This window comes from Pseudoduganella lutea (assembly GCF_004209755.1).
In the GTDB taxonomy this organism is placed as follows: Bacteria; Pseudomonadota; Gammaproteobacteria; order Burkholderiales; family Burkholderiaceae_D; genus Rugamonas; species Rugamonas lutea.
In genome coordinates, this window is the sequence record NZ_CP035913.1 from 5221467 (window position 1) to 5278504 (window position 57038).

Annotated in this window: 50 protein-coding genes and 1 pseudogene (2 of these 51 cut by a window edge); 31 read left to right on the forward strand and 20 right to left on the reverse strand. The window is 68.4% G+C overall.

Annotated elements, in window-relative coordinates:
• The 6 genes from EWM63_RS22345 to EWM63_RS22370 all read left to right on the forward strand — a co-directional run.
• Nucleotides 1-62, forward strand: partial view of an AraC family transcriptional regulator gene (locus tag EWM63_RS22345; protein ID WP_130188499.1) — the 3' portion only. 856 nt of this gene lie to the left of the window's left edge; 62 of the gene's 918 nt are visible here — the last part of the coding sequence; its start codon lies beyond the left edge, outside the window; its stop codon occupies nt 60-62.
• Nucleotides 63-143: 81 nt separating this feature from the next.
• Entirely contained in the window at nt 144-785 is a 642-nt protein-coding gene (locus EWM63_RS22350) for an NADPH-dependent F420 reductase (RefSeq protein ID WP_130188500.1), read from the forward strand.
• A 24-nt stretch (nt 786-809) separates the two neighbouring features.
• On the forward strand, nt 810-1256 hold the full coding sequence (locus EWM63_RS22355; RefSeq protein ID WP_130188501.1) for an ester cyclase: 447 nt from the start codon (nt 810-812) through the stop codon (nt 1254-1256).
• Nucleotides 1257-1291: 35 nt separating this feature from the next.
• A complete protein-coding gene (locus EWM63_RS22360) occupies nt 1292-2062 on the forward strand; it encodes an SDR family oxidoreductase (protein ID WP_130188502.1) in 771 nt (256 codons plus the stop codon).
• Between the two features lie 110 nt (nt 2063-2172).
• A complete protein-coding gene (locus EWM63_RS22365; protein ID WP_130188503.1) occupies nt 2173-2712 on the forward strand; it encodes a Cif family virulence factor in 540 nt (179 codons plus the stop codon).
• 183 nt (nt 2713-2895) lie between these two features.
• Nucleotides 2896-3900: a helix-turn-helix domain-containing protein gene (locus tag EWM63_RS22370; RefSeq protein ID WP_130188504.1), complete on the forward strand. Its 1005-nt coding sequence runs from the start codon at nt 2896-2898 to the stop codon at nt 3898-3900.
• 23 nt (nt 3901-3923) lie between these two features.
• Here the strand turns inward: EWM63_RS22370 and budC are convergent, their stop codons facing one another.
• Genes budC through EWM63_RS22385 form a run of 3 tightly spaced genes read right to left on the reverse strand, consistent with a single transcriptional unit; the run spans nt 3924 to nt 5920 of the window.
• Nucleotides 3924-4691 carry a meso-2,3-butanediol dehydrogenase gene (budC, locus tag EWM63_RS22375; protein ID WP_130188505.1) on the reverse strand — a complete coding sequence of 256 codons (768 nt, stop codon included), beginning with the start codon at nt 4689-4691 and terminating at the stop codon, nt 3924-3926.
• 55 nt (nt 4692-4746) lie between these two features.
• Nucleotides 4747-5586, reverse strand: coding sequence for an oxidoreductase (locus tag EWM63_RS22380; protein ID WP_130188506.1), 840 nt, complete (start codon nt 5584-5586; stop codon nt 4747-4749).
• Nucleotides 5587-5596: 10 nt separating this feature from the next.
• Entirely contained in the window at nt 5597-5920 is a 324-nt protein-coding gene (locus EWM63_RS22385) for a putative quinol monooxygenase (protein ID WP_130188507.1), read from the reverse strand.
• A gap of 244 nt (nt 5921-6164) precedes the next feature.
• On the opposite strand from EWM63_RS22385, the gene EWM63_RS22390 reads away from it, so the two are divergent.
• Nucleotides 6165-6467, forward strand: coding sequence for an Atu4866 domain-containing protein (locus EWM63_RS22390; RefSeq protein WP_130188508.1), 303 nt, complete (start codon nt 6165-6167; stop codon nt 6465-6467).
• 16 nt (nt 6468-6483) lie between these two features.
• On the opposite strand, the gene EWM63_RS22395 is transcribed toward EWM63_RS22390, so the two are convergent.
• A complete protein-coding gene (locus tag EWM63_RS22395; RefSeq protein WP_130188509.1) occupies nt 6484-7041 on the reverse strand; it encodes a flavin reductase family protein in 558 nt (185 codons plus the stop codon).
• A gap of 205 nt (nt 7042-7246) precedes the next feature.
• Complete coding sequence (locus EWM63_RS22400; RefSeq protein WP_130188510.1) at nt 7247-8092, reverse strand: pirin family protein; 846 nt, start codon at nt 8090-8092, stop codon at nt 7247-7249.
• 104 nt (nt 8093-8196) lie between these two features.
• Between EWM63_RS22400 and EWM63_RS22405 the strand changes: the two genes are divergently transcribed.
• Nucleotides 8197-9108, forward strand: a complete 912-nt coding sequence (locus EWM63_RS22405) for a LysR family transcriptional regulator (RefSeq protein ID WP_130188511.1) — start codon at nt 8197-8199, stop codon at nt 9106-9108.
• A gap of 4 nt (nt 9109-9112) precedes the next feature.
• On the opposite strand, the gene EWM63_RS22410 is transcribed toward EWM63_RS22405, so the two are convergent.
• A complete protein-coding gene (locus tag EWM63_RS22410; RefSeq protein ID WP_130188512.1) occupies nt 9113-10042 on the reverse strand; it encodes a LysR family transcriptional regulator in 930 nt (309 codons plus the stop codon).
• A gap of 115 nt (nt 10043-10157) precedes the next feature.
• Nucleotides 10158-11138 (reverse strand): aldo/keto reductase, encoded by a 981-nt coding sequence (locus EWM63_RS22415; protein WP_130188513.1) that lies wholly within the window; start codon nt 11136-11138, stop codon nt 10158-10160.
• A gap of 201 nt (nt 11139-11339) precedes the next feature.
• Here EWM63_RS22415 and EWM63_RS22420 point away from each other — a divergent pair, with 201 nt between their 5' ends.
• Both EWM63_RS22420 and EWM63_RS22425 read left to right on the forward strand, forming a co-directional pair.
• Nucleotides 11340-11987, forward strand: coding sequence for a helix-turn-helix domain-containing protein (locus EWM63_RS22420; protein WP_130188514.1), 648 nt, complete (start codon nt 11340-11342; stop codon nt 11985-11987).
• A 107-nt stretch (nt 11988-12094) separates the two neighbouring features.
• Nucleotides 12095-13234, forward strand: a complete 1140-nt coding sequence (locus EWM63_RS22425; RefSeq protein WP_130188515.1) for an NAD(P)/FAD-dependent oxidoreductase — start codon at nt 12095-12097, stop codon at nt 13232-13234.
• A gap of 38 nt (nt 13235-13272) precedes the next feature.
• Here the strand turns inward: EWM63_RS22425 and EWM63_RS22430 are convergent, their stop codons facing one another.
• The 3 genes from EWM63_RS22430 to EWM63_RS22440 are packed head-to-tail and all read right to left on the reverse strand — an operon-like array spanning nt 13273 to nt 18346.
• A complete protein-coding gene (locus EWM63_RS22430; protein ID WP_130188516.1) occupies nt 13273-14568 on the reverse strand; it encodes an MFS transporter in 1296 nt (431 codons plus the stop codon).
• Nucleotides 14569-14575: 7 nt separating this feature from the next.
• Nucleotides 14576-16084, reverse strand: a complete 1509-nt coding sequence (locus EWM63_RS22435; protein WP_130188517.1) for a M81 family metallopeptidase — start codon at nt 16082-16084, stop codon at nt 14576-14578.
• Entirely contained in the window at nt 16085-18346 is a 2262-nt protein-coding gene (locus EWM63_RS22440; protein ID WP_165390890.1) for a TonB-dependent receptor, read from the reverse strand.
• Nucleotides 18347-18595: 249 nt separating this feature from the next.
• Between EWM63_RS22440 and EWM63_RS22445 the strand changes: the two genes are divergently transcribed.
• Both EWM63_RS22445 and EWM63_RS22450 read left to right on the forward strand, forming a co-directional pair.
• On the forward strand, nt 18596-20257 hold the full coding sequence (locus EWM63_RS22445; protein ID WP_130188519.1) for a serine hydrolase domain-containing protein: 1662 nt from the start codon (nt 18596-18598) through the stop codon (nt 20255-20257).
• Nucleotides 20258-20425: 168 nt separating this feature from the next.
• Nucleotides 20426-22474, forward strand: a complete 2049-nt coding sequence (locus EWM63_RS22450) for a TonB-dependent receptor (protein WP_229487435.1) — start codon at nt 20426-20428, stop codon at nt 22472-22474.
• A 33-nt stretch (nt 22475-22507) separates the two neighbouring features.
• Here EWM63_RS22450 and EWM63_RS22455 read toward each other — a convergent pair whose 3' ends face one another.
• From EWM63_RS22455 to EWM63_RS22475, 5 genes and pseudogenes are all read right to left on the reverse strand, one after another.
• The gene (locus EWM63_RS22455) at nt 22508-23953 is read right to left on the reverse strand and encodes an NAD-dependent succinate-semialdehyde dehydrogenase (protein WP_130188520.1); all 1446 of its coding nucleotides are present in this window, start codon (nt 23951-23953) and stop codon (nt 22508-22510) included.
• Between the two features lie 102 nt (nt 23954-24055).
• Complete coding sequence (locus tag EWM63_RS22460) at nt 24056-24832, reverse strand: GntR family transcriptional regulator (RefSeq protein ID WP_371861115.1); 777 nt, start codon at nt 24830-24832, stop codon at nt 24056-24058.
• A gap of 87 nt (nt 24833-24919) precedes the next feature.
• Nucleotides 24920-26145: pseudogene (locus tag EWM63_RS22465) on the reverse strand (amidase).
• A 19-nt stretch (nt 26146-26164) separates the two neighbouring features.
• Nucleotides 26165-27130 (reverse strand): polysaccharide deacetylase family protein, encoded by a 966-nt coding sequence (locus tag EWM63_RS22470; protein ID WP_207221131.1) that lies wholly within the window; start codon nt 27128-27130, stop codon nt 26165-26167.
• The gene (locus tag EWM63_RS22475; RefSeq protein WP_130188522.1) at nt 27127-27567 is read right to left on the reverse strand and encodes a nuclear transport factor 2-like protein; all 441 of its coding nucleotides are present in this window, start codon (nt 27565-27567) and stop codon (nt 27127-27129) included. The genes EWM63_RS22470 and EWM63_RS22475 overlap by 4 nt, the downstream gene beginning before the upstream one ends.
• A 202-nt stretch (nt 27568-27769) precedes the next feature.
• Here EWM63_RS22475 and EWM63_RS22480 point away from each other — a divergent pair, with 202 nt between their 5' ends.
• From EWM63_RS22480 to EWM63_RS22520, 9 genes are all read left to right on the forward strand, one after another.
• Nucleotides 27770-28951, forward strand: a complete 1182-nt coding sequence (locus tag EWM63_RS22480) for an ABC transporter substrate-binding protein (RefSeq protein ID WP_130188523.1) — start codon at nt 27770-27772, stop codon at nt 28949-28951.
• A 46-nt stretch (nt 28952-28997) separates the two neighbouring features.
• Nucleotides 28998-29879, forward strand: a complete 882-nt coding sequence (locus EWM63_RS22485) for a branched-chain amino acid ABC transporter permease (RefSeq protein ID WP_130188524.1) — start codon at nt 28998-29000, stop codon at nt 29877-29879.
• Complete coding sequence (locus EWM63_RS22490) at nt 29876-32506, forward strand: branched-chain amino acid ABC transporter ATP-binding protein/permease (protein ID WP_207221132.1); 2631 nt, start codon at nt 29876-29878, stop codon at nt 32504-32506. Before EWM63_RS22485 ends, EWM63_RS22490 begins: the two co-directional genes overlap by 4 nt.
• Nucleotides 32507-32518: 12 nt before the next feature.
• A complete protein-coding gene (gene hpxZ / locus EWM63_RS22495; protein ID WP_130188525.1) occupies nt 32519-32926 on the forward strand; it encodes an oxalurate catabolism protein HpxZ in 408 nt (135 codons plus the stop codon).
• Nucleotides 32916-34499 (forward strand): gamma-glutamyltransferase family protein, encoded by a 1584-nt coding sequence (locus EWM63_RS22500; protein WP_130188526.1) that lies wholly within the window; start codon nt 32916-32918, stop codon nt 34497-34499. Before hpxZ ends, EWM63_RS22500 begins: the two co-directional genes overlap by 11 nt.
• 1 nt (nt 34500) lies before the next feature.
• Nucleotides 34501-35505: a bile acid:sodium symporter family protein gene (locus EWM63_RS22505; protein ID WP_130188527.1), complete on the forward strand. Its 1005-nt coding sequence runs from the start codon at nt 34501-34503 to the stop codon at nt 35503-35505.
• A 164-nt stretch (nt 35506-35669) separates the two neighbouring features.
• Nucleotides 35670-37304 (forward strand): DUF5060 domain-containing protein, encoded by a 1635-nt coding sequence (locus tag EWM63_RS22510; protein ID WP_130188528.1) that lies wholly within the window; start codon nt 35670-35672, stop codon nt 37302-37304.
• Between the two features lie 100 nt (nt 37305-37404).
• On the forward strand, nt 37405-38694 hold the full coding sequence (locus EWM63_RS22515; RefSeq protein WP_130188529.1) for an acyltransferase family protein: 1290 nt from the start codon (nt 37405-37407) through the stop codon (nt 38692-38694).
• A gap of 160 nt (nt 38695-38854) precedes the next feature.
• Nucleotides 38855-39505 carry a glutathione S-transferase family protein gene (locus tag EWM63_RS22520; RefSeq protein WP_130188530.1) on the forward strand — a complete coding sequence of 217 codons (651 nt, stop codon included), beginning with the start codon at nt 38855-38857 and terminating at the stop codon, nt 39503-39505.
• Nucleotides 39506-39514: 9 nt separating this feature from the next.
• On the opposite strand, the gene EWM63_RS22525 is transcribed toward EWM63_RS22520, so the two are convergent.
• Together EWM63_RS22525 and EWM63_RS22530 are read right to left on the reverse strand one after the other, a co-directional pair.
• Entirely contained in the window at nt 39515-40321 is an 807-nt protein-coding gene (locus EWM63_RS22525) for a MipA/OmpV family protein (RefSeq protein ID WP_229487437.1), read from the reverse strand.
• A gap of 147 nt (nt 40322-40468) precedes the next feature.
• Nucleotides 40469-43615 (reverse strand): S8 family peptidase, encoded by a 3147-nt coding sequence (locus EWM63_RS22530; RefSeq protein WP_165390891.1) that lies wholly within the window; start codon nt 43613-43615, stop codon nt 40469-40471.
• Nucleotides 43616-43940: 325 nt separating this feature from the next.
• Here EWM63_RS22530 and EWM63_RS32495 point away from each other — a divergent pair, with 325 nt between their 5' ends.
• The 3 genes from EWM63_RS32495 (at nt 43941) to EWM63_RS22545 (ending at nt 46867) form a co-directional block, all read left to right on the forward strand.
• Entirely contained in the window at nt 43941-44834 is an 894-nt protein-coding gene (locus EWM63_RS32495) for a PEPxxWA-CTERM sorting domain-containing protein (RefSeq protein ID WP_229487438.1), read from the forward strand.
• Between the two features lie 23 nt (nt 44835-44857).
• Nucleotides 44858-45787, forward strand: coding sequence for a PEP-CTERM sorting domain-containing protein (locus tag EWM63_RS32500; protein ID WP_229487440.1), 930 nt, complete (start codon nt 44858-44860; stop codon nt 45785-45787).
• A gap of 69 nt (nt 45788-45856) precedes the next feature.
• Nucleotides 45857-46867, forward strand: a complete 1011-nt coding sequence (locus EWM63_RS22545; protein ID WP_207221133.1) for a formylglycine-generating enzyme family protein — start codon at nt 45857-45859, stop codon at nt 46865-46867.
• Here the strand turns inward: EWM63_RS22545 and EWM63_RS22550 are convergent.
• Complete coding sequence (locus EWM63_RS22550) at nt 46864-48267, reverse strand: arylsulfatase (RefSeq protein ID WP_130188533.1); 1404 nt, start codon at nt 48265-48267, stop codon at nt 46864-46866. The genes EWM63_RS22545 and EWM63_RS22550 overlap by 4 nt on opposite strands.
• 296 nt (nt 48268-48563) lie before the next feature.
• On the opposite strand from EWM63_RS22550, the gene EWM63_RS22555 reads away from it, so the two are divergent.
• The 6 genes from EWM63_RS22555 (at nt 48564) to EWM63_RS22580 (ending at nt 54613) form a co-directional block, all read left to right on the forward strand.
• The gene (locus EWM63_RS22555) at nt 48564-50180 is read left to right on the forward strand and encodes a mechanosensitive ion channel family protein (RefSeq protein WP_130188534.1); all 1617 of its coding nucleotides are present in this window, start codon (nt 48564-48566) and stop codon (nt 50178-50180) included.
• 454 nt (nt 50181-50634) lie between these two features.
• Nucleotides 50635-50886, forward strand: coding sequence for a hypothetical protein (locus EWM63_RS22560; RefSeq protein WP_130188535.1), 252 nt, complete (start codon nt 50635-50637; stop codon nt 50884-50886).
• A gap of 63 nt (nt 50887-50949) precedes the next feature.
• Entirely contained in the window at nt 50950-51495 is a 546-nt protein-coding gene (locus EWM63_RS22565) for a glutathione peroxidase (RefSeq protein WP_130188536.1), read from the forward strand.
• 91 nt (nt 51496-51586) lie between these two features.
• On the forward strand, nt 51587-52522 hold the full coding sequence (locus tag EWM63_RS22570; RefSeq protein ID WP_130188537.1) for a nucleoside recognition domain-containing protein: 936 nt from the start codon (nt 51587-51589) through the stop codon (nt 52520-52522).
• Between the two features lie 172 nt (nt 52523-52694).
• Entirely contained in the window at nt 52695-54215 is a 1521-nt protein-coding gene (gene adh / locus EWM63_RS22575) for an aldehyde dehydrogenase (protein ID WP_130188538.1), read from the forward strand.
• A gap of 17 nt (nt 54216-54232) precedes the next feature.
• Nucleotides 54233-54613, forward strand: coding sequence for a DUF779 domain-containing protein (locus EWM63_RS22580; protein WP_130188539.1), 381 nt, complete (start codon nt 54233-54235; stop codon nt 54611-54613).
• Nucleotides 54614-54657: 44 nt separating this feature from the next.
• On the opposite strand, the gene EWM63_RS22585 is transcribed toward EWM63_RS22580, so the two are convergent.
• Entirely contained in the window at nt 54658-55548 is an 891-nt protein-coding gene (locus EWM63_RS22585; RefSeq protein ID WP_130188540.1) for an MBL fold metallo-hydrolase, read from the reverse strand.
• A gap of 126 nt (nt 55549-55674) precedes the next feature.
• Here EWM63_RS22585 and EWM63_RS22590 point away from each other — a divergent pair, with 126 nt between their 5' ends.
• Nucleotides 55675-56481, forward strand: coding sequence for a class I SAM-dependent methyltransferase (locus EWM63_RS22590; protein WP_130188541.1), 807 nt, complete (start codon nt 55675-55677; stop codon nt 56479-56481).
• Here the strand turns inward: EWM63_RS22590 and EWM63_RS22595 are convergent.
• Nucleotides 56462-57038, reverse strand: the final stretch of a protein-coding gene (locus EWM63_RS22595) for a vanadium-dependent haloperoxidase (RefSeq protein ID WP_130188542.1). 710 nt of this gene lie beyond the right edge of the window; only the last 577 of its 1287 coding nucleotides appear in the window; its start codon lies off the right edge, out of view; its stop codon occupies nt 56462-56464. The genes EWM63_RS22590 and EWM63_RS22595 overlap by 20 nt on opposite strands.

The following is a 57038-nucleotide window of genomic DNA, read 5'->3' on the forward strand; positions in this document are numbered from 1 at the left end:
GCAGCCACTCCCCGAGTCGTTCGATTGTCATCAATATGGGAATAGTGAAGCAGTATTTATAGCATTTATCACGACATCAACCCCCACTACACTGATCCCATCAGCGCAGGAAACGCGCTCCCAACGACCTCAAGGAGAACACCATGAATACCACGACCAACGCCACGACCAATACCGTCAAACCCGTCACCACCGTCGGCATCATCGGCGCCGGCGCCATCGGCCAGGCCATCGCCAAACAGCTCGTGCGGGCCGGCATCGACGTCATCCTCAGCAACAGCCGCGGCCCGGCATCGCTGGCCGGCGCCGTCGATGCCCTCGGTCCCCGCGCCACGGCCGGCACGCCGCAACAGGCGGCGCAGGCCGACATCGTGTTCGTCAGCGTGAACTGGTCGCGCCTGGAAGAAGCCGTCGCGGGCATCGACTGGACTGGCCGCATCGTCATCGATGCCAACAATCCGGTGCTGCTGCCGGGCTACCGCCTGGCCGACCTGGGCGGGCGTAATTCCAGCCAGGTATTCGCCAGCCTCGTGCCGGGTGCCCGCGTGGTCAAGGCCTTCAACACGCTGCTGGCCGCCGTGCTGGCCAGCGACCCGCACGAAGGCGGCGGACGCCGCGTGGTGTTCCAGTCCGGCGACGACCGCGAAGCGAAAGCGGTGGTGGCCGGCCTGATCGAACGCCTCGGCTTCGCCGGCATCGACCTGGGCAGCCTGGAAGTGGGCGGCGCCCTGCAGCAATTCCCCGGCGGCGTACTGCCGGCGGTCAATCTCGTCAAACTGGGCTAAGCCCTTCAACACCAGGAGCATGACATGAACACCAATACCGATATCGGCGCCATCGCCAAGGCCGTGGTTCGCCGCAATACCGAGGAAGTGCAGGGCGGCGGGAACTTCGCGCTGTTCGACGAGCTGTTCGCCGACGATTTCGTCGACCACACGCCGCAACCGGCCGGCACGCCGGACAAGGCCGGCGCGCGCCTGCTGTATCGAGCACTGCGCCAGGCCTTCCCGGACTTCCACGCGGTGATCCACTGGCAGTCCGTCGAGGGCGACCGGGTCACGACGTTCAAGACTTACCACGGCACCCACGAGGGCGCGCTGTTCGGCATCGCGCCCACGGGCCGCAAGGTGCAGTTCGATACGGTGGACGTGATGCGCGTGCAGGATGGCCGGATCACCGAGCACTGGGGCGTCGCCCACCTGTATTCGCTGCTGCAGCAACTGAATGCCCTGCCGGCCATGTTCCCGGCCGCCTGAACGCTTCTCATACGAACCCTCACCAGGAGAAAGCAATGAGCAACCTTTTGGAAGACAAAGTCGTCATCGTCACCGGTGCCGCCAGCGGCATCGGCCGCGCCATCGCCATCTCGGCAGCCCGGCACGGCGCGAAGGCCGTGCTGGTATCGGATATCGCGGAACTGCCTCGCGAAGGGGGAACCCCGACCACCCACGAGATCGAGGCGCTGGGCGTGGCCACGCGCTTCGTGCAGGCCGACGTGAGCCGCAAGGCCGAGGTCGAACGGCTCGTCGATGCCGCGGCGGCCTTCGGCGGCGTGGACGTGATGGTGGCCAATGCCGGCATCACGGCGCGCGACGACGGCGCCGACGTCAGCGAGGAAAGCTACCGCCGCCTGATGGCCGTGAACCTGGACGGCACGCTGTTTTCGGCGCAGGCCGCGGCGCGGCAGATGAAGGCGAACGGCAAGGCCGGCAGCATCGTGCTGATGGCCAGCATGGGCGGCATCGTCGGTGCCGGCATGACGGTGGCCTATTCCACCAGCAAGGGTGGCGTGGTGCTGATGGCCAAATCGCTGGCCGACGCGCTGGGGCCGGACGGCATCCGTGTCAACGCGGTGGCGCCGGGAACGATCGACACGCACCTGCTGCGCACCGCGGCCGGCATTGCCGATGCGGCCGAAGGCTTCCGCCAGCGCACGCCGCTGCGCCGTCTCGGCAAGCCCGAGGAGATCGGCGACGCGGTGGTCTGGCTGGGCTCCGACATGTCCAGCTACGTGACCGGCATTGCGCTGCAGGTCGATGGCGGCCTGCTCGCCGTGATCTGAGTTTGACCGGCCGGCTCCCGCAGCAAAATACCGACAGCCGGCGCAACGGCACGGCGGACAACCTGGCGGCGTTATCCGATGATGTCCCCATCGACGTTACGGAGGACATCATGAAACACACCGCCATGGCCTTGACCACCGCCCTGCTGTTCGCCCCGGCCTGGGCCGCCGACCTGCGCACCGATTGCCCGGTATCCGGCAAGGACGGCGCGGCCGCGCTGCACCGGGACTGGGTGATGACCGGCTGGGAGCGCGCCGCAGGGGACCCCGAGTTCAACTTCCGCAAGGATCTCGCCCGCTGGTACGACTTCACCAGCACGGACCTGAGCCTGTTCGACGACTTCGATCCGGAACTGCGCGTGCGCACCACGGCCGACGACTACGGCAAGGTCTGGTACGGCCTGGTGCCGAAGTTCAAGAGCGTGCACCACAAGATCACCGAAGAGCCGCACGCGGTCGCCGTCGGCCCCGGCTACAGCCATTCGGTGCTCGAATTCGTGTTCGAGGTGACGCCGAAACAGGGCGATGTGATGCACCTGATTTCCCGCACGTCGATCCTGTGGCGCTGCACCCCCGCCGGATGGAAGATCTACAAGGAGCACAACTCGGCACGGCCGACGACGGCTGCCGCCTACCGGAATGCCAAATGACTTGCGCCAGGCTATCGACGCCAGACTATGTTTTCTAAAATAGAAAACTCTTTGACATAAAAGAAAAAACTGTCTAATCTGGATCCCGTGGTCTGCCGATCACGGGATCCCGTTGCGTTGGGCGACGCATATTACGCAGCCCTGTCTTTCAACCTCATCCAAGAGCTTCGGTTCACAACATCGATGAACGATCTCTCGTTTGCCAACCTGCCGAAGGGGCAAGACCGCCACCGTGCCGATGCCGGACGGATTCTTCGCGCACCGGGAGTGCGTGTCGATATCGCGACGATCGACGAACTGGTCGATGCCTGGCTGACCCATGCGGTGAAGGACCGGTCGCTGTTCTGGATTGCGCGGGGCAGTGCGGCGATCGAGGCCCTGTGCCCCTTCGGCTTGTGGCAGGCTCGCACGCTGCAGGCCGGGGACTTCTGCCTGGTCTCGGGCACCGTGCCCATTCGCCTGCGTCGAAAGGAAGGGACATCGATTCCCGTCGAGATGATGCGGGTATCCCTGAGCCCCGCGTTGCTGGCGCAAACCGTGCAGGACATCGTCAACAGGCCGCTTGCCCGCTTTGCATTTCGCGATGTCATGGGCGAGCGCGACGATACCCTGCGGGGGCTGATGGACGCCTTGTACGTGGCTACCCGGCTGCGGGAAGCGCCGTGCCCTCATTTCATGGCGAGCCTCGCGCAGGCGATTTCGGCGCATCTGGTACGGCGCTATGGCCGGACCGGAGACATCCGCGGGGCAACCCACCAGGGCCTGCCCCCGTACAAGCTGCAACTGGTGATCAACGCGATGCGCGAGTTCCTCGACGAGCCATTCGACCTGGGGCACCTGGCCAGCCTGGCTGGTCTGAGCGCGTTTCATTTCAGCCGCTCGTTCAAGAAAGCGACCGGCGTTTCGCCGTCGGTGTACCTGACGCAGCTGCGCATGGCGGAGGCCAGCCGCATGCTGGGCGAATGCCGGCATACGATTCTCGAAGTGGCGCTTGCGGTGGGCTACAGGAGCCCGAGCCACTTTTCGCATGTGTTCCGGAAAACGACGGGTTGCTCGCCGACGGACTACCGGCATGCATCGGGCGGTCCGGTACCGGGGAGGACGGCGCTTCCCGACAGTCATCGGCCGGGGAGTGCGGTGCAGGGCACCGGCAGCCAGCTCGATGGACTGGCTGCCGGGTGCACCTGACGAGGTGCGGTTCCTCCCGATTTCTATTTACCCCATTCAGGGCCGCCATCGGTCGCGGTCTGTCCGCCGTCGACCGGCAATGCCGCGCCGGTGATGAACTTCGCCTCGTCGCTGGCCAGGAAGGCAATCGCCGCGGCGACCTCCGCCGGTTCGCCCGCACGCCTGAGCGGAATCCGTTCCCAGGCTTTCTCCAGCAGGGCCTCGTCCTCCATGATCTCGCTGACCATGTCGGTGACCGTGAGTCCCGGGCAAACCGTGTTGGCCCGCACGCCGGCCTTGCCGGCATCGCAGGCGACCGAGCGTGTCAGGTTTGCCACCGCCGCCTTCGCCGCGCAGTAGGCCGCATGGCTCCAGCCGCCACCCAGCGACGACACCGACCCCACATTGACGACCGAACCCTGGGTTTTTTCCAGATGCGGCAGGGCGGCGCGGATCATGTAGAACACGCTGTCCAGGTCGGCGCCGATACAGGTGCGCCAGGTCTCGTCATCCGTTTCCGCGACGCTGCCCACAATGTTCGCACCGGCGTTGTTGACCAGTGTGTCGAGCCGGCCGAATCGTTCCACCGCTGCTGCGACGAGCTTTGCGCATTCGCCGCTGTTCGAGACGTCGGCCGCCACGGCCAGCGTCCGGTCGGCCGGCAGTTCCGCCACGAGCTTGTGCAGCTTGTCCGCATTGCGGCCGGCAATGACGACCCTTGCGCCTTCGTCACTGAAGCGCTTTGCCGCCGCGGCGCCGATGCCGGAGCTGCCGCCGGTGACCAGTACAACCTTCCCGTCGAATCGTTGCATGATGTCCTCCTTGTGAAATGTCGCTAAGTCATGTGGAAAAATCAGTCTTGCGGAATCAGTCCTGCGGGAAGTCGGCGCCACGCGCGACCGATTCCCAGTCGATGAAGTCGCGCCGCAGCGTCTCCAGCCGTTTCAGCGCCTCATCCACCGCTTCGTTGCCGAGCAACAGGCGGCCGGGAGGCCGTTCGGCTTCGACCGCGGCGGCAATCGCCCGTGCCGCCCGTGCCGGATCGCCAGCCTGGTGGCCGACCGATTCCCGGTAGGCGCGCCGTGCCGCGCCCGCGGTCGCGTCGTAGTCGGCGATGGTCGACTCGGGCTCGGCCGAAGCACCGGCCCACTCGGTGCGGAAGGCGCTCGGTTCGACCGTCATCACGTGGATGCCGAGCGGCGCGAGTTCCGTGCGCAATGCGTCGGACAGGCCTTCGACGGCGAACTTGCTGGCGCAGTAATAGCCGACGGCCGGATAGCCGATGAAGCCACCGACGGACGTGAGGTTGACGATCGTGCCGCTGCGACGCTGGCGCAGGTGAGGCAGCAGCGCATGGATGGTGCGTGCGGTGCCGAAGAAGTTCACCTCGAACATCGCGCGCACGTCGTCCTCGTCGCTCTCCTCGGCAGCCGCGAAGTAGCCGGTGCCGGCGTTGTTGACGAGGACGTCGACATGACCGAAGCGTTCGAGCGCCGCGGCCACGCAACGCTCGACGCTGGCCGCTTCGGTCACGTCCATCGGCAGCAGCAGCGCGTTCGGACGGTCCTTGAATTCTTCCAGCTGTTCCGGCTTGCGCGCGGTCGCGACGACGCAGCGGCCGCTGTCGAGAAGGTGGCTGGCCAGGCTCCGGCCGAAGCCCGTCGAGCAGCCGGTGATCAGCCAGACCTGGGTGGCGTGCTGGTTCATGGTGGCCTCCTCAGATCGGTCTGGTTTGTTCGCCGGTATCCCGCGAACGCAGTGTGTAGCTGCGCAGGTCCGGCTCGCCGTCGCACAGGTCCGGCACGGCGGCAAGGAACTGCGTGACATACGGCGTGCTCATGTGAAAGTCGAAATCGCCGCGCGAGCGCCATTGCTCGAACACCAGCCAGGTGTCGGGCGCGTCGATGGCCTGGCAGATGTCGTATTGCACATTGCCGGGTTCGGCGCGGCTTTGGGGTACGAGGGACAGCAGCGCGCTGCCCAATGCGGCCGACTGGCCCGGCCGCGCATGGAAAGAGGCGACGTTGATCAGGGTACTCATGGGATTCTCCTTGGTGGTTGACCGTGGAGACATCTTGCCGCCGCGCCTTGGCGCTGTCCGTCGCGCGTTTGCGCGTGGTGTCGTGAATTTGCGGCGCCAATGCGCCGCACCTGTCGATGGAAACGATCTAAGGGGCGTATGGATCAGCGCGAGAGGATGAGGCAATCGAAAGCGACGAAACGGCATCGTGCGCGCCGGCCCGGGCACCTACACTTTGCTTCATTCGACACCACGGGAGATGATCATGGATGACACGGCATTCGACACGAAAGGCGCGGCGGGTCACGGCAATCGGGAGCAATCGCCGCAAGGTCCCGGCCATCCCTATGCCGGGGTGTGGGTCACGGCGGACGGCTACATCCGCCATGAACTGCTGGCGAACGGCCGCTACGACGAAGCGCGCGGCCGCCGGCGCAGCGCATACCGGGGCCGTTATTGGATCGTGGATGACCACATCGAATATCTGGATGACACGGGATTTACCGCCGACGGCGATTTCCGCGGCGGTGTGCTGTATCACGCCGGCATGGTGCTGTACCGCGAATAGGAATGATCCGGCGCGCTCACTTGTCCATCAGGTAGCGCCAGCGCGTCATGTGGCGGCCCATGTCGACGGTGTCGCCGTCGACGATGAACCGGCCATCGCCCGCATGGTGGATCAGGCGCCGCTCGGCGCGCGTGTCGTCGATACGGATGCGCGTCACTTCGAGGATGAACATGCTGTAGCGATCCACCATCGATGCATCGGCGACGCGGCACTCCAGGTTCGCCAGGCACTCGCGAATCAACGGCGCCGCCACCGTCCTGGCGCGCTGCGCGGTCAAGCCGAACCCGGCGAACTTGTCGACATCGACACCGGAGCAGTTGCCGATCTTCGTCACCACCTCGGCCAGGTCCACGGTCGGCACGGCAAGCACGCATTCGCCGGTTTCCTGCAAGGTCTCGAAGCTGTGGTCCCACGGGCCGATCACGCAGGCCACCAGCGGTGGCTCGTGCTGCAGCATCATGTGAAAACCCAGCGTCATCACATTGTGCTGCTCGTCATTGCCGGTCGAGACCAGCAATATCGGCCCGGACTCCAGTAGGCGATAGGCGGTCGAAGGGGGAAGGTCCTTGTACATGGCTGTTCTCCGCATGCGTTGGTGAGCCGCCATGGTGCCGCCTTCGCGCGGCACGGTCAGTCGTGTGCTTGCGGGAACTGTCGGGGATTTGCTGCCTGTCGGGCGACAGGTGCCGGCCAGCGCCAGTGGGCGTGGAACGGCGATGAGACGCGCCGCCCGAAGGCGGCGCGGCTTGTTTGCCGTCCGGCGATGCGACCGGAAGGACTTACATCGCGCCAGCGGCCCGCAGCTCCGCACCGATGCGGGCAATCTCCGCTTCGCCCCGGACCAGCGCCGCGTGGCTGGTATGCACCGAGTAGTAGCCCGTCACCAGCTCGTGCGGGTGTTTCGGCGCCGAACCCAGTACGAAGTCGGTTGCGCCCCGCGCGGTGAACACCAGTTCCCCGCCGCCTTCCTCGAGCACGGCCACTTCCCGTTCCAGCGTGGTGCCCGCCGTGTCGACGGCGCCGCGGCCGACCGCGACCCAGGCCACGTCATGGCCCGCCGGCGGCTGGTAGCGCCATGTCTCGCCGTCGCGCAGCGTTACGTGCAGGTAGTTGATCGGGGCACGCGGGCGGATCGCGCTGCTCGCCGTGCCGTACTGCCCGATCACCACGCGCGCCGGCCCATCCGACTGCACGTGTTCCGGGGCCAGGTAGATGCTCTGGGTCGGGCCGTTCTCGTCTTCGGGGGGCAGCGCAAGCCACAGCTGGAAGCCCGTCACGCCGCCGCCATCGGCCGGCCCGCCCTCGTGCCACACACCGCCGCCGGCACGCATCCATTCGATGCCGCCGACGGGCAGCACGCCGCGGCTGCCGGTGGTTTCGCGGTACTCGAGCGCGCCGTCGAGGATCACCGTCACGGTCGCGATGCCGGAGTGCGGGTGCATGCCCATCTTGTGGCGCGACGATTCGAGCTCGAACAGGTCGACGAAGACAAAAGGCTTGATCAGTTCGCCCAGGTCGCCGGGGCTGACGAAACGGGTCACGCCGCCGCGGCCACGGCCGCGCGTACGGTGGACGATGCCGCGTTCGGCGGTGGCTGGATAAGCAATATCGACACGTGCATTCATGATGGATCTCCTGGTAGGTGTGAAGAAGTGGAGCCATCGTAGGCGTCGACAATCGATCTGGATAGCCGATATAATTCGATACATTCAATCCAAGGAGTAGATGGATGCTGGACGCATTGTCGCTGGACCAGTTGCGCACTTTTATCGCCGCCGCGGAAGAGGGCAGCTTTTCGGCCGCCGGCCGGCGCCTGCGCCGGGCCCAGTCGGTGGTCAGCCACACGCTGGCCAACCTGGAGCTGCAGGTGGGCTTCGCGCTGTTCGAGCGCACCGGGCGCTATCCGGTGCTGACGGAGCAGGGCCGGGCGCTGCTGGAAGGCGCGCGTGCCGCGGTGGGCAGCATGGATGCGTTCAAGGCGCGCGCCCGCACGCTCGCCGAGGGGCTGGAGCCGGAGCTGGCGGTGGCGGTGGACGTCATGTTCCCGATCGCCACGCTTACGGCGGCCGTGCAGGCATTCCAGCAGCAGTTCCCGTCTACCCCGCTGCGCCTGCATGTGGAGGCGCTGGGCGCCGTCGTTCAGCCGCTGCTCGCGGGCCAGTGCCGCATCGCCATCATCGGTTCCCTGCCGGACGTGCCGGCCGACTGCGTGTCGCAATACCTGCTCGAGGTAGGCGCCGTCACCGTAGTGGCGCCACAGCATCCGCTGGCGCGGGTCAAGGGTGTCGTATTGCGCGAGGCCGCCGGGCAGCACGTGCAGCTGGTGCTGACGGACCGCTCGGTGCTGACCGAGGGCCGCAATTTCGGTGTGCTGTCTGCCAGGACCTGGCGGCTGGCCGACCTGGGTGCCAAGCACGCGTTCCTGCGCGCGGGGCTCGGCTGGGGCCACATGCCGCTGCACATGGTCGAAGGCGACCTGCGCGACGGCACGCTGGTGCGCATCGCGCTCGAGACCAGTCCCACTGTGGGGCCGGGCTTTTCGATGCACGCGATCCACCGCAAGGACCTGCCGCCGGGGCCGGCGGGACGCTGGTTCGTCGAACGGCTGAAGGACAGCCGGCCGGGGCAGAACCAGTCGTAACGGTTCAGCCGCGCGGTGGTCCGGGCGGCAGCGTGTACGGGCTGGCGCGGAACAGCTCGATCATCCAGTCGACGAACACCCGCACGCGCGCGCTCAGGTGGCGGTTGGCCGGGTAGACGATGCAGATCGGCACATTCGGGCCGCGCCAGCCTTCCAGCACGGGCACCAGGGCGCCGCTGTCGACGTGGCGGCCGGAAATGAACGCGGGCGCGTACATGATGCCCAGGCCGGCCAGCGCGGCCGACAGCAGCGCGCCGCTCTCGTTCACGGAGACGAAGTGCCGCCCCTTCACCTCCACCGTTTCCTCGCCGCGCGCCAGCATGACCTGCTGCGCGCGGTTCGAACCGGCGTACACGTAGCGGATCATCGTGTGGTCCTGTTCCAGGTCGGCGGGGTGGGCGGGCATGCCGTGCGCTGCCAGGTAGGCCGGGCTGGCGCAGGCCACCTGCGGCAGGCTGCCCAGCTGGCGCGCGATCAGCGAGGGATCGGTGACGGTGCCGGCGCGGATCACGCAATCGACCCGTTCGCCCACCAGGTCCACGGGCCGGTCGCTGGCGCCGATGTCGATCTGCACGTCCGGATAGCGGGCATGGAACGCCGCCAGCGACGGGATCAGCAGCAGCGAGGCGATCGTGGTGCCCATGTCCACGCGCAGGCGTCCACGCGGATGGCTGCGGGCGCGCGCCAGCTCGTCTTCGACCTCGTCCCATTCCTCCACCAGCCGCACCATGCGCTCGTAATACGCCGTGCCGTCGCTGGTGGGCGAGACACGCCGCGTGGTGCGGTTCAGCAGCTTGATGCGCAGGTGCGCCTCGAGCTGCTGCACCAGCTTGGTGACGGTGTTGCGCGGCAGTTGCAGCGTGTCGGCGGCGCGGGCGAAGCTGCCCGTTTCCACGACGCGCAGGAAGGTGCGGACGGCAGTGAGGTTATCCATCGGGTGGGTGGGTTCCTGGCGATCGTGATTGGCGTGAGCGCGATTATGGTGGGGATCGGCCGCGCCGGCAACGCCGGCGCTTCGATGGACTGTTGCCGCGCCGGCCCCTGCCGGCTCAGGCGTCCAGCCCCTTCATGCCTTCCTCGCTGTAGCGCTGGCCCGCCGCCATCCCCTGCGGCAGCGCAGCACCGATCGCCGCCACCTCGGCCGGCGTCAACACCACGTCGACGGCGCCCAGGTTCTCGCGCAGGTAGGCCTCGCGCTTGGTGCCGGGAATCGGGATCACGTGCTCGCCCTGGGCCAGCAGCCAGGCCAGCGCCAGCTGGGCCGGCGTGCAGCCCTTGTCCGCCGCGAGCCGGCGCACCGTGTCGGCGATCTTCAGGTTTGCCCGCAGGTTGTCGCCCGTGAAGCGCGGGTTGAAGCTGCGGAAATCGTCCGGCGCCAGCTGCGTGGCGCTGTCGAATTTCCCGGTCAGGAAACCGCGGCCCAGCGGACTGTAGGCGCAAAAGGCCGTGCCCAGCGCCGCGCAGGCGGCCAGCAGCCCGTCCTCGGGATCGCGCGTCCACAGCGAATACTCGCTCTGCACCGCGGCGATCGGGTGCACGGCAGCGGCGCGGCGCAGCGTGGCCGGCGTCACTTCGCACAGGCCGATGGCGCGCACCTTGCCCGCGTCGACCAGGCCGGCCAGCGTGCCGATCGTTTCCTCCAGCGACGCGCCCGGATCGATGCGGTGCACGTAATACAGGTCGATCGTGTCGGTGCCCAACCGCGAAAGCGAGCCCTCGACGGCCTGGCGGATATAGGCCGGCGAGTTGTCGATGCGCCGCTCGTACCTGCCCGCTTCGCGCACGATGCCGAACTTGGTGGCGACCCGCACGTTGCCGCGGCGGCCGGCCAGGAAGTGGCCCAGCAGGCGCTCGTTGTCGCCGTTGCCGTACGATTCGGCCGTGTCGAACAGCGTGACGCCGGCGTCGTACGCCGCTTCCAGCGTGCGCAGCGACTGCGCCTCGTCGGTGGCGCCATAGAACTCGGACATGCCCATGCAGCCCAGGCCCAGCGCGGCAACGCGCATGTTTGCGATGGTGCGGTATTTCATGTGGTCCTCCCGTTGGTGTGGATGGGCCCATCATGGGCCGGGCCGTCTTCGGTGTCCGGCGGCCCGTTGCGGCGGCTGTCGGAATTTTGCTGCCGGCGCAACCGCACGGATTTCCACGTTTGAAAAAGCGGTTTTCCGATCCCGCAAATTTCCATGCCGTCTATGGTATCGTTGGATTTTCCATCGCAGAAGAAAACTCTGATGAGCAAGAGTACGAACCCAGCCAGCCCTGCCAGCCCGGCTGGCGAGCTCGGCAAATCGCTGCGCGAGCTGCGCAAGCAGCGCGGCATGACGCTGAGCGAAGCCAGCGAGCGCGCCGGCCTGCCGGTGTCCACGCTGTCCAAGATCGAGAACAACCGCATGTCGGTCAGCTACGACAAGATGCTGCGCATCTCGCGCGCGCTGGGCGTGGACATCGGCCAGCTGTTCTCCCCGGAACCGTCGGTCGCGCCGCCGGCCGGGCCCGCGCCCAGCGGGCGGCGCAGCATCACGCGCGCCGGCAGCGGCTATGCGATCGAAACATCGAACTACGCGCACCTGTATCCGGCGGCGGACCTGCTGAACAAGCGCATCGTGCCCATCATCGCCGACATCCGCGCGCGCACGCTGAAGGAGTTCGGCGAACTGATCCGCCATCCCGGCGAGGAATACGCCTATGTACTGGAAGGCACCGTGGAACTCCACACGGAACTGTATGCGCCCGTGCGGCTGGCGCAGGGCGATTCGATCTACTTCGACAGCGGCATGGGCCATGCCTACCTGGCCGTCGGCGACGGTGCCTGCCGGGTGTTGTCGATCTGCTCGGGCGATGCCGAACACCTGATCGAATCGCGTCCCGACCTCCTGTAAATACACGCTCCAGATGCCGGGCAGGCACGCCGTGCTTGCCAGCGGATGCCCGCGTACCCTATATTTCAAATATGGAAAAACTTTCTTAATTTGAAAATGGAGGTGCAATGCAGGCTCGCAGCGATTTCCTCGTCATCGGCGGCGGCATCGCCGGCGCCTCGGCCGCCTGGTGGCTGTCCCGCACGGCGCGTGTCACGGTGCTGGAACTGGAAAGCCAGCCGGGCTATCACAGCACCGGGCGTTCCGCCGCGCTGTACATGGCCAGCTATGGCCCGCCACAGGTGCGCGCGCTGACGCTGGCCAGCCGGCCGTTCTTCGACGCGCCGCCGCCCGGCTTCGCCGAACACCCGCTGCTGACGCCGCGCGGTGCGCTGCTGTTCGCGCACGAGGGCGGTGAATCGGCACTGGCTGCGCACGAGGCGCTGGTGCGCTCCGTGTCGGCCAGGGCGCGGCGGCTCACCCCGGCCGAGACGCTGGCGCTGGTGCCCGTGCTGCGGCCGGAAGGGCTGCTCGGCGCCATCCTCGAAGACGATGCGGCGGACATCGACGTCGATGCGCTGCTGCAGGGCTTCCTGCGCGGCGTGCGCGCGCGGGGCGGCCAGGTCGTGTGCGGGGCCGGCGTGCAGGCGCTGCGCCGCACCGGCGGCGAGTGGTGCGTGCAGACCGGTGCCGGCGAGTTCCGCGCACCGGTCGTCGTCAACGCCGCCGGTGCCTGGGCGGACGCGGTCGGCGCCATGGCCGGCGCCGCCCCCATCGGCCTCGTGCCCAAGCGCCGCTCGGCCCTGCTGTTCGCGGCCCCGGAGGGGATGGCGACGGGCGGCTGGCCGATGTTCATGGACGCCGCACACGCGTTTTATGTGAAGCCGGACGCGGGCTTGCTGCTCGGCTCCCCGTTCAACGCCGATCCGGTGGTCGCGCACGACGTGCAGGCGGAAGAACTCGACATCGCCATCGCGATCGACGCCATCGAGCGGATGACGACATTGACCGTGCGGCGTCCCCGGCACGTCTGGGCGGGCTTGCGCTCGTTTGTCGCCGACGGCGAATGCGTGATCGGCCACGATCCGCTGGTGCCCGGCTTCGTGTGGGCGGCGGGGCAGGGCGGCTATGGCATCCAGACGGCGCCGGCGGCGGGCGAACTGTGCGCCGCGCTGGCGCTGGGCGATGCGGTACCGGGCTCGCTGGCCGGGGTCGACCCGGCCGCCGTCGGCCCCGCGCGCCGGGGGCTGGCTGTGGTGCGGGGCTGAAAATTGGGAGAAAATACGGCTAAAAAACGGGGCGCCGGTCAGTCCGGCCGGCGCCCCGCGGCGCGCATCGCCAGCAGGAACGCCAGCGTGCCGCAGACGCTGGTGACCACGCCGACCACGGCCAGCGGCACGGCGATATCGTCCGGCGCGCCGAGCAGGCCGGCACTGACGCTGACGACGGACGGTGCCACGCCATAGCTCATCAGCAGTGCCACCGCATTGATCAGGCTGATCGACATGCCGCGCAACTCGTTCGGCACGAGCACGGCCACCGCCGCCGTCGAGGCGATACCGGTGATCGCGCCGGCTGTCAGCAGCAGCGCGAACAGCGCCGCGAACGCGGTGGTGCTGGGCATCAGGGGGAAGAAGGCCGCGGGAATCGACAGTGCCGCGCCGGCGATGGTGCCGATCAGGATGCCGCTGCGTCCCCGCGCACGCTGGCCGATGTCGGCCAGGTAGCCGCCGATCGCTGTACCGATGATGCCGGAACCGAGGAACACGGCGCTCATCCACGCGCCGAAGTCGGCCGGCTGCTGGTGGAACACGCGCGTCAGCACCGGCACGGCCCAGATGCTGGCCGCCGCATCGGCCATGCCGATCGTCGTCATGCCGACCACCATCGGGATCATCAGCCGGCGATACGTCCACAGCTCCCGCAGGGCGGCGCGCACGTCGCCGGCGACGGCCGTGCCTTCTTCGCGCCTTGGCGGCTCGCGCAGCGCCAGCAGGGCCAGGCCCGCCAGCGCCATCACGGCCGCGAAGCTGAGCTGGACCAGGCGCCATGGCGTCAGCCCCGCGCTTTGCGCCGCGGCCGGCAGCACCCCGGGCAGCCACCCCAGCAGCACGCCCACCAGCAGGAACGTGGCGGCGGCGCCGCAGGCCTGGCCGAGGCCGAGCAGCATCAGCGTGCGGCCGCGCGTGCCGGCGTCGGACAGGTCGGAAGCCAGCGACACGGCCGCCGTCACGGCCGCGGCGACCGAGGCGCCGACCAGCATGCGGGCGGCGAACATCATCGCGAAGCCGTGCGCGAAGGCGGTCAGCGCGCTGCCGGCGGCGCAGGCCAGGGCGGCCACCACGAGCAGGCGCGAGCGGTTGGTCGAATCGACTAGCCGGCCCAGCGGCACGGACAGCAGGGCGAGCGGAATGGCCAGCGCCAGCCCCTGGATCAGGCCGATCTCGTTGTCGCTGATGCCCAGGTCCGCGCGCACCAGTTCCTGCAGAGGGCTGAGCACGACCTTGGCGGCGGTGCCCATGAACAGCGTGAGCGCGAGCAGGCCGATCGAGACGTGCGTCAGGTTGACGGCGGGCCGGCGTTGCAGAACGGTGGCTTGCATGGTGGTCCTATCGGTTGTGCTGGTTGGGCGGGTTGGCCAGAATGGGCAGGTCGCCCAGGTCCGGGTCCAGCGGCCAGATCGGCCGTGCGATCGCGCGGTAGGGAATGCCGGCGATGTCGACGCTGAGCGTGCCGGGCGTGTCGCAGTACACGGTGGCGGCCGCGATGGGGTCGAAGCCGGCGCGGAAATGCTGGGTCGACTTGACGACGACGAGGCGACGTGCGCGCACGTCGATACCCAGTTCGGTGAAGCACTCGGGCGAGAACACCTGCTGGCGCACCGTGTTCAGCACGATGTCGATGCCGGCCGCGCGGATCGCCACGGCCAGGCCGAGGGCGTCGCTGCCCTTGCCGCCCAGGCCCGGCTGGCGCGCGTCGCCGCGCACGCACAGCACCTCGGCCTCGACGTCCACCGGTGCGCCCGAGCGGGGCCCTACCTTGCCGCCGATCCGCAGCGGCAGCCGGGCGCCCGCGCCGGCATCGGCGGCAATGGCGGCGGCCTGCGGATCCCAGATCATGCCCAGCGCGGCGTTGTCGATGCCGCGGTCGAGCAGCGCGCGCAGCACGAATGTGCTGTCGCCGGCAGCGCCGCCGCCCGGGTTGTCGGCGCCGTCGGCCAGCACCACCGGCCTGCAGGCGCCATCGATGGCCAGCGCGGCATCGAGCGCCTCGTCCAGCGGCAGGCGGGCCGCGGCGGCGCCGCGCAGGCCGAACATCTCGCCTGCGAGCCGGGCCGCCAGTTCCTCCGCGGCCTGCGCGGCGGACGCGTCGTGCGCCACCAGCACGGCCGCCCCGGTGTCCACGGCATCGGACCACGGGAAGCCGTGCATCGCCGACACCGAGCGGATGCCGGGCTGCCGCTCCGCCTCCTGCAGGCGCCGCACGAAGGCGCGCATCGGCCCTTCGGTGGTGCCGAACAGGCCGAGCATCGGCACGCGGCGCATCAGCATGCGCGGCGCCGGCGCGCCGGCGGCCATCGCCGCCAGCAAGGCATACAGCTCGGCGCTGCGCTCGGCATAGTCGGTGTGCGGGTATTCCTTGCAGGCGACCAGCAGCGCGCCGCTGCCGAGCATGGCCGGCGTCACGTTGCCGTGCAGGTCGAGCAGGGCGCCCACCGGCATCGCGGGCCCGGCCTGCGCCCGCACGTGGCGCAGCAGGTCGCCTTCGCAATCGGTATAGCCGTCCGCCATCATCGCGCCATGCAGCACCAGCAGCACCGCATCGACGGGGCCGGCGGCGCGCAGTTCGGCCAGCAGCTCGTCGCGCAGGCCCTCGTAGACATCGCGCGCCACCGGGCCGGCGGGCTGGGCCCAGGCGCACATGCCGGCCACCACCTCGTCGCCGCGCGCGGCCGCCACGGCCAGCAGGTCGGCATAGCCGGCAAAACCGCGCGCCTTGTCGCGGGCGGCGTCGTCGCCCGGCAGGTAGAGGATATCGTCGCGGAACGAACGCAGCGTGGTCGGCAGCGGCGAAAAGCTGTTGGTCTCGTGGGCAAAGGCGGCAAGGAAGACGCGCATTCAGAACTCCCGCGTCAGCATCACGCCGGCCGTGCGCGGGCGCTGCACCGTCATGTTCACGGGCGCGCCGTAGGGCACGAAGCCGGTGCCGCCGGCCAGCTGGGCGCGGCGGTCGAGCAGGTTGTTTACGTACACGCTGGCCGTGGTCGCGCCGAACGTCATGCCTGCCTGCAGGTTCACCATCGCGTACGACGGCAGCACGTAGTTGGGCAGCGTCGGGTTCTCGTCGAAGCCGGCATTGCGCTTGCCGACGTAGCGGGCGTCGAAGCCGGCGTACGCGGGCCGACCCGCCAGCTCGCCGCTGTAGCGGGTCCCGACGCTGGCCGAGACACGCGCGGTATTGGGCAGGCGCGCGCCGTTCCGTGCCAGGCCGGGGGCGTCCTCGGACAGGCGGGCGTCGATCCACGTCAGTGCGCCAGTCAACTGCCAGTTGGCGGCGGGCCGGTACTGCAGGTTCAGTTCCGCGCCCTGGATATGCGCCTTGCCCGCGTTGACGATCACGTTGATGCCGTTGACGGCGTAGAACTGCTGGATGTCGTCCCAGCGGATGTCGTACACGGCCGCCTCCACGCCCAGCTTCCGGCCGAGCAGGTCGGCCTTGTAGCCCAGTTCATAGCTCCACAGCTCGTCGTGGTCGAAGGTGGGCGGCGCGGCGGTGGCGCCGGTCTGGAAATCCTTCAGCACCGCGTTCGGGCCGCCCGGCCGGTAGCCGCTCGCGGCCCGCACATACACGTTGCTGGTGGCATCCAGCGCGTAGCGCGCCGTGGCCATGTACGTCGTGCTGGTGTCCTTCGACGCCGACACGATGTCGGTCGCCTCGCCCATCAGCATGCCGGAGGCGCGCTGGTGGTAGTCCTGCTCGTTGCGGGCCACGCGCAGGCCGGCCGTCAGCGCCAGGCGCGCGGTGGCGTTCCACGTCACGTCGCCATAGGCGGCCAGCTCGCGGTATTCGCTGGGCACGCTGGCCCGCAGCAGGTCCGGTCCCGGCGCGGCGGCGGTACCGGCCAGCGTGGAGCCGACCAGCTGCTCGTTGCCGCCGCGCTGGTCGTCGTAGAACAGGCCGGCCAGCCATTCGACCGTGCGGCGCGCCGGCGACGTGAGGCGGAATTCCTGCGTCCACTTGCGCACCTGCGTGGACTGGTGCACGCCCACGCCCGCCAGGTCCAGTCCCAGCGGCGCCAGCAGCGGCGCGTACACGCCCGTATAGTCCAGGCGCAGGTCGATATCGTTGGTCTGCCGGGCCGTGATCGCGTTCAGCCGCGCCCAGCCGAAGTCGTACTCGATATCGGCGGCGGCGATGCGCACCTTGATGTCGTAAGGCTCGCGCAGCGCGGCGTGCCGGGTCGGCTCGCGCCCCGAGGGGCGGCCCGTGGCGGCGTCGTAGTCCACGTAATCGGTACTGTCGCGCCGCGTGTTCTGGGCGGTGGCCGTCAGGCGCACCTTCAGCTTGTCGCCGGGCTCCACCAGCACCGACACGCGGGCGCCGCTGTTGCGCCCGCCGTTGATATTGGCGCCGGCCGCCGGCCCCGTTGCATCGATGTAGCCGCCGGATTTGTCATTGAACGCCGCCACGCGCAGCGCCGCCACGTTCTCGCGCAGCGGCACGTTCAGCACGATGTTCTCCGTGTGGCCGGGCCGGCCGCCCCGGGTGGCGCTGAAGCCGATGGCGGCCTTGCCAGAAAATTCGCGGGGGTTCGGCTCGTTCGTCACGTACTTCAGCAGGCCACCCATGGCGCCGGCGCCGTACAGCGTGCCTTGCGGTCCGCGCAGCAGCTCGATGTGGTGCAGGTCCAGCAAGGCCATGTCGAGCGAGGTGACGGAACCCAGCGCGAAAGGCGTGCTGGAACCATAGGCCACGTCATCGATGTAGGTACCCACCGTGGCGATGGTCTGGTCGCCGGTGGACACGCCACGGATGCTGATGCTGCCGAAACCGGCGCCGCCGCCGTTCTTCACGTCCACGCCCGGCTGGTTGGCCAGGTAGTCGCTCAGCATCTTCGCGCCCGCCTGCTCGAGCTGCTCGGCCCGCAGCATGTCGACCTGCATCGGGACTTCCCGCGCCGGTTCGCGGCGGCGGTTCGCGGAAACGGTGACGACCTGTGGTTCTGCGGCGGGCGCCATTGCGGACGCTTCCACCGTTTGCGCCGTGGCGGCGCCGGCAAGGGCGAAGGGGACCAGCGTGAAGGGGATCAGGGCAAGGGGGCGCAAGACGGGGCCGGAGTGGCGCGCGGCGCGGGGACGGAAACAGGCGGCTGCGTTCATCGAAGTCCTTGAAAACGGAGAAGGTTGCAATGGAGCGTATTCCCGGTTTTCTGACATGTCAATTTTTATTTCTAATATCGAAAAATGTGCTTGCCGGAGACTTCAAGAATGACACCGTGGTGCAAGGACGCTGGGCCTACACTCTATTTTTTCGTATTTGTAAAAATTTTCTAATTCAGATAAAGTGGGTTGGAAAGCGGCGTGCCCCGCCGCCAGTCACCGCCATCTCAACCGCAGCCAGGAGAATCGATGAACACCGTTCCCGCCGACATGGACAATCCGAACGAGGCGGCAGCCGCGCTCGACCCGCTGTTCGTACCGTTCAACCGTGCCGACGCCCCCGGCCTGGTGGTCGCCGTGGCCCGCGAGGGCCGGCTTGTCTACCGGCGCGGCTTCGGCCTGGCCAGCGTCGGACTGGGCGTGGCCAACACGCCGTGGACGCGGATGCGGATCGGCTCGACCAGCAAGCACTTCGCCTGCCTGGCGGCGTTGCTGCTGGAAGAGGACGGCCTGCTCGACCTTGACGCGCCGGCCAGCCGCCACGTGCCCGAACTCGTCACGCAAGGAGCGATGCCCACGCTGCGCCAGTTCATGAACCACACCAGCGGCCTGCGCTGCGGCCTCGACGCCGGGTTCCTGGCCGAGGGCATGGCGATCCGGCCCGCCGGCAGCATGCTGGCCAGCCAGGTGCGCATGCGCGACGTGAATTTCGCGCCGGGTGAAAAATTCATGTACAACAACGGCGGCTACCACCTGCTGTCGCTGGCGATCGCGCGCGCGGCCGGCATGCCGTTCGAACGTTTCCTCGCGGAGCGCATCCTCGCGCCGCTCGGCATGCACGACACGCAGTCCGTGCCGGACGATTTCGCGATCCACCGGGGCCTGGCCACACTGCACGTGCCGCTGCCGGGTGGCGGCTACAAGCGCGGTGTCTTTCCCAGCATGGAGCTGCTGGGCGAGGGGGCGATGATTTCGACGCTGGACGACATGCTGCGCTGGCTCGCGCACCTGCGCGGCCCGAAGCGTGTCGGCAGCGCGGCGGCCTGGGAAAGCATGACGGCGCCGACGCGGCTGGCGAACGGCGTCGCCGTGCCCTACGGCTATGGCCTGATGCGTCACCGGTACCGCGGCGTGGAAGTGATCCATCATGCCGGCGCCGTGATCGGCGGCGCCTGCCAGATGCTGACGGTGCCGGCCCACGCGCTCGACATCGTCATCATGAGCAATGGCGCGCCGGTCAATCCCCATGAACTGGCCAAGCAGGTGGTCGACAGGATGCTCGGCGACGCGCTACGTGAACCGGTACCGGCCAAGGCCGGCAGCAGCCCATACTGTCGTCTGCTCGGCGCGCGCTACGTCGGCCGGGCCTCGGGCCTCGTGATCGGTTTCGCGGACGTCGAGGGTGCGCTGGGCCTGTCGCTGCTGAACCTGCCGCCGATGCCGCTGTACGGCAGCGGCGGCGAACTGCGCCTGCCGTTCGAGGATATCGCGGCCGGCCCGTTCGTGCTCGATGCCCGCGCGCTGGAAGGGGAGGGCGCACCGCCGGCAACGCTGCCGTTCGGCGAAGCCGGCGTGCCCGAACCCTACGACCTGCTCGTGGCGCCGGAGGGCGGCCTGCCGCCCTTCGCGGCGGCACTGGCCGGCCAGTACACGGTGCCCGACCTGGATGGGCGCGCCACGATCGCGCAGGAAGGCGAGGATCTGACGATGCGGGTGCAGGGCCGCTACGGCGCGACGGTGCTGCGCTTCGAACCGTTCGGCCCCGACCTGCTGGGCTGGCGGATGGACGGCGCCGACATCCCGCTGCGCGGCATCGCCCACGTGCGGCGCGATGGCGATGGGATAGTCACGGAGCTGGTGATCGACACCACGCGCACGCGCGGCATGCGATTCCTGCGGCAGGGACGCTGAGCTGACCTCCGGGCCGTGCAGGCGGCTGGGAGGCGGAACATTGGCGACGGTGCGGAAGTTGCCGTTACTAATGAGAATGCTATATCATTATTGACTGACCGGCCTTCGTGCGCCGGGCCGGCGCCTATCCGGGCTGGTGAATGCTCAATTTTGATAAGGTAGTCGACCGTGAAGAAAAAACGCCTGTGCCTGCTTCTTGGAACCGCTTCGGCACTGTCCTGCCAGGGCGCGCATGCCGAAGATCCCGCCATCGTCATGGGCGAAGTGCGCATCAGTGCCCAGCGTGCGGCAGGGCCGCTGCTGAGCAACCGCATCCTCACCTCGGTCGACGTGCTGGGGGCCGACAAGGTCGAGGACAAGAACGTGATGAACAGCTGGGAGCTGGTCGGCCAGCTGCCAGGCGTGCAATTGACCGAAACGCGCATGGGCGCGGAATCGGGCAAGGCCACGTTCCGCGCCTTCAACGGCGAGGGCTACATCAACGGCATCAAGGTGCTGATCGACGGCATACCGAGCAATGTCAACAGCGGCAACCAGCGCTTCATCGACATGATCTTCCCGCTGGAGATCGACTACATCGAAGTGGTGCGCGGCACCAACGATCCCCGTTACGGCCTGCACAATATCGGCGGCAACATCAACTTCGGCACCCGCCAGGGCGGCAACTACACGGATGGCCGCCTCACGGTCGGCAGCTACGACACACGCGAGGCGCAATTCGCCATCGGCCGCGAAAGCGGTGGCCTTGCCCAGAACTATTTCATCGCCGCACAGAAGTCGGACGAGTATCGCGGCACCGGATCGGAAAAATACTCGATCGGCGGCAAATGGTTCGTCACGTCGGCCAGCAAGGCCGTCAAGGCCGGGCTGGTGGTGCGTGCCTACAAACACGATGCGGGCGAGCCGGGCTTCCTGACGGCGGCGGAACTGGCCGCCGACCGCCGCCAGTCGCCGGCGAAGAACGCCAACGACCGGAGCGAGCGCGAAATGCGCCATGCCAGCGTGCACATCGACTGGCAGATTTCGCCAGATGCGTTTTTCAGCAACCGGTTTTACTACAACAGCTACGACGACGACCGCCGCGTCACCTTCACCAGCAACCCGGCCGGTTCCGCACCGCGGCAGCGCCGCATCTGGGACGAGCGGCAGGTGGGCTACCTGGGCAACCTGACGTGGCGCGCGAGCGACGTCGTCACGCTCGATGGCGGCGTCAACGCCGAGCAGCAGGACAATGGCTACCGCCGCTCGCGCTTCAGTCATGCCATGCCGACCGATTTCGGCACGCCCGTCCTGGTGCAGAACGACGATGCGTACACCCTCGACAACGTGGGCGCCTACGTGCAGGCCATCATCCGGCCAAGCGAGACGCTGAAGATCGTGCCCGGCTGGCGGGCCGACAAGTTCTCCGGCCACAGCACGCTGATGGCGGGCGGAATGGCGCGGTTGCAGGACTATGGCTGGATCAGGCAGCCCAAGCTGAGCATGGTGTTCAACCCGGTCGCCGATGTGAGCCTGTACGCCAACTGGGGGCGCACCTTCCAGGTCCTGACCGGATCGGGCGCGCCGGCCTACCTGGCGCCCGGCCAGGCCACGTTCGACGCATCGATCAATACCGGCAAGGAAGTGGGCATCAAGTTCAAGCCGGCACCGCGCGCCGAGATGCGCCTGGCCGTGTGGCGGCAGGACGCCACCGGCGAGGTGGCCAACATGCCGGCCACCGGTACCACGGTCGGCCTGGGCGAAACGCGCAGGGAAGGCGTGGACCTGCAACTCTCCGGCCAGGTGACCGACAGGCTCGACCTGTGGGCGTCGCACTCGCTGCAGAAAGCCGAAGTGATGAAAGCGTTCACGGCGGCCGGCGCCTCGCTGGCGGGCAAGGAAGTGTTTTCCACGCCGCGCTACATCGCCACGGCCGGCGCCGAGTACCGCGCGTCGGACAAGCTGCGCCTCGGCCTGCAGGGCCGTGCCCAGGGCGACTACTTCATCGACAGCCCGAACGAGCAGGGCAAGTTCGGCGGCTTCGTGCTGTTCGACGCCAGCCTGCGCTACCGGCTGTCCGAACGGGCCAGCATCGACGTGCAGGTGAAGAACCTGGCCGACCGGCGCTACGCCTATGTGTGGTACGACAATTTCTTCTGGCCGGCCGGCCAGGCCCAGCCGATGTTCTCGTCCGGACCCGGCCGCTCGGCGTACGTCGCGCTGAACTTCAGGATGTGAGGGTCTTGAAGCGCTTCAAGCGCTTCAGGTGCTTCAAACGCCGACCATCGACACCGCCTTGGTGTTCAGGTACGACTCCAGCGCTTCCGGACCGCCTTCGGACCCGTAGCCGGAGTCCTTGATGCCGCCGAACGGCAGTTCGGCGCTCGGCGTGGCCGGCTGGTTAATCCACAGCATGCCGACTTCCATCCGGTTCATCAGCAGCTGGGCATTCTTGATGGAACGGGTGAACGCGTAGCCTGCCAGGCCGTACGGCAGCCGGTTGGCTTCGGCGATCGCGTCTTCCAGGCTGTCGAAGCCGCGGATGCCGGCGACCGGGCCGAATGGCTCGTCATTGAAGATGCTTGCATCCAGCGGCACGTCGGCCAGGATCGTCGGCGCAAAGAAGTTGCCCGTGTCGCCGACGCGCAGGCCGCCGGTGGCAACGACGGCGCCCTTGGCCCTCGCATCCTCGACCACCTGCGACATGGCGCTGACGCGGCGCGCGTTGGCCAGCGGGCCGAGCGTGGTGCCTTCCTGCAGCCCGTCGCCCAGTTTCAGGCCCTCGGCATGCGCGACCAGGGCGCGCGTGAATTCCGCCTTGACCGCGTTATGCACGAGGAAGCGGGTCGGCGAAATGCACACCTGGCCGGCATTGCGGAACTTCGCCGCGCCCGCGGCCTTGACCGCCAGCGCCACGTCGGCATCCCCGGCGATGATGACCGGGGCATGGCCGCCCAGTTCCATCGTCGCGCGTTTCATGTGCTTGCCGGCCAGCGCGGCCAGCTGCTTGCCGACCGGCGTGGAACCGGTGAAGGTCACCTTGCGGATGATCGGATGCGGGATCAGGTAGCCGGAAATCTCGGCGGGATCGCCGAACACCAGGCCCACCACGCCGGGCGGCACGCCCGCATCGACGAAGCACTGCAGCAGCGCGGCCGGCGATGCCGGGGTTTCCTCCGGCGCCTTGCAAAGGAACGAGCAGCCGGTCGCCAGGGCGGCCGACAGCTTGCGCACGATCTGGTTGATCGGGAAGTTCCAAGGCGTGAAGGCGGCAACGGGACCGACCGGCTCCTTCAGCACCAGCTGCTGCGCGGCCGGGTTACGCGAAGGGACGATCCGTCCATATACGCGCATGCCCTCGGCGGCGAACCAGTCGATGATCTCGGCGCCGGCCAGCGCTTCGCCCTTGGCTTCGGCCAGGGGCTTGCCCTGTTCCTGGGTCAGCAGGCGGGCGATGTCGCCGGCACGCTCGCGCAGCAGCGTCGCGGCGCGGCGCATGGTGGCGGCGCGCTCGGCCGCCGGGATGGCGCGCCACGTCTCGAAGCCCTGCTGGGCGGCCGCCAGCGCACGGTCGAGGTCCGCCACGGTAGCGTGGGCCACGGTGCCGATTGGCTGCCCGGTAGCGGGATTGATCACGGGGATGGTCTTGCCGCCGGTGGCGTCGACCCATTCGTTGGCGATGAGCAGGCGGGTGTCTGGGTAACTTTGGGTAGTCATGGGGGAGAACCTCGTTGTGGGGAAAACAATGTTACCTCGTACACGGATCTCTTGCAGGCGGCCGCACGCGCACCCGCGGAACGATGCGCGGTGGCGCGCGCGTCAGCTCAGCCCCAGCAGGCGCGCCAGGCCGTGTTCCTCGTCCGAACGATCGAGGCAGACATTGCGTTCCAGCGTGGCCAGGTGGGCCTGCATGAGCGCGACCGCGCCGTCGGCGTCGCCGCGCTCCAGGCAATCGACGATCTGGCCATGCTCGTCGTGTTCGCAACTGGCGTTGCCGGGTGGTTCGTACAGCGCGACGATCAGCGAGCAGCGCGGCACCAGCTCGGCCAGGTAGCCGGACAGCACCGGATTGCGGGCCAGCGCGGCGAGCTTGAGGTGGAAGCTGCTGGCCAGCCGCGCCCAGGCCGGCTGGTCGTAGCGGTGCATGGCCGCGTGTTCCTCGGCCAGCTGGGTGCGCAGCGCGGCGATGTCGGCGGCGGTGACGCGCTGGGCCGCCAGGCGCACGATGGCTGCTTCCAGCGCCTGGCGCGTCTCGAAGATGGCGCGGGTTTCTTCCGGTGTCGGGGTGGCCACCACGGCTTGCTGGTTCAGCCGCAGTTCGACGATGTGGTCGTGCGCCAGCTGCTGCAGCACCTTGCGCACGGTCGACCGGCTGACCTTGAACAGCTTGCCCAGCACCGCCTCCGGCAGCCTGGTGCCGGGCGACAGGCGCTGGTTCATCACGCCTTCGTAGATCGACTGGTAGATCCGCGCCTCGATGTCGCCGCTGCCGCGGCGGCCACCGGAGGGCGCGTCGTTCGCTTCCGCCGCGGCGGCAGCGAGGTCGTCATGCAGCTGGTGTTCGTCGGCGTGGGAGGTGGGGGGCATCTGCTTCATCGTGTAGGTCGGATGGGCCGCCCGGCGCACAGGCGGGGCGGCGGTTCGGGGCGGTGCGATTGGTTCAGCTTCCGCGGCGTCGGCCTGTTACAGCGCCGCGGCGACGTGCAAGGCCAATTTTACCAACTCGGCATCGCTGCCGGCGGGCCCCACGAGCGAGATGCCGAGCGGCAGGCCCTCCGCGCTGGTCAAGGGGATGCTTACCTGGCACAGGCCGGCGATGCCGGCGATGCAGGTGATCTGCAGCGTGCGCATGCGCAGCGCGTCCACCGCGGCGCCGCTGGCGTCGAGCAGCGGCGCCACGCCGGCCGCGGACGGAATGACCGCGATGGCATCGTCGCCAAGCAGGCCGCGCACGTGCGCGCGGATGTCGTGCACGCGGGCCCACGCGGCGCTTGCCGCCTCCGCGCTGATGCCGGACGCGCCGGTCCAGCGGCCTCCGATGGCGGGCGAGAACACGGGCTGGTGGGCCGTGATCCACGCGCCGTGGGCCTGCCAGGCTTCATGGCCGCCGGCGGTGGCATAGGCCTGCCGCCAGTCATCCAGTGTCTCGTCGCCCCGTGTCAGGGCCAGCGGTTCGGCGGTGGCGCCCAGCACGCGCGTGGCCGCCGCCAGCACCCGCGCCAGCGGCGCCGCGAAAACCGGGTCGGCCAGGGCGCCGACGGCTTCGGGGTGCAGCACGCGGCGGAAACGGTGCGGCGCGGGCGGCAGCAGCACGGCGGCCACGCGCGCGAACGTCCCGGCGTCGTGGGCCAGCCAGGTGGCGGTATCGAAGGACGGGTGCAGCGGCACCATGCCGGTGCAGGGCAGCACGCCGTGCGTGGTGCGCAGCCCCCACAGGCCACAGTAGCTGGCCGGCACGCGCGTCGAGCCGCCGGTGTCGCTGGCGAGGGCGAAATCGCACAGGCCCGCGGCCACCGCCGCGGCCGACCCGCTGGACGAGCCCCCGGCACCCGACCCGGGGCGCGCACATTGAGCGGCGTGCCGTAATGGATATTGTCGCCGTTGATGCTGTAGGCGATTTCGTCGGTCAGCACCTTGCCCACCAGCGTGGCGCCGGCCGCCAGCAGCGTGTCGACCAGCGGGCTGCTGCGCACCGGCAGCGGGTTGCTGCCCAGCCAGTGCGGATTGCCGGCGCCGGTCGGATAGCCGGCGACATCGAAAATGTCCTTCACCGCGAAGCGCAGGCCGTCCAGCGGGCCGCTGGCGGTGGGCGGCACGGTGAACCGGCCGTGCGCCACCCAGGCGTTGACGGTGTCGTGGATGGGGAAGTCGCCGGTGTGGGGTGCAGTGCTCATGTTCATATTCATCATTGTGTCGTCAAGTTAAGTGTCATGCAGCGTCGCCAGGGAACTGGCCTGCTTCGGCCAGTGCATCGAGGTGCTGGCAGATCGCCCCCGGGGTGGTGAACCAGATCTCGCCGCGGTCGCGCGCGGCGGCGATGTGCCGCAGCGCGCGGCGCAGGTGGCGCAGCCGGTAGGGCTGGCCCACCAGGTAGGGGTGCAGCGCGATGCCCATCACCAGCGGCTGCCGCATGGCCTGTTCGCGCATCTCGTCGAAATTGTCGATGATCATGTCGGTGAACGGCGCGGCGTCCATCGCCCGGCCCACCAGCATCGGGATGTCGTTCAGTTCCTGCGGATAGGGAATCGACCACAGGCGGCGGCCGGAGCGGGTGCGCATCGGCAGCGGCTGGTCGTCGTGGCACCAGTTCAGCGTGTAGCGGTAGCCGGCTTCGGCCAGCAGGTCGGGCGTCAGCCGGCTTTCCGAGATCCACGGCGACAGCCAGCCCGCCGGCGCGGTGCCGCTGCCGGTGGCGATGCGTTCGCGGCAGCCTGCCAGCAGCAGCGCCTCGGCGTGCTCGCCGAGGTCCGACTGGCGTGCCGCATTCGTGTGGCCATGGCCGATCAGTTCGTCGCCGCGCGCCGCGAAGGCGGCCACCAGTTCCGGGCAGTGCTCGTAGAGGGCTGTGTTGACCAGCGCGCCGGTCGGCAGGCCGAGCTGGTCGAACAGTTCCAGGCAGCGCCAGGCGCCCACCCGGTTGCCGTATTCGCGCCAGCTGAAGTTCAGCACGTCCGGCTCGGGCGAGGCGGGACCGAGGCGCGCGCCGAGCCCTTCTCCGAAGGCAAAGTGTTCCAGGTTGAAGCCGATGTAGACCGCCAGGCCCTTGCCGGCTGGCCAGCGGTAGCCAGGGCGGCGCGTGATGGGCTGGTAGGCGAAGCGGCCATGGTCCGCCGGCCGCGCGGACGGGGAGGCATCGGGCGCGCCGTCGTGGCCGGTTGGGGTGGCATGCGTCATGGCTGCACCGCTGCCGCGCGGTCGAGCAGCCACTCGGCGCTGTCGTTCCACACCTGCATCTCGGTGATCAGGCCGCGGCGCACCACGTAGCGGTCCACATAGCGGTTGCCTTCGAACGGCGTGCCGTCCGGCCAGGCGCCATGCAATGTCCCCAGGTTATAGACGATGGCTTCGTCGTCGGTGGCGCCGCACACGACCTCGATGCGTTCAAAGCGCTTCTTCACCCAGGCATAGCGCACCGCGTTGAAGGCGGCGCACTGTGCCGGGTCGGTCATCGCACGCCCGCCCGTAAAGCGGATGCGCAGGTCCGGCGCGATGAAGCGCCGCGCGCCTTCCGGGTCCGGAATCATCAGCGTGCGCAGGTAAGTGTCGACCGTGACGGCGGCGCGCCGCGCACTGTCGTTGTCGGCCATGACTGAAATTGGTGCGTCCTGCATCGAACATTCTCCTTTGTGCACCAGCAGGGTGCTGGTTGGGTCGAAAACGGCATGTGGTGTTACTGCACGCAAGATAAGTGCCAGAGTGTCGACACTTTGGTTTTCATAGTGCTGGCAGATTACTTGACCGAATTGTCATCACCTGGCATGGCGATTGCATTGACCTGGGACGACCGCACTTTTCCTACAGGAGTTTTCCAGCATGAACATGTCACGCAGGGTCTTCATCGCCACCGCTTCCGCCATCGCGGCCTTCCACCTTGCTGCGCCCGCCCAGGCGGCCGAGCCGATCAAGATCGGACTGATGACGGCCTTGTCGGGCCAGTCCGCGCGTTCCGGCGAAGCCATCACGCGCGGCCTCGCCATCGCGATCGACGAGATCAACGCCAGTGGCGGGCTGCTGGGCGGGCGCAAGCTGGTGCTGGTGCGGCGCGACGATGAATCGAACCCCGCGAAAGGTGTGGTGGCGGCGCGCGAACTGATCTTCCGCGAGAAGGTGGCGGTGCTGTTCGGCGGCCTGGACACGCCGGTCTCGCTGGCGGTGGTGCCGCTGGCGAACCAGGCGAAGGTGCCGTTCATGGGCGCGTGGGCTGCCGGCACGGCGATCACGAAGAACGCCGGCCAGCCGAACTTCGTGTTCCGCGTGTCGGCCGTCGACGAAATCGTCGACCAGGCCATGCTCGACTATGGGATGAAGACCTTCAAGGGCAGGAAGTTCGGCATGATCCTCGTGAACAATCCCTGGGGCGAATCGAACGAGAAAGGCTTGCGCGAGGCGCTGCGCCAGAAAGGGCTGGCCCCGGTCGGCGTGGAAAAATTCGAGGGCAACGATGTCGACGTCGTGCCGCAGCTGTCGCGGCTGAAGGCGGCCGGCGCCGACACGCTGTTCATGGTGGGCAACGTGGGGCCCTCGGCGCTCGTGGTGCGCTCGCTCGACCGCATGGGCTGGAAAGTGCCGATCGTGTCGCACTGGGGCCCGCTGGGCGGCCGCTTCACCGAACTGGCCGGGCCCAATGCGGCGAACGTGCACTTCGTGCAGACGTACAGCTTCTTCGGCCAGCAGTCGCCGGTCGGCGCGAAGGTGATCAAGGCGATGATGGCCAAATACCCGGACGTCAAGGGACCGGAGAGCATCACGCCGGCGGTCGGTGTCGCCAATGCCTACGACGCCATGCAGCTGGTGGCCAGGGCCATCGCGAAGGCCGGCACGACGGATGGCGACACGGTGCGCAAGTCGCTCTACCAGATCGACGAATACGCCGGGCTGATCAAGACTTACCGCAAACCCTTCGCGCCCGGCATGCATGACGCGCTGGGCAAGGACGACTACGTGTGGGCCCGCTTCGTCGGCGAGCGCATCCTGCCGGTGGGCGTGAATCAGTGAACCCGCCGCTTCGGACAATCCCGACAATTCTTTCAAGGAAGATCCCATGCTCCTCTCCGCACTGATCAGCGGTATCGGACTCGGCAGCATCTATGGCTTGATGGCGCTGGGCTTCTACCTGACTTACGCGGTGTCCGGCACCGTCAACTTCGCCCAGGGAAGTTCGATGATGCTGGGCGCGGTGCTGACCTTCACCTTCGCCCAGACGCTGGGCTGGCCGCTGGTGCCGTCCATCGTGCTGGCGCTGGCGCTGGCGCTGTGCGCGCTGTACGGGCTGCTGGTGGAATGCATCGCCGTGCGGCCCTTCGTCAGCCGCGGCTCCGACGCGTGGCTGATGGCGACCGTGGCGCTGGGCATCCTGCTCGACAACCTGGTGATGTACCTGTTCGGCAAGGAGCCGCGCAACCTGCCGTCGCCGCTGGCGGTCACGCCGCTGCAGTTCGGCAGCGGGGGACTGGGTGTGTATCCGCTGCAGGTACTGATCCCCCTGGTCGGCCTGGCGCTGGCGGCGCTGCTGCATGCCGTGGCGCGTCGCACGCGCTGGGGCACCGCGATGCTGGCCGTCACGCAGAACCGCGACGCGGCGCGGCTGATGGGCATCCCGATCCGGCGCGTGGTTGCCGCGGCGTTCGCACTGTCCACGCTGCTCGCCGGCGTCGCCGGGGTGCTGGTGGCCCCACTGTTCAACGTCCATGCCGACATGGGCACGCTGTTCGGCCTGAAGGCATTCGCGGTCGCCATCCTGGGCGGTATTACCAGCGCCTGGGGCGTGATGATCGCCGGCCTGCTGTTCGGCATCGCCGAGGCGCTGATCGCCGCCACGCTCGGTTCGGGCTACACGCAGCTGCTGATGTTCGGGCTGGTGATCGCGGTGCTGGCTGTCCGGCCCGATGGCCTGTTCGGCCGCGCACAAGTGAGGAAGGTATGAAGCGAGACGTCAAATTCGGCGACCTGAAACTGGGCGAACGCAGGTTCGCGGACAAACCGTCCGATGCGGCGCCCGCCGCGGGAGCGTCGTTCCGGCAGCGCGCCTGGCTGCCCGGCACGCCGGGGCAGGTGGCCGGCGTGCTGGCCATGCTGGTCGTCGGCATCGTGCTGGCGCTGACCCTGAACGCCTACCATGCCTTCGTGCTGGCCAGCGTGGCCCTGCTGGCGATCGTCGGCTGCGGCCTGAACGTGCTGATCGGCCTGGGCGGCATGATGTCGTTCGGCCACGTCGGCTTCTATGCGCTGGGCGCCTACACGGTGGCCATGCTGACCACGGGCGCGGGCTGGAACTTCTGGCTGGCCTGGCCGGCCGGCGTCGCGGTCGCGGCACTAGCCGGTGGCCTGCTGGCTGTGCCGGCCCTGCGGGTGCGCGGCCCCTACCTGGCGATGGTGACCATCGCGTTCGCCTTCATCGTCGAACACGGCATCGTCGAGATGCGCGAACTGACGGGCGGGCAGAACGGCATCATGGGCATCGCCGCGCCGGCGTTCGGCGGCCTCGAAGGCGAGCGCGCGGTGGCCATCCTGGCGCTGCTGGCGGCCGTGGCGGCGACGTGGGTCTGCGCGCTGCTGGCGCGCGGCACGTGGGGCGCGGCCATTCGTGCCGTGCGCGACAGCGAAACGGCGGCCGAATCGCTCGGCATCGATCCGCTGCGGGTCAAGGCGGCGGCCTTCGTGTTCTCGGCCGCGCTGGCCGGCCTGGCGGGCGGACTGTTCGCGCCACTGTCGGGTTTCGTGACGCCGCACAGTTTCAACTTCCCGCTGTCGATCCTGTTCGTGCTGGTGGTGATGATCGGCGGCGCGGGTTCCATCGCGGGGCCGCTGATCGGCGCCGTCATCGTCGGGCTGCTGCCGGAATGGCTGGCCAGCCTGGAAGAATTCCGGCTGCTGTTCTTCGGCGCGCTGCTGCTCGTGGTGCTGCTGGTGGCGCCGGGCGGCGCGGTGGGACTGCTGCAAGGATTGTCCCGCCGCATGCGGCTCGCCGATGCGCATCCCGCCGCCAGCGCCCAGCCCGTGCCTACCGTGCCCGACATGCCCGACATGCCGGCCGGCGAAGCGATCGCCGTGCGGGAGCGGCAGCCGCTGCGCGCCAGCGGGCTGGCGATGGTGTTCGGCGGCCTGCGCGCCGCATCCGGCATCAGCCTGACCGTGCAGCCGGGCGTGTTGACCAGCCTGATCGGGCCGAACGGCGCGGGCAAGTCCACCGTCATCAATATGCTGACCGGCTTCTACCGCCCCACGGAAGGGGAGATCGCCGTGGGCAGCGCCGCGTGCGGTGGCCAGCCCGCGTTCCGTTTTGCCCGGGCCGGCGTGGCGCGCACCTACCAGACGTCGCTGTTGTTCGGTTCCCTGACGGTGCTCGACAACGTTACGCTGGCCATGACGGGCGGGCGGCTCGGCGGCTTCCTGGGCAGCGCGCGTTACGCCGCGCCGGCCGCACGCGAACGGGCCGCCCGGCTGCTGGCCTTCTGCGGCTATCGTGGCGACCTGGCCACGCCGGCGGCGGGACTGGCGCACGTCGACCGCCGGCTAGTGGAAATCGCCCGCGCGCTGGCCACCGATCCCGACATTCTGCTGCTCGATGAACCGGCCGCCGGCCTGTCGCGCGAAGACAAGGGCCGCCTGGCCGAGTTGCTGACGCGCGTGGCGCGGGCCGGCATCGGCGTGCTGGTCGTCGAACACGACATGCCGCTGGTGATGGGCATCTCCGACCGGATCGTGGTCATCGACGCGGGCAAGCCGCTGGCCGAGGGAACGCCCGCCGAGATCCGCGACGATCCCGCCGTGCGCCGCGCCTACCTGGGCGAGGGCGAAGGCGTGCCCGCCCTGGCCACCGCGGGCGGCGCCCGTCATGCGGGCGCCGAACTGCTGGGCATCGGCGCACTGAGCGCCGGCTATGGCGCCGCGCCGGTGCTGCAGCGGGTCGATATCCAGGTGCGCCAGGGCGAACTGGTGGCGCTGCTCGGCGCCAACGGCGCGGGCAAGTCGACGCTGATGCGCGCGCTGGCCGGCCTGCACCGGCCCGTGCAGGGCGGCATGCACCTCGACGGCGTGGCGCTGGAAGACCTGAACGCGGAGCAGGTGGTGCGGCAGGGGCTGATCCTGGTGCCGGAAGGCCGCCAGGTCTTCCCCGAGCTGTCGGTGCTGGACAACATCCGCCTCGGCGCCTTCCGCTGCCCGGCCGGTACCGAGGCGCGGCTCGAGGCCATGCTGGACCGTTTCCCGCGGCTGCGCGAGCGCGCCCACCAGCGCGCCGGGCTGCTGTCCGGCGGCGAGCAGCAGATGCTGGCGATCGCCCGTGGCCTGATGGCGCAGCCGCGCGTGCTGCTGCTGGACGAACCGTCGCTCGGCCTGGCGCCGAAAGTGATCGAGGACCTGTTCGCCGTGCTGGACCGGCTGCGCGGCGAAGCATTGACGATCCTGCTGGTCGACCAGATGGCATCGCTCGCGCTGGCACTCGCCGACCGCGCCTATGTACTCGAAGGCGGCAAGGTCGTCGCGCAAGGCACGGCGGCCGACATCGCCGGCGACAGCGCGCTGGCCAAGGCCTACCTGGGCGGACACTAATCAAGGAAATTCATGGAACACGACATCAACCTGCCCACCGTTCACGCCGAGATGGCGGCGGCCTTCGCGCGCTACGAACTGGCGCTGACCGGCAACGACATCGCCACGCTGGACGAACTGTTCTGGCACAGCGAACACGCCATCCGCTATGGCGCCACCGAAAACCTGCACGGCCACGCGGCCATCCAGGCCTTCCGCAAGGCGCGACCGGCGGCGGGGCTGGCGCGCAGCCTGCGCCACACCGTCATCACCACCTATGGCCACGATTTCGCCACGGCGAATACGCAGTTCTCGCGCGAAGGGTCATCGGCCATCGGGCGCCAGAGCCAGACGTGGCTGCGCACGGCGCAGGGCTGGCGCATCGTCGCCGCCCACGTTTCATTGATCGAAGCGCCGGCGGAGGCCCACCATGCTGCGTAGCCGCATCTGTACCGGCGGCATGGTCACCGCGCCGCACCACCTGGCCGCGCAGGCCGGCGCCGCCGTGCTGCGCGAAGGCGGCAACGCCATCGAAGCGATGGTCGCGGCGGCCGCCGCCATCGCCGTCGTCTATCCGCACATGAACGGCATCGGCGGCGATGGCTTCTGGCTGATCGCCGAGCCGGGGCGCGAGCCGGTGGCCATCCGCGCCTGCGGCCCGGCCGCCGGCCTGGCCGACACGCGCTTCTACGTGTCGCACGGCGACACGGCCATTCCCACGCGCGGGCCACGCGCCGCGCTGACGGTGGCCGGCGCGATCGGCGGCTGGGACGAAGCGCTGCGCCACGCGCGCGCCGCCGGCGGCCGCATGCCGCTGTCACGCCTGCTGGAAGACGCCATCGCGCATGCCCGCGATGGCGTTCCCGTCACCGCGTCGCAAGCGGCGCTGGCCCTGTCGAAAAGCGCCGAGCTGGCCGCGCAGCCGGGCTACGCCGCCACGTATGCGCCGGACGGGCCGCCCGCGCTGCACGCGATCCAGCGCCAGCCCGCGCTGGCCGCCACGCTGGCGCGCCTGGCCGAGGCGGGACTGGACGATTTCTACCGTGGCGACGTGGCGCGCGCGCTGGCGTCGGGCCTGGAACGGGCGGGCAGCCCGCTGCGCCTGGCCGACCTGGCCGCTTACCGGGCGCGGACGCTGGCGCCGCTGAGCGTCCAACTGCGCGCGGGCCGCGTGTACAACCTGCCGCCACCCACGCAGGGCGTATCGTCGCTGATGATCCTGGCGCTGTTCGAGCGGCTGGAGGTGGCGCGCGCCGAGGGGCACGCGCACGTGCACGGGCTGGTGGAGGCGACCAAGCGCGCCTTCATCCTGCGCAATGCCCACGTCGGCGATCCGGACCGCATGCGTTTCGATCCCGCCGACTGGCTGCGCGAGCCCGAGCTGGCGCGCGAGGCGGCGTCGATCGACATGGCGCGCGCCGCGCCTTGGCCCCATCCGGCGAAGCCGGGCGACACCGTCTGGCTGGGCGCGGCGGACCGCGATGGCCGCGTGGTCAGCTATATCCAGAGCATCTTCTGGGAATTCGGCAGCGGCGTGGTGGCGGGCGATACCGGCGTGCTGTGGCAGAACCGGGGCGCCAGCTTCACGCTGGAGGAGGGTCCGAACGCACTTGCGCCCGGCCGCCTGCCGTTCCATACCCTCAACCCGGCCCTCGCGCGGCTGCCCGACGGCCGCACGCTGGCCTACGGCACCATGGGCGGGGAAGGGCAGCCGCAGACGCAGGCGGCGTTCTTCACGCGCCACGTGCTGTTCGGGCAGGACATGCAGGCCGCCATCGACGCGCCCCGCTGGCTGCTGGGCCGCACGTGGGGCGCCGCGTCCACCAACCTGAAGGTGGAGTCGCGCATGGCGCCGGAAGTGATCGGGCAACTGGCGGCCAGCGGCCACGAGCTGGACGTGGTCGGCCCCTGGGAGGACATGATGGGCCATGCCGGCGCCGTCGCCTTCCATCCGAACGGCATGATCGAAGGGGCCACCGATCCGCGCGCCGACGGCGCCTGCGCGGGAGCCTGACATGAAGCTGCCACGTCCGAGCTTCAAGGTCGACCGTTTTAAAGTCGACCGATTTACGCTGGCCATGCTGGCCACCGTAACCATCGCCAGCTTCCTGCCGTGCAGCGGTACAGCCGCGCAAGCGTTCGGCCACGTCACCCATGCCGCGGTCTGCCTGCTGTTTTTCCTGCATGGCGCGCGGCTGCCCCGCGAGGCGGTGATGGCGGGCGTCGTGCACTGGCGCCTGCACCTGACGGTGCTGCTGTGCACCTTCCTGCTGTTCCCGCTGCTGGGCCTGGCGTTGCGGCCGGCGCTCGAGCCGCTGATGACGCCGGAACTCTACGTCGGCATCCTGTTCCTGTGCATGCTGCCATCCACCGTGCAGTCGTCGATCGCGTTCACGGCCGCCGCGCGCGGCAACGTGCCGGCGGCCATTTGCAGCGCCTCCGCCTCGAACCTGCTGGGCATCGCGCTCACGCCAGTGCTGGTCGGCCTGTTCGTGGCGGGCCATGCCGCCGGCGGCGGGATGGGCGACGCCGCGCTGAAGATCGCGCTCCAGTTGCTGCTGCCCTTCGCGGCCGGGCAGGCGGCGCGGCGCTGGATCGGGCCATGGGTGGTGCGCCACCCGAAGCTGGCGCGCGCCGTCGACCAGGGCGCCATCCTGCTGGTGGTCTACACCGCCTTCAGCGAAGCCGTGGTGCAGGGCGTGTGGACGCGTTTGACGCCAGGCGCGCTGGCGGGCCTGCTGCTGGTGAACATGGTGCTGCTGGCACTGGTGCTGGGCACCACCGCCTGGCTGGGGCGCCGGCTCGGCTTCGACCGGGCCGACCGCATCGCCATCGTGTTCTGCGGCTCCAAGAAAAGCCTGGCCAGCGGCGTGCCCATGGCCAAGGTGCTGTTCGCCGGCGGCGCGCTGGGCGGCGTGATCCTGCCGCTGATGCTGTTCCACCAGTTGCAGCTGATGGCGTGCGCCGTGCTTGCCCAGCGTTATGCGGCGGCGGGCGGGAAAGCGCCGGTGAATTCGTAGCGGCTTTGCCTGGCATTTCCCATGCCAGGCGGCAGCCTGCCAAACGCTCAGTCGATTGATCGATCGCAGCCAGGGGCCACATGCGGCCGCGCCTTGCCTGTACTATCGCAGCGTGTACGACCGGCTAGCCGTGTGCCGCCCGATTCACCCTTGACCGACGATCCATGACGACACCGCTCATCCGGCGCTTCGCCCGCCTGTTTGCTCCGCTCTTTGCTCTGCTCCTGATCGCATGCGGCCCGGCCGCCGCCGCGGAGCGCGTGGAACGGTGGGGCATGCATGAAATCGTTTTGAAGGGCAAGGACGCCGGCAATCCCTTCATCGACCTGGAACTGACGGCCACGTTCAAGCGCGGCGCCGAGCGTTACCAGCCCGAGGGTTTTTATGACGGCAACGGCACCTACCGCGTGCGCTTCATGCCGCCCAGCGCCGGCGAATGGACCTGGACCACGCACAGCAACCACCCCGACCTCGATGGCAAGAGCGGCTCGCTCACCGTTGTCGAGGGGACCAACAAAGGGCCGGTGCGGGTGGCCAATGTCCATCACTTCGCGCATGCCGACGGCACGCCGTTCCGGCCGTTCGGCACCACGATCTACGAATGGGCATTCCAGTCGGAGGCGAAAAAGCGCGAAACGCTGGCCACCTTGCAGAAGGCGCCGTTCAACAAGGCCCGCATGCTGGCCGTGCCGCCCTGGAAGCCGCGCTACATCGACGGGCCGGACAAGCTCACGCAGTTTCCGTTCGTCGGCACGTCGCGCGACGACTTCGACTTTTCCCGCTTCAACCCGGCGTACTTCCACAGCCTGGAGCGCGACGTGAAACGCCTGTCCGACCTCGGCATCCAGGTCGACCTGATCCTGTTCCGGCCCTACGACAAGGGGCAGTGGGGCTTCGACACCACCAGCGACGCGGTCAACCAGCGCTTCGTGCGCTACATGGTGGCGCGCTTCGCCGCGTTCCAGAACATCTGGTGGAGCCTGGCCAACGAGAACAGCTACATCCGCCACCTGACGGACGAGGACTTCGACCGCTACTTCCAGATCGTGCAGCGCTACGATCCCTATGGCCACCTGCGCTCGATCCACAATGCCGACCGCATCTACGACTACAACAAGCCGTGGGTCACCCACGTGAGCCTGCAGTACTACAACGCCGTGAAGGTGTTCGGCGTATCGCCGATGCTGCGCGACATGTACCGCAAGCCGATCGTGCACGACGAGATCAACTACGAAGGCAATTCGCCCAGCCGCTGGGGCCAGCTCTCCGGCGAGGAACTGACACGCCGCTTCTGGGTCGCCCTGGTCGGCGGCGCCTATGCCACGCATGGCGAAGTACTGGAAAACGGCTGGATCAGCGGCGGCGGCCACCTGGCAGGCACCAGCCCGGAACGCATCGGCTTCCTGCGCAAGATCGTCGAGGCGGGGCCGAAGGGCGGGCTCGCGCCGATCGACCAGCTGTTCGTGATGAACGCCGCCGGCCAGGCCGGCGAATACTATCTGTACTATTTCAGTGACGACAAGCCCACCGCATTCCCGTTCGTGCTCCCCGTGAAGGAACTGCGCAAGGGCATGAAGTTCAAGGCCGACATCATCGACACGTGGAACATGACGGTCACGCCGGTGCCGGAAACGTTCGAGATCGGCGAACCGCCCCGCTATCGCGTGGCGGACGTGAAGAACCGCGTGATCGCACTGCCGGGCAAGCCCTATATGGCGCTGCGCATCCAGCGCGTCGGCGACATGCCGAAGTCCGCGCCGAAGCAGGCCCCCGGCGCGATCGTCGAGGAAGAACTGTAACGGCGCGAAGCGGTGAGCATGACCGGCTGATCGAGACGCTCCGAAAGAACTGGACAGGCATCACGGCGCCGCCGTAATCTCGCATGGCTGGCAGGAACGCATGCCGGCCCTGGCAGAAATGTCGTACGTGCAAACCTCCATCGAACGGGCCCTGAACATGCAGACCGACGAACGGTTCCACCACCTCGATGCAGTCCGCGCCGGCGCACTGCTGGCCGGCATCCTGCTCCATGCGATCATGTCCTTCCTGCCGGGCTTCCGCGAAGCCGGCTGGCCGCTTGCCGACGCCTCCACGAGCCCGGCGCTGGGCATCCTCTACTACGCCATCCATCTTTTCCGGATGTCGCTGTTCTTCATGGTCGCCGGTTTCTTTGCACGCATGCTGCACCAGCGCGTCGGCACACGTGGCCTGCTGAAAAACCGCCTGCGCCGGATCGCGTTGCCGTTGATCGCGTTCTACTTCCTGACGATGCCATTGATCGTCGTCGCCATGATCTGGGGCGCCCGCCAGCTGGGCATGAATGGCGAGGGGGCGGGGGGCTATCCGATGCCCATCGTCGGGCCGCCCGTGCCCTGGGGACACCTGTGGTTCCTCTACATGCTGCTGGTGCTTTACCTGCTTGTCCTGCTGCTGCGCGCCGCCGTCTGCGCGATCGACACTGTCGGAACGCTGCGCGCCGCCGTCGGCCGCCTGCTCGACCAGTCCATCAGGGTGCGGCTGGCACCGATCCTGCTGGCCGTGCCCGTGGCCGTGTCGTTGCATGGCGCCCCGTGGTGGGTGCAGTGGCAGGGCATTCCATCGCCGATCGCCGGGCTCGTTCCCAACCTGCCGAGCGTGCTGTCCTATGGTGGCGCGTTGCTGGTGGGGTGGTTCCTGCACCGCCGGCAGGACACGCTGGCCGTGCTGGCACGGGACTGGCCGCTGTACCTGGCCGGGGCGCTGCTGGGCATGGCGGGTGCGCTCGCCATCGCCGGCAGCACGCCCAGCCTGAAGGTGCTCCCGCTCGGCAGTACCGGGCAGGCCCTGTATCTCGCCGCCTACCTGTTCGCCCAGTGGTGCGCCACGTTCTGCGTCATCGGCGCGGCGCTGCGCCATCTTTCCGCGCCGTCGGCGCGCTGGCGCTACCTTGCCGATGCGTCGTACTGGATGTACCTTCTCCATCTGCCAGTGGTCATGCTGCTGCAGGCATGGATGCTGCGGTGGCCGCTGCACTGGTCGATCAAGCTGGTGCTGGTGCTGGCCGTCACGATGGCGATCCTGCTGGCCTCGTATCACTTCCTCGTGCGCCGCACCTTCCTGGGGGTGTTCCTGAACGGCCGCAGACATCCGCGCAAGGGGTGGACCGATGCCGCCCCGGCCGACCAGGCAAGCGGTGCGCCGGGCAGATAGCTCATCCATTCGGCGCCACGACCGTCGCGCCCGCCACACACTGGCGTGAACAGTGCCGGCCGCATGCTCGTTTATACTCGGCTCACCCGATGGAAGGCGCGACGCCGGCCGCCCGTGCCGCGATCCGCCGCCAGCGGTCTTGCCGACGAGGAGAAGCACGATGACGATCACCATCACCGCCTTCGAACGTTCGCCCGATGGCGGCCAGGGGCTCGCGCGCGACACGCGCGTGCGCTGGGCGCTGGAAGAATTGGGGCAGCCCTACAAGGTTCGCCTGGTGACATTCGAGGGGCTGAAGCAGCCTGCGCACCTGGCGCTGCATCCGTTCTGCCAGATTCCCACGTACGAGGAAGGCAATCTCGTTTTGTTTGAAACGGGCGCGATCGTGCTCCACATCGCCGAACGCCATGCGGGCCTGCTGCCGCACCATGCCAATGCCCGGGCGCGCGCGATCGCGTGGCTGTTTGCCGCGCTCAACACGGTGGAATTGCCGATCGTCGAACTGTCGAACGTCATGCTGCTGGAGCGCGACATGCCCTGGTATGCGGAACGCCTGCCCCTGGTCGAGGGAAGGGTGCGCGACCGCCTGACCCAGCTGTCGAGCCGGCTGGGCAGCGCCGAATGGATCGACGGGCCATTCAGCGCGGGCGACCTGATGATGGTATCGGTGCTGCTCAGGGCGCGATCGTCGGGCATTCTCGATGAATTCCCGAACCTCGCCGCCTACGTGGCCCGCGGCGAGGCACGGCCCGCCTACAAGCGCGCGTTTGCCGCGCAACTGGCGGTCAATGCGGGCGCTGTCCCATCCTGAACCGGGCGGTCATTCCCAGGCCCGCGCCGCGGACCGGTGGATCGTCCACGTGAAGCCGGCACCCACGGATACGCCGCTGGTCTTGCGGAACAGCGGGCTGTCGCGATTGGCCGCGTGGCTGTGGTTGTCATAGCGTGTAAAGCCGAACACGCGCCAGTCCGGCGTCAGCCGGCGCGACAGGCTCAGGCCGAGCCGCGTCATCAACAGGCCGCCCGAAGCGTCGTACTCGGGGCGTGACGCGGTCGCGTAGCGCGGCGCCACGTCATAGAAATACCCGTGCAGGCGCGCGTTGCCGAACACCGCGCCGGCGGTCGCATCGGCCTGCCACTTGCCGGTGCCGTCGCCGGTCTCGAATACCACGCGCGGCTCGAACACGAGGCCCTGGCGCGCGAAGCCGTTGCGCAATTCCAGCGGCACGCGCAGCGGCAGTTCCAGCCTCACGCGGCTGTTCGGGCCAGGCTCGGCCAGCAGCACTTTCAGGCGCGGCCCGAATTCCAGCAGCGAGTTCAGGTCCGGCATGCCTTCGCGCGCGGCCACGTCGTCGGAGCGGGCAGGCAGCGACAGCGCAAAACCCAGGTCGAGCTCCACCCGGTCGCTGTTGATCAGCCGCGCGCTCACGCCGGAGCGGTCGGCGCGGATGATCTTGCCGCGGTAGATCACCAGCGGCAGCACGAGTGCGCGCGCGGAGCGGTCGTCGGCACCGGGGTAGGCGGGGGTGGAGGCGGCGCCCCCGAAGAGGCCCACTTCCCACAGGGGCAAATCCGGCGCCGGCACGGGCTGTTGCTGGGCGCTGGCCGGCGCCAGGGCCGCGAGCATGGGCAGGCAAAGACAGGTCCACAACGAAACACGGAGGATGGGCAAGGACGTGGGCATGGTCGGAACGCGATGATGACGATGCCGGCACATTACCATGCGCCGGCGCCCGTCGCGGCATGCGACCGCGCTTTCGTCCCTGGCCGATCCTTACTTCGCGCTGGCAAGGCGTTTGCGCGGCGCCGATGGCGAAGCGGGCACCACGTCGCGCAGGTCGATATCGAGCTCGGTCACCGAGCCGCTGCCGCTTTCCCCGTTCAGCAACTGCACGGCGCCCAGGTAGCGCTTGCCGGTGGCCAGCCCGCTCCAGCCGATGCCCACCATGGACGTGCCGCCCTGTTGCACTGTTGCCGGCAGGGCCAGCTTCACGTTGCCGGCCGTATCGTTCGGAATCGCGGTGGCGTACGACAGTGTGAAATTCGTGCTGACGCCGTTCTTGAGCCGGTAGCCCAGCACGCACACCCGGGCCACGCCCATCCCCGGCAGCGTCAGCGTCACGCTCTCGTTCGAGTCGGCATGGGCGCTCATGCCCACCACCCTGTTCGACTGGTCCATCACCACCAGGTCCAGGTCGTCGTCCTCGCCGCCCGCCGTGTCCCGGTTGGCGATCTCGAAACGCGCCATCACCGTCTTGTTGGGGATGCCCAGCGCGACCGTCCTGACGCCGGTGCCCCGCGCCGCGCACGCGCTGACGACATCCTCCAGCGTCTCGAGCGAGCCGGGCGCCGCCTGCGCCACCGTCTGCGGCAGGCGCTTGTACTCGCGCATGCCGCCCCGCACGGCGCTCAGCGTACCGTCGAAGCCGGTCTGCACCGCCATCTTGCGCGCGCCGCCGGGCGTGGTGGCCGCAAGCCGCGCGGGGGCCTCCACGCCATCGTTGAAGCGGCCCTGCAGCGGGCTGCGCACCTTGTGGGTGCCATCGTCCCAGACCAGTTCGCCCATCTTCCATGTCCCGGGCGGCGCATCGGTGCGTGTCAGCTCCACGGCGTAGGTCGCGCTTTCCCCCGGCGCCAGTTGCAGGGTGGCGGGCGACACGGTCACGTCGAAGCCGTCCAGCGCGGCGCTGGCCCGGTAGATCGCGGCCTGCTCGCCCACGTTCTTCACGGTGCGGCTGACGCGCTGCGTGCCCACCACGCCCGGCAGCGAAATCGAGGGCAGGTTCAGCGCATGGCCTTTCAGAGTGCCGAGGCCGCAGTCGGCGGCATCGCCGCTGATGCCGCACAGGTACTTCTGGAAATCGGCCGGTGCGATGTCATAGACCATGCCCGGGTCGGCGGCGCCGGCCGGCACCACGAGGCCGGCACCCTGGCCCCACGGCAGCGTGCCATCCTGGTCGCCCTCGAGCGCGGTGGGCAGCACGGTCCGGGCGGCCGTCATCAGCGCGGACTTGACGGCGGCGGGCGACCAGCCGGGGTGGCGTTGCCTGAGCAGCGCCGCCAGGCCGGCCACGTGCGGCGCGGCCATCGACGTGCCGGACATGAAGGCCGAATGGCTGTAGGCCGGACCGCCGGCGATCACGGCGTCACGGCCCGCCGCGTCCAGGCTGGGCGAGATGCCGGCGAGGGTGTCGACGCCGGGTGCCGCCATGTCCGGCTTCATCACGCCCGGATCGAACATGTTCGGGCCGCGCGACGAGAATTCGGCCAGCGTGGGGCCGGTGACCGGCACCATCTCGCTGGCCGACAGGGCGGCGGTGGCGCCACCGGTGGCCGCATAGGCGGCGATCGCCGCGCCATCGGCCTGGCTCACGTGCACGGTCGGCACGCTGTAGGTATCGATCGCCAGGCCATTGCCGTCGTCGAGCAGGATCATGCCGATGCCGCCGGCCGCCTTCACGGCATCGGCCTTGGCGGTTCGCGCGTTGTTGCCGCGCTGGCAGACGACGATCTTGCCGGCCAGCTTCCCGGGGTCGAGCTGCACGGCGCCCGCGTCTTCGCGGCTGAAGCATTGCGACGCCAGGAAGGGATCGGCGCCGGCTGCCACGGCATCCACGGCACGCACGAGCGCCGCCGCCGGCAGTGGCGCGGCATTGGTGGCGGCGCCGGTGAACGCCTGCCCGTCGCCGAGCGTGATGGCGGCAGCATGGGTGCGGTCGTGCGCGGCCGCGGCCACGGTCGCCACCCACGGGCTGATGTGGGCCACGGCGTTGACCGGCCCATCGTTGCCGGCCGATGCGGCCACGAACACGCCGGCCGCCGCGGCGTGGCGGAATGCCTGTTCCACCGGGTCCAGCGGGCTGCCGCCGCCGCTGATCGAGTAGTTCAGCACGTCCACGCCATCGGCCACGGCCGCCTCGATCGCGGCGATGCTGTCGCTGTCGTAGCAGGTATTGCCCACGCCGCCGGTCGGGGGCGCGAAGCTCCAGCACACCTTGTACATGGCGAGTCGGGCGCGCGGCGCGATGCCGCTGCGGGCGCCCAGCAGGTCGCCATGCGCCGCCACCGCCGGCACGCCGCCGTTGCCGGCCGCCGTCGACGAGGTATGGGTGCCGTGGCCGCCCATGCCGGCCGGGCCGGCCAGCGAGTCGCGCGGCGACCGGAACTCGGTCCAGTGCATCGCGCTGCCGCTGGCGTAAAAGCCCGCGTTGAAGTAGCGCGCGCCGATCAGCTTGTTGTTGCAGTGCGTGGCCGCGAAGCCTTCGCCTGCCTGGCACTCGCCCGCCCAGCGGGCCGGCGGCGCCTCGTAGGCCAGCGTGCCGCCGCCATCGAAGGTCGGCTTGCCATCGCCGTCGACGCGGTCCGCATACGACAGGTTTTCCGGCCAGATGCCGGTATCGAGCACGCCGACGACGATGTCCTCGCCCGCGCGGTCCCGTCCGCCCAGCTGGTCCCACAGCCCGCCGGGCTGGTCGAGGCCCAGGAAGGCGGGCGTGTAGTTCGTGATCGGATACTGCCGCTGGTCGGGCGTGATGCGCACGGCCTTGCCGCTGGCCTTGAGCGCGCGCACTTCGGCGTCGGTCAGGCGGGCGGCGAAGCCGTTGAACACCACCTGGTATTCGTGCATCACGGCGCTGGAGGGCAGTGCCGCCCTGGTCTGCGCCTGCCTGGCGGCCAGGTAGCCGCGATACTGCCGTGCCGATGCGCTGCCAAGATCCAGGCGCCGACCGGGTGCGCTTGCGGTGGCCCGCATGCCCGCGATGCCGCCGCGGTAGGCGGCAACGGGCGGCTCGGGCAACTGCACGATGTAGGTCCGGCGCACGTCCGCCGCGCGGGCCGGACCGGTGGCGGCCAGCAGCGGCAGCGCTGCGATCAGCAGCAGGGTGAGACGGCGATACCGCAAAGCGTGCTTCGTTCCCATTGTTAGCGCTCCCAGAAGGGTGTTGGTTGTTTTCATGAAATCAGCGAGAAAATATAGCCCCGGTTTGGCGGATTTCGACATGAAATTAAATAAATTGATTTCACAGTACGAAAAAAACAACGTTACAAAATATTTGTTTGTTAGCGCTAGCACCAGTTTGACCTGTTGTTCGCCGCTGTTTTTTCATAGGGAAAACCGGCGTCGAATCAGCGCCGGAAACAGGGCTTTTTTTGACCTTCCGGCAAAAGTATTCGCGCCGGAACCGCGTAGACGCACGTGGTACTGCTGTGCATACTCGGTGACTTGCCAATCCATAGGAGGAGCAATGAAACCTGTCGCGATCCACGCCCTGGCGGCCGCCTGTCTTGCCGCCGCCGCGGCTCCCGCGCTTGCCGACGCCCACAGCACCGCCACGTTCGGGAATGTGACCGTCACGGTGATCGACCTCGATGTGAACGACGGCATTGACGCCGGCATCACCTTCTTCCCCGAGCCCACCCGGTACTTCGCCGGCGCGCTGGTGCGTGGCGAAGCGAACTTCGGGCCGAACGGCAGCCAGGGCCCGGGCACGCAGTACCGCTCCTTCTTCACCCGCGGCGCATGGCAGGACACCGACGTGAGCGGCGGCGTGCAGGTCGACCTGGCCAGCGTGTCGGGCAGCGTCACGGCGTCCGCCACCGGCGTCGGCTTCACCGCCCTGAGTTTGTCGGGCAGTGCGCTCAGCACGCCGGAGGAACGCTCGCACATCTGGGCCTACGCCAGCGTGCCCGCCAACCCGTTCGGTCACCTGGACTATGTCCTGACCGCCAACACGCGGGTCGTGTTTTCCGTCGACGCGTCGATGAGCGCACGCACGACCATCGGCCACGTTGCCGGCGCGCCGGAAAGCGAAAGCGCCTCGGCCAGGATGGGTCTTTACGCAAGCGGCATGGCCGCCGATGGCACGACGCTGCTCGAAGACCTGCAGGAACGGGGCGTCAGCGTGGCGTACACGGACGGCGACGCGCCTGGCGGCGCAAGCGACAGCTGGAGCGGCGTGCTGTCGGCCAGTTTCAGCAACCTGGGCGGCAGTTCCACCGAAGGCGAATTCTGGGCTTACGCCGAGATCAGCGGCGATTCGGTGATCTCGGCCGTGCCGGAACCGTCGACCTGGGGCATGCTGCTGGGCGGCCTGGGCCTGGTCGGCGCCATGGCCCGCCGCCGCAACCGCCCCCTGTGAATCCTTCCACCCTGGAGAAACCGATGATGCGCACGCTGACGAAAATACGGATGCGGACATTGACCAAAGCATTGATGCACACCCTGGCCGTGGCCTGCCTCGTGCCGGTGGCCGTCCCGGCGCTGGCCGCCGCCAGCAGCAGCGCCACCTTCGGCAACCTCGTCGTGACGCTGACGGACCTCGACACAGGTGACGGCATCGCGCCTTCGCTGTCGTTCGGCTTCAACGGCGCCTCGTTCGTGGCCAGCGAAACGCAGGGCTCGGGCGATGTGTTCGATAGCCAGATCTTCTATAACTACGCGCCGCGGCAGGATGGCCTGCTGACGGGTGCCACGCAAACGGCATGGTCGTCGTCCCTCGCCACCGTGGCGACGGCAGACAGCCTGGCGGGCTTCACGGCGATGTCGGCGCAGGGCGTGGCGCACAGCGGGCTCGATGGCTGGGGCACATACCGCAGCCTGGCCACCGGCGCCGTGCCGCAGAACGCGTTCACGCTGTCGGCCAATACGCAGGTCACGTTCAGCGTCCTCGCGGACATGCATGTCACGACCACGATGGGCTACAACCTGGCAGCGGACATGGGCGAGTTCGCCAGTTCGCAGGTGCTGCTGAACCTGTTCGGCAATGTCGATGGCGTGGACCAGTTCGACGTGGAGGAGCGCTATCTCGACGCCTACTTCGAGGTGCTGGACGATAATTCCACGACGGGCGTCACCGACAGCTGGAGCGGCGAACTGTCCGTGAGTTTTACCAACGCGAGCATGAACGACGCGAGCGGCATCTTCCAGGCCTTCGTGCAGACCGAAGGCTACTCGGCGATCTGGGATGGCGTGACGCCGATGCCGGGATCCGGCACTGGCGTGTCGCCGGTGCCGGAACCGGGCACGTACGCGATGCTGCTGGGCGGGCTGGCATTGCTCGGGGCCGTCGCGCGGCGCCGCCACAACGGTTAGCGCACGGGCCGGCAGGGCAGGGCGGGCCCGCAGCATTTATACTCGGGCCTGCCCTGCACGAGCCCCCACATGAACGATCATCACGCGCCTTCCCAGGCACCAGCACCAGAGCAGCCTTCCGACCCGGCCCCCGTCAAACCCTGTTGCGCGGCCTCGCGCCAGGGCGCCATCGCGCCGCCCGCGCCGTCGATGCCGGCGGCAGGACAGGCCGGGCAAGGGCGTGCCGCGGTGCTGCTGCCCGCCGCCACCTTCCTGATGGGAACCGATTACGCGCTCGCCAACAAGGGCGACGGCGAAGGGCCCGTGCGCGAGGTGGCGCTGTCGCCGTTCGCGATCGACATCCATCCGGTGACGAACGCCGACTTCGCGGCCTTTGTCGCGGCGACCGGCTACGTGACGGAGTCCGAGCGCTACGGCACCTCGTTCGTCTTCCACGCGCAGGTGCCGGACGACCGCTACGACGACCTGGTCGAGGACACGCTGGCCGCGGCGCCCTGGTGGTGCCTCGTGCGCGGCGCCGCATGGCACGCGCCGGAAGGCCCGGGTTCCACGATCGATGGCCGCATGGCGCATCCGGTGGTGCACGTCTCATGGAACGACGCAATGGCCTACTGCGCATGGAGCGCCGCTACGCTGCCGACCGAGGCACAGTGGGAATACGCCGCGCGCGGCGGCCTCGAACAGAAGCTCTATCCGTGGGGCGACGAGCTGGTGCCGGATGGCCGCCACCTGTGCAATGTGTGGCAAGGCGAGTTCCCCCACGTGAACACGGCGGACGACGGCTATGCGGCCACCTGTCCCGTGGACGCCTTTGCACCGAACGGCCACGGCCTGTTTTCCGTCACCGGCAACACCTGGGAGTGGTGCGCCGACTACTGGAGCACGGCCTTCACGGCCGGGCCGTCACGCGATCCGCAAGGGCCCGCGCACGGCACGGCGCGCGTGATGAAGGGTGGTTCCTTCCTGTGCCATGCGTCGTACTGCAACCGCTACCGGCCCGCCGCGCGCACCATGAACACGCCCGACAGCGCAGCGTCGAACATCGGCTTCCGCTGCGTGCGCCCGCTGTCGCCGGCCTAGGTTTTCTTCGGCGGGTCCGGATATTCGACCGACGCGGCATGTTCGCGCGCCATGCCGTCGGCCATGCGCGCGACGATGTCCGGGTGCCGGGCGGCCACGTTCGTGCTCTCCTTCGGGTCACGCGACAGGTCGTACAGTTCCAGCGGGCCGTCGCGCTTGAGCCGCACGGCCTTCCACTTGCCCCAGCGGAGCGCCTGGCGGAATTCGGGATCGTAGTATTCCCAGTACAGGAAGCGGTCGGCCGCCTGCCGTTGCGGGTCGACGAGGAAGGGCCGCAGGCTCACGCCATCGGACTTCGCCACGGGTGCGCCCGCCAGGTCCAGCGCGGTGGGCAGGAAGTCCGGGAAATACACCGGCACCTCGCTTACGGAACCGGCGGGGATCCTGCCCGGCCAGCGCACGATCCACGGCGTGCGCACGCCGCCTTCGTACATGTCGCGCTTGTAGCCCGTCAAGCCGCCATTCGAATCGAAGAAGTCGGCCAGCCGTGTCTGCGGCGGCGTGGGCTCCGAGCGCGGCCCGTTGTCCGAGGCGAAGAAGATCACTGTGTCGTTGTCGAGCCCCGCGGCCTTGATCCTGTCGAGCAGCTGGCCGATGCCGAGGTCGAGGTAGTGGATCATCGCCGCATAGGTTTTCTCGTCGTCCGACCAGTCGGCGCGATCGGCGTAGGGCCCGAAGTCCGGCGCCGTGTACGGCGAGTGCGGGCTGTTGTAGGCCGCGTACAGGAAGAACGGCCCGGCCTTGTGGCGCTCGATGAAGTCGAGAGCGTCGAGCGTGATCATGTCCGTGTCGTAGCGGCCATGCTTGCCGTTCGCGTTTTCGGGAATGTCGACCAGCTTGTCGCCGTGCACGCGCTGTGCCGGCCAGTAGCCGTGCGTGGTTTCCAGCGGCGTGAGCCAGCCCTTGAATTCCTCGAAGCCGAACTGGATCGGCGTGGCCTCGGCTTCGAAGCCATCGAGGTGCCACTTGCCCATCAGGCCGGTGCGGTAGCCGGCGTCGCGCAGGTATTGCGCCACCGTCCTGTCGTCCGGTAGCAGGTTCGGGCGCCGCCACAGCTGCTTGCCCTTGCCCTTCGTGCCCAGCTTGCCGCCGGCGATGGCCGTGTTGTCGCGGATGCGCGCATGGCCCGTGTGCATGCCCGTCATCAGTGCGCAGCGCGACGGTCCGCAGACGGGCGCACCGGCGTAAGCCTGCGTGAAGCGCATGCCGCCCCTGGCCAGCCGGTCGATGTTCGGCGTGGCGATCCGGCGCTGGCCATACACGGCCGTGTCGCCATAGCCCATGTCGTCGGCCAGGATGAAGATAATGTTGGGGCGCCGTGCGCCGGCTTGTACCGCGCCGAGGGCGGAGGCGGAGGCGATGGCCGCCAGCGCGCTGGCGATGAATTCTCTGCGGATCATGGGGCTTCCTGGTGGGGCCTGCCGGTGGCATACCGCATGAGCGTAGCACCCTGGCAGGGCGGCGCCTGCTCAAGTTGTTGAGTGTTGAGCAAGGTTGCGGGGCGGCATGCGCGGGCAAGCGTGCGGACAATGGCGTGGCGGGATGTTAAACTTTGCAATCCAGACAAGTAATTCGCCGACAGGCATTCTTCCGCAGCGGTTCCGCGCCATCATTCCCGCAGTGATCAACACGCCGGCCAGTGCCACCGCGCCCGCGACCCTGCGCCATCGGCTTGACCCAAGGAGGTGTTCTACGCATGCGCTTTTTCCCCGCTTTTTTGCTATCGATCGTGCTCGCACTGGCGAGCCCCACCAGCTTTGCTCTGTTTGCCGCCCCGAAACCCGCCGCGCCGGCTGCGCCGGCCGTCCAGCCCGACCCGCTGGGCCGCGAGACGCCGCGCGCGATGGTGTCCGGCCTGCTCGAAGCGCTGGCCGAACCCGATTACGACCGCGCCGCCATGTATTTCGACCAGCCCACCGCGAACAGCGCGCGGCAGCGGATGAAGGCCGTCAACCAGGCACGCGGCTTCCACGCGCTGCTCGACGAGGGCGGCACGCTGGACCCGTTCGCGGCCCTGTCGAACGAACCGGGCGGCCGGCTCGACGACGACCTGCCGCTCGACCAGGAGCACATCGGCGACGTGACCATCAAGGGCAAGCCGGTGCCGGTGCTCGCATCGCTGGCCAAGGAAGGCGACCGGCAGGTCTGGCGCATCTCGAAGGAAACGCAGGCGCTCATCGCCGCCGAGAGCCAGATTGCCGCCGCGGCGCAGGAACCGGTGCAGAATGAACTCGTCGTTGGCGGCGCGCCGCTGAAGGACTGGGCGATCCTCGTCGGGCTGGCCATCCTCGTCTTCGGCGGCCTGTGGATACTGTCCGTGCTCATGATCGCCGCGGTGCGCCGCATGGTGACCGACCCCGCGGCCAATGGCGCCTACCGCTTCATCGAGGCGGCGCTGCCGCCGTTCAGCCTCGTCGTCGCCGTGGCCGTGTTCTACAACTGGGCGGACCAGCTGCCCGTCGCCATCGTGGCGCGCCAGGCCCTGCTGCGCTACACGGGCATCGTCACCGTCATCGCGGTCGTGTGGTTCGGGCTGCGCCTCGTCGATGCGATCGCCGAACTCGTCATCACCCGCATGCGCCGGCAGGGGCGGCGGCAGATCGTTTCCGTCATCACGCTGCTGCGGCGCACCGTGAAGGTATTGCTGCTGCTGTTCTCCGGCATCGGCATCCTCGACACCTTCGGCATCGACGTGACCACGGGCATCGCGGCACTCGGTATCGGCGGTATCGCGCTGGCGCTGGGCGCGCAGAAGACGGTGGAAAACCTCGTGGGCAGCGTGACCGTGATCGCCGACCGCCCGTTGCAGGTGGGCGACTTCATCAAGGTCGGCGACGTGGTCGGCACGGTGGAAGACGTGGGCATCCGCTCGACCCGCATCCGAACGGGCGAACGCACGGTCGTGACGATTCCGAACGGCGACCTGTCGGCACGCCAGATCGAGAACTTCGCGGACCGCGACCGCTTTCTGTTCAATCCCGTCATCGCCGTGGACCATGCAACGCCGTCGGCGAAGCTGAAGGAAGCCATCACCATCGTGCAGCAGGTGCTGGCCGAGGAGGAGCACATCGCCGAAGGCGCCCGGGCCCGGCTGGGCAGCATCGGCGAGCGCTCCTTCAACATCGACGTGTTCGCCTATATCGACGTGCGCGAATTCGACGTGCAGGTCGTCATCCGCGAAACGCTGCTGCTGACCATCTACGAGCGGCTCGAAGCGGCGGGGATCGACCTGGCATTCCCCAACCAGACCATCCTGCTGTCGCATCCGCACGAAGCTGCCGCCATTGCCGAACCGGAAGAGGCGACGCGGTAATGCAGACCGGGGTCGGACCCTAATGTCGTTAAGTTAAGGCGACGTGACCATTTGGGTTGGCACTAGCGTGCCTGGTGTCGGACATTTTTTCCGGGCGCTTTATCCGGAAAATGTGTCGGACACCGGTTTTCGCCTGATGTTGCCGAATTCCTGAGCGGAAAACCGGTGTCCGGAAGGAGTGAAGGCATGCATGCCTTCACCGCTTGGCAGGCGCGAAGCATGCTTCGCGAAACCCCTGCCAAGCCACCAAGAGGCCGGTGTCCGACACCAATACGCTAGCGCCGCAAACTCCATCGATCTTTGCTAACTGAACGGCATTAGGGTCAGACCCCGATCTATGGCAATATTTCCCTGAATCGGGGTCAGACCCCGGTTCGCACCATGCAAGAGTGGCCAGCTTAGTTGATTTGGCGTAAGATACCCGGTTCCGTCCAGCCGCTATCGATCCCGCACCATGAACAGCGAAGCCACCACCTTCCGGGAAGCCATTGCCCTCGTCCTGCGCGCCTGCCGCGCGGCGCTCCCGTTTTTCCTCAGCATCGAAACGTGGCTGATGGTCGCGGTCGCGGCCGTCACCGTGGGGGGCTTCTGGCTGGCGTTCATGGGCGACCTGCGCAGCCTCGTGGCCTTCGGTGCCGCGGTGGGCTACCTGGCGCTGCGCTCCATGCTGCACGCCAGGCGCATTCTCGGCTGGCCATTCCTCTGAGTCGCGCCGGCGCAAAGCGCGCCGCGCCGGTACAATGGCCTGTCCAATATTGAAAGGAATGCCATGGCCGCACTGCACGACATTGCCCTGAAACGCATCGACGGGACCGACGACACACTGGCCGCGCACCGCGGCAAGGTCCTCCTCGTCGTCAACGTCGCCTCGAAGTGCGGGCTCACGCCGCAATACGCCGGCCTCGAAGCGCTGTACCAGGAAAAGCGCGCGCAGGGCCTCGAAGTGCTGGGCTTTCCCGCCAACGACTTCATGGGCCAGGAGCCGGGCAGCGACGAAGACATCAGCGCCTTCTGCTCGCTGAACTACGACGTCAAGTTCCCCCTGTATTCCAAGATTTCCGTGCTGGGCGACACGCAGCATCCGCTGTATGCCGCGCTGGTCGCGGCGCAGCCGGCGGCCACCGGCGACGGCCCGTTCCGCGAAAAGCTCACGCAGTACGGCGTGCACCCGGCCCGCAAGGAAGACGTGTTGTGGAACTTTGAAAAATTCCTCATCGGCCGCAATGGCGACGTCGTCGGCCGTTTCGCGCCGGACGTCACGGCGGACGACCCGAGCCTCGTGGCTGCCATCGACGCCGAACTCGCCAGGCCGTAAGCTAACCGCCACCGCACGCCTGCCGCAGCGATGCGTCGGGTATTGACGTCCCGCGCCGCCGACCCCGCGGCCACGGATCACGGAGCGTTCCATGGAACTGATCGACATCGTCCTGAAGGCGGGCCGCTCGGCCGTCGAGCTGTCGCTGTTCATCCTGCTGCCCATCATGGTCGTCATGCTGGCCCTGATGCGGCTGCTGGAAGCGCGCGGGGTGGTGGACTGGGTGGTGGCGAAACTCGCCCCCGTGCTGAAGCCGGTCGGCCTGACGGGCCTGAGCGTGTTCGCCGCCCTGCAAATCAGCTTTGTGAGTTTTGCCGCGCCGATCGCCACGCTGGCGATGATGGAGCAGCGCGGCGCGTCGGACCGGCACCTGGCCGCGACGCTCGCCATGGTCTTCGCCATGGGCCAGGCCAACGTCATGTTCCCCATGGCCGCGCTGGACTTGCGGCTTGGCTTGGCGCTCGCCGTGTCGGTGGCCGGCGGCCTGCTGGCCGCCGCGGCCACGTATTACGGCTTCGGCCGCGCCCTGTCCACGCGCGAGAAGCCGATGGACGAAACCCTCAAGCATCCGGTCGCCGAAGACGGCAAGGGCATCCTCGATGTCATCAACCGCGCCGGCGCCGAAGCATTCCGCATCGCGGTCGGCGTGATCCCGATGCTGGTGCTGTCGCTGGTGGCGATCACCATCCTGCGCGAGCTCGGGCTGTTCGCCTGGCTGACCGGGCTGCTCGCGCCACTGCTGCAAGCCGCGTCCATCGACCCCAGCCTCGTCCTGCTGACGCTGACGAAGGCGCTTGCCGGCGGCACGGCGGTCTTTGGTTTGCTGGGCGACATGCACCGTGACGGCACCGCCAATGCACTGCTGGTGAACCAGAGCGCGGGCTGGCTGATCCACACGATGGACCTTCCCGGCGTCGCCATCCTCATCTCCGCCGGCAAGCGCGTGGCGAAGGTGTGCCTGCCCGCGGTGCTGGGCGGCTGCGTCGGCATCGCGGCGCGCACCGTGGCCCACGTGCTGCTGGGGTAGCGGCCCTGGCGGCGCCCGGGCAGCCGGTGCGATGCCGCATCGCGGCGCTTTTGTGAAATAATCGCCAGGTGACATCTCGCCGGCACCAGACCGGAAACAGGATGGCATGGCGCTTGCAGACCCTGCATCATGCGCAAGCGTTCCCTTACTCCAACAGAGAAACGAGGACGACATGAATCTTGCCGACATCAGCAAACTGGGCGTGGCCAACCCGTTCCGCGAACGCTACGACAACTACATCGGCGGCCGCTTCACCGCGCCGGTCAAGGGCGAATACTTCGCCAACGTCACCCCGATCACGGGCCAGCCGTTCTGCGAGGTGGCCCGCTCGACGGCCGAGGACATCGAGCTGGCGCTGGACGCCGCCCATGGCGCCCGGGAAGCATGGGGCAAGACATCGCCGGCCGAACGGGCGAATATCCTGAACCGCATTGCCGACCGCATGGAACAGAACCTGGACATGCTGGCCACCGCCGAGACCATCGACAACGGCAAGCCGATCCGCGAAACCAAGGCGGCCGACCTGCCGCTGGCCATCGATCATTTCCGTTATTTCGCCAGCTGCATCCGCACGCAGGAAGGGTCGATCGCCACGATCGACCATGAAACCTACGCCTACCATTTCCATGAGCCGCTGGGCGTGGTGGGCCAGATCATCCCCTGGAACTTCCCGATCCTGATGGCCGTGTGGAAGCTGGCCCCGGCGCTGGCGGCGGGCAACTGCGTGGTGCTGAAACCCGCCGAGCAGACGCCCGCGTCGATCATGGTGCTGGTCGAACTGATCGGCGACCTGCTGCCGGCTGGCGTGCTCAACATCGTCAACGGCTACGGGCTCGAGGCGGGCAAGCCGCTGGCCTCCTCGAAGCGCATTGCCAAGATCGCCTTCACGGGCGAAACGGCTACGGGCCGCCTGATCATGCAATACGCGGCGCAAAACCTGATCCCCGTGACGCTGGAGCTGGGCGGCAAGTCGCCGAACATCTTCTTTGCGGACGTGATGGATGCGGACGACGATTTCTTCGACAAGTGCCTGGAAGGCTTCGCCATGTTCGCGCTGAACCAGGGCGAGGTGTGCACATGCCCGTCGCGCGTGCTCGTGCAGGAATCGATCTACGACAAATTCATCGAGAAGGCGCTGGACCGGGTGGCGCGCATCAAGGCCGGCAACCCGCTCGATGCGAACACGATGATCGGTGCCCAGGCGTCGCAGGAACAGCTGGAAAAGATCCTTTCCTACCTCGATATCGGCCGCCAGGAAGGGGCCGAGGTACTGGCCGGCGGCGAGCGCGCCACGCACGAGGGCGACCTGTCCGGCGGCTTCTACGTGCGGCCCACCGTGTTCAAGGGCGACAACAAGATGCGCATCTTCCAGGAAGAGATCTTCGGCCCGGTGGTCTCGGTGACGACGTTCAAGGATGAAGCGGACGCGCTGCGCATCGCCAACGACACCTTGTACGGCCTGGGCGCCGGCCTGTGGACGCGCGACGGCAGCCGTGCCTTCCGCGTCGGCCGCGCCATCCAGGCCGGCCGCGTGTGGACCAACTGCTACCACCTGTACCCGGCGCACGCCGCGTTCGGCGGCTACAAGCAGTCGGGCATCGGCCGCGAAAACCACAAGATGATGCTCGACCATTACCAGCAGACGAAGAACCTGCTGGTGAGCTACAGCCCGAAGGCGCTGGGCTTCTTCTGATGGCGCACGGCGACGCGATGACGGACCCCGTCCCCCGCGTGACCGCGACCCCCGCCGCGCTGGCCTTCATCGGTGAGCTGCGGCGGCGCCATGGCCCGCTGATGTTTTTCCAGTCCGGCGGTTGCTGCGACGGCAGCGCCCCCATGTGCTATCCGGATGGCGAATTCAACGTGAGCGACACGGATGTCCGCCTCGGCGAGCTCGATGGGGCGCCGTTCTACATGGGCGTCGAGCAGTTCGCCTACTGGGAGCACACGCAACTGATCATCGACGTGGTCGAGGGGAACGGTGGCATGTTCTCGCTCGATAACGGCACGGGCCGGCGGTTCTTGACGCGCTCGCGCCTGTTCACGGACGAGGAGTGCGAACGGCTGCGGGCGGGCGGTTCCGGCCGCTAGTGCCCAGCCGTGGGAAGGCGCGGCCGGCCGTGGCCGGCCGCGCTTCAGAACTTCAGGATTTCGCCGTCGGCCGGAATGCGCACGCGGTCCTGGACGCCGTGCTGTGTCACATGCTCCTGCAATTGCTTGCGGCTCAGCGTCATGTGGTTGATCGCATCCAGATGGGTCGCAACGATGGTGGCGTTTGGCATGCGCTGCCAGGCGTGCAGCACGTCGTCCTTGCCCATGATGATGGAGCCGGTGAAGCCCACCACGCGGGCGTCGCCGGCGTTCAGGACAATCACGTCCGGCTTGAACCTTGCCAGAGCCTGGTCGACGTCACGCTGCCAGATCGTATCGCCCACGACATAGACGGTTTTCATGCCCGGTGCCTGGAAGACGATGCCCATCGCCTCGCCGAGCAAGTCGGCCAGCGGTTTCTTCGAGTACATCTGATCCGTACCATGCTGGCCGCCGACCCTGGTCAGCTGCACGCCTTCGAACACGGCAGTCCCGTCGAGAATGCGGACATTCGTGTAGCCCTGGCCGCGAATGAGCTTGGCATCCGCGTCATGCTGCACGAACAGCGGCATCGCCTTGGGCACGAACTGGTGGTCGCCCCCGTCCCAGTGGTCGAGGTGGGTATGGCTCACGATCACCGCGTCCACCCCTTGCATGATGTCTTTTGCCGGCATCGGCAGTTCGACGAGCGGGTTGCGCAGCTGGCTGTTGAAGGTGCCCGGGAAACCGGGATACTGGCCCTTTTTGGCCAGGAAAGGATCGACGAGGAAAGTCTTTCCGCCATAGCTGATCTTCATCGTGGCGTTGCGAATCTGCTGGACCTGGACGGATTGCGTTGCCGTGGCCGTCCCGGTGTCCGGTGCTGCGTGGGCCATGATACCCGCCGTGCCGAGGGTCACGGCCAACAAGAAGGCCAGGGTGGTCGATCGTTGCATGTGCTGCTCCATGAAGGTGATTGATGGCAGCATTGTGACGGCGGATCGCTGGCGCTCATATTGGCCCGTATGCCAATTAACGATAGTTTCAGGCCAAATCGCTGACTTCTTCACCATGACCACACCATGACATCCACCGACGCGCAATTCGCGGGTCTGCTCCCGCAGCACTACGAACGCCATCTCGTGCCGCTGCTGTTCGAACCCTACGCGCGCGACCTCGTCGCGCGCGCCGTGGACCTGGCGCCGGGGCGGCTGCTGGAAATCGCCGCGGGAACGGGCATCGTGACCCGCCATCTCGTGATGGCGCTGCCATCGGCGCACATCGTCGCCACCGACCTGAATCCGGGCATGCTGGCGCTGGGGCGCGCGGCAATCGACTCACCCCGGCTGGCCTGGCAGGTCGCCGATGCGATGCACTTGCCCTTCGGTGATGCGGGTTTCGACCTGGTGGTGTGCCAGTTCGGCGTGATGTTCTTTCCCGATAAGCCAGCGGCGTTCGCCGAGGCGCGCCGCGTGCTCGCGCCCGGCGGCCGCCTGCTGTTCAACGTGTGGGATGCGCTGGCGGCCAATGCCTTTGCCCGCGAGGTGCAGGCCGCGATGGAAGAACTGTTTCCCGCCGATCCGCCAGGCTTCCTCGCCCGCACGCCGCACGGCTACCATGACCAGGATGCGATCGTGCGCGACCTGGCGGCGGCCGGCTTCACGTCGCCGCCGGACATCGAGACGGTGGCCCTGCAAGGCCGTGCCGCCGATGCGGCGAGCGTGGCGGCGGGCCTGTGCGAGGGCACGCCATTGCGGCTGGAGATCGCGGCGCGGGGCGGCGATCCGGCGGCCGCCACGGCTTTCGCGGCGGCTCGCCTGGCGCGGCGTTTCGGCGATGGCCCGCTTGCCGGCGCCATGCGCGCCCACGTCATTTCGGTTGCGGCATGAACGCGTGGCCCATCGTCCATGCCGCGACCTTCCTGCCCACTTCGGCCCCGGCGGCGGTCGAATAGCGGAAGTGCATGCCGCCGTAAATGCGCGCCATCCTGCTTTCGGCGGCCAGCGCATCGGTGTCCGTGTAGGTACGGGTCGCGTTGGTGACCTTGCTGTCCCAGGTGAACGTGACCTGGTCGGTGCCGTAGTACTGCCGCAGCAATTCGCCCAGCGTGGCGGCGGAGCAGGAATGCGCCGCGGGATACTCGGGATGGTTCGGCGTGGGCAGCAGCGGTGTCCACGCGGGGTCGGCGGCGGTGGCCGGGTTGCCGTCCGTTTCCGCCAGTGGAATGGCGCTCTGCGGCCGCCACGTGTCGTAGTGGTACTTCGCCTCCAGGCACGCGCCGATGGCATCGGCATAGTTCGTGTAGATCGCCGCCATCAGCCGGGCCGCATCGGCCGTATCCGCCGTGGTGCGGGCGAAGCGGCCGAAGTTGCGGGTGAAGTACGGGGGCGGTGCTTCGGAATGGAAGCGCGCCAGTTCCAGCTGACCGGCCGAGCGCCGCGTGCTG

Coding starts and splice junctions, on each gene's coding strand:
- EWM63_RS22350 (WP_130188500.1), top strand. CDS start 144: ATGAATACCACGACCAACGCCACGACCAATACCGTCAAACCCGTCACC.
- EWM63_RS22355 (WP_130188501.1), top strand. CDS start 810: ATGAACACCAATACCGATATCGGCGCCATCGCCAAGGCCGTGGTTCGC.
- EWM63_RS22360 (WP_130188502.1), top strand. CDS start 1,292: ATGAGCAACCTTTTGGAAGACAAAGTCGTCATCGTCACCGGTGCCGCC.
- EWM63_RS22365 (WP_130188503.1), top strand. CDS start 2,173: ATGAAACACACCGCCATGGCCTTGACCACCGCCCTGCTGTTCGCCCCG.
- EWM63_RS22370 (WP_130188504.1), top strand. CDS start 2,896: ATGAACGATCTCTCGTTTGCCAACCTGCCGAAGGGGCAAGACCGCCAC.
- budC (WP_130188505.1), bottom strand. CDS start 4,691: ATGCAACGATTCGACGGGAAGGTTGTACTGGTCACCGGCGGCAGCTCC.
- EWM63_RS22380 (WP_130188506.1), bottom strand. CDS start 5,586: ATGAACCAGCACGCCACCCAGGTCTGGCTGATCACCGGCTGCTCGACG.
- EWM63_RS22385 (WP_130188507.1), bottom strand. CDS start 5,920: ATGAGTACCCTGATCAACGTCGCCTCTTTCCATGCGCGGCCGGGCCAG.
- EWM63_RS22390 (WP_130188508.1), top strand. CDS start 6,165: ATGGATGACACGGCATTCGACACGAAAGGCGCGGCGGGTCACGGCAAT.
- EWM63_RS22395 (WP_130188509.1), bottom strand. CDS start 7,041: ATGTACAAGGACCTTCCCCCTTCGACCGCCTATCGCCTACTGGAGTCC.
- EWM63_RS22400 (WP_130188510.1), bottom strand. CDS start 8,092: ATGAATGCACGTGTCGATATTGCTTATCCAGCCACCGCCGAACGCGGC.
- EWM63_RS22405 (WP_130188511.1), top strand. CDS start 8,197: ATGCTGGACGCATTGTCGCTGGACCAGTTGCGCACTTTTATCGCCGCC.
- EWM63_RS22410 (WP_130188512.1), bottom strand. CDS start 10,042: ATGGATAACCTCACTGCCGTCCGCACCTTCCTGCGCGTCGTGGAAACG.
- EWM63_RS22415 (WP_130188513.1), bottom strand. CDS start 11,138: ATGAAATACCGCACCATCGCAAACATGCGCGTTGCCGCGCTGGGCCTG.
- EWM63_RS22420 (WP_130188514.1), top strand. CDS start 11,340: ATGAGCAAGAGTACGAACCCAGCCAGCCCTGCCAGCCCGGCTGGCGAG.
- EWM63_RS22425 (WP_130188515.1), top strand. CDS start 12,095: ATGCAGGCTCGCAGCGATTTCCTCGTCATCGGCGGCGGCATCGCCGGC.
- EWM63_RS22430 (WP_130188516.1), bottom strand. CDS start 14,568: ATGCAAGCCACCGTTCTGCAACGCCGGCCCGCCGTCAACCTGACGCAC.
- EWM63_RS22435 (WP_130188517.1), bottom strand. CDS start 16,084: ATGCGCGTCTTCCTTGCCGCCTTTGCCCACGAGACCAACAGCTTTTCG.
- EWM63_RS22440 (WP_165390890.1), bottom strand. CDS start 18,346: ATGAACGCAGCCGCCTGTTTCCGTCCCCGCGCCGCGCGCCACTCCGGC.
- EWM63_RS22445 (WP_130188519.1), top strand. CDS start 18,596: ATGAACACCGTTCCCGCCGACATGGACAATCCGAACGAGGCGGCAGCC.
- EWM63_RS22455 (WP_130188520.1), bottom strand. CDS start 23,953: ATGACTACCCAAAGTTACCCAGACACCCGCCTGCTCATCGCCAACGAA.
- EWM63_RS22460 (WP_371861115.1), bottom strand. CDS start 24,832: ATGAAGCAGATGCCCCCCACCTCCCACGCCGACGAACACCAGCTGCAT.
- EWM63_RS22470 (WP_207221131.1), bottom strand. CDS start 27,130: ATGACGCATGCCACCCCAACCGGCCACGACGGCGCGCCCGATGCCTCC.
- EWM63_RS22475 (WP_130188522.1), bottom strand. CDS start 27,567: ATGCAGGACGCACCAATTTCAGTCATGGCCGACAACGACAGTGCGCGG.
- EWM63_RS22480 (WP_130188523.1), top strand. CDS start 27,770: ATGAACATGTCACGCAGGGTCTTCATCGCCACCGCTTCCGCCATCGCG.
- EWM63_RS22485 (WP_130188524.1), top strand. CDS start 28,998: ATGCTCCTCTCCGCACTGATCAGCGGTATCGGACTCGGCAGCATCTAT.
- EWM63_RS22490 (WP_207221132.1), top strand. CDS start 29,876: ATGAAGCGAGACGTCAAATTCGGCGACCTGAAACTGGGCGAACGCAGG.
- hpxZ (WP_130188525.1), top strand. CDS start 32,519: ATGGAACACGACATCAACCTGCCCACCGTTCACGCCGAGATGGCGGCG.
- EWM63_RS22500 (WP_130188526.1), top strand. CDS start 32,916: ATGCTGCGTAGCCGCATCTGTACCGGCGGCATGGTCACCGCGCCGCAC.
- EWM63_RS22505 (WP_130188527.1), top strand. CDS start 34,501: ATGAAGCTGCCACGTCCGAGCTTCAAGGTCGACCGTTTTAAAGTCGAC.
- EWM63_RS22510 (WP_130188528.1), top strand. CDS start 35,670: ATGACGACACCGCTCATCCGGCGCTTCGCCCGCCTGTTTGCTCCGCTC.
- EWM63_RS22515 (WP_130188529.1), top strand. CDS start 37,405: ATGCCGGCCCTGGCAGAAATGTCGTACGTGCAAACCTCCATCGAACGG.
- EWM63_RS22520 (WP_130188530.1), top strand. CDS start 38,855: ATGACGATCACCATCACCGCCTTCGAACGTTCGCCCGATGGCGGCCAG.
- EWM63_RS22525 (WP_229487437.1), bottom strand. CDS start 40,321: ATGCTCGCGGCCCTGGCGCCGGCCAGCGCCCAGCAACAGCCCGTGCCG.
- EWM63_RS22530 (WP_165390891.1), bottom strand. CDS start 43,615: ATGGGAACGAAGCACGCTTTGCGGTATCGCCGTCTCACCCTGCTGCTG.
- EWM63_RS32495 (WP_229487438.1), top strand. CDS start 43,941: ATGAAACCTGTCGCGATCCACGCCCTGGCGGCCGCCTGTCTTGCCGCC.
- EWM63_RS32500 (WP_229487440.1), top strand. CDS start 44,858: ATGATGCGCACGCTGACGAAAATACGGATGCGGACATTGACCAAAGCA.
- EWM63_RS22545 (WP_207221133.1), top strand. CDS start 45,857: ATGAACGATCATCACGCGCCTTCCCAGGCACCAGCACCAGAGCAGCCT.
- EWM63_RS22550 (WP_130188533.1), bottom strand. CDS start 48,267: ATGATCCGCAGAGAATTCATCGCCAGCGCGCTGGCGGCCATCGCCTCC.
- EWM63_RS22555 (WP_130188534.1), top strand. CDS start 48,564: ATGCGCTTTTTCCCCGCTTTTTTGCTATCGATCGTGCTCGCACTGGCG.
- EWM63_RS22560 (WP_130188535.1), top strand. CDS start 50,635: ATGAACAGCGAAGCCACCACCTTCCGGGAAGCCATTGCCCTCGTCCTG.
- EWM63_RS22565 (WP_130188536.1), top strand. CDS start 50,950: ATGGCCGCACTGCACGACATTGCCCTGAAACGCATCGACGGGACCGAC.
- EWM63_RS22570 (WP_130188537.1), top strand. CDS start 51,587: ATGGAACTGATCGACATCGTCCTGAAGGCGGGCCGCTCGGCCGTCGAG.
- adh (WP_130188538.1), top strand. CDS start 52,695: ATGAATCTTGCCGACATCAGCAAACTGGGCGTGGCCAACCCGTTCCGC.
- EWM63_RS22580 (WP_130188539.1), top strand. CDS start 54,233: ATGACGGACCCCGTCCCCCGCGTGACCGCGACCCCCGCCGCGCTGGCC.
- EWM63_RS22585 (WP_130188540.1), bottom strand. CDS start 55,548: ATGCAACGATCGACCACCCTGGCCTTCTTGTTGGCCGTGACCCTCGGC.
- EWM63_RS22590 (WP_130188541.1), top strand. CDS start 55,675: ATGACATCCACCGACGCGCAATTCGCGGGTCTGCTCCCGCAGCACTAC.